Origin of the sequence: Wenyingzhuangia marina (assembly GCF_900130035.1) — a bacterium.
In the GTDB taxonomy this organism is placed as follows: Bacteria; Bacteroidota; Bacteroidia; order Flavobacteriales; family Flavobacteriaceae; genus Wenyingzhuangia; species Wenyingzhuangia marina.
In genome coordinates, this window is record NZ_FQXQ01000006.1 from 115344 (window position 1) to 170024 (window position 54681).

55 protein-coding genes and 1 pseudogene (1 of these 56 cut by a window edge) are annotated in these 54681 nt (G+C 30.7%); 25 read left to right on the forward strand and 31 right to left on the reverse strand.

What is annotated here, in order from left to right; genetic code table 11:
• The 3 genes in view from BUB70_RS12775 to BUB70_RS12785 are tightly spaced (at most 10 nt apart) and all read left to right on the forward strand, a layout consistent with a single transcriptional unit that may run on beyond the window.
• Window positions 1-62: the final stretch of a hypothetical protein gene (locus BUB70_RS12775; RefSeq protein ID WP_143155305.1), read on the forward strand. 835 nt of this gene lie to the left of the window's left edge; 62 of the gene's 897 nt are visible here — the last part of the coding sequence; its start codon lies beyond the left edge, outside the window; its stop codon occupies window positions 60-62.
• On the forward strand, window positions 59-1141 hold the full coding sequence (locus BUB70_RS12780) for a glycosyltransferase (protein WP_073122206.1): 1083 nt from the start codon (window positions 59-61) through the stop codon (window positions 1139-1141). The genes BUB70_RS12775 and BUB70_RS12780 overlap by 4 nt, the downstream gene beginning before the upstream one ends.
• Window positions 1142-1151: 10 nt before the next feature.
• Complete coding sequence (locus tag BUB70_RS12785; RefSeq protein WP_143155306.1) at window positions 1152-1559, forward strand: hypothetical protein; 408 nt, start codon at window positions 1152-1154, stop codon at window positions 1557-1559.
• Between the two features lies 1 nt (window position 1560).
• On the opposite strand, the gene BUB70_RS14320 is transcribed toward BUB70_RS12785, so the two are convergent.
• Both BUB70_RS14320 and mnmD read right to left on the reverse strand, forming a co-directional pair.
• Window positions 1561-1695, reverse strand: a complete 135-nt coding sequence (locus BUB70_RS14320) for a hypothetical protein (RefSeq protein ID WP_262508096.1) — start codon at window positions 1693-1695, stop codon at window positions 1561-1563.
• 2 nt (window positions 1696-1697) lie between these two features.
• Entirely contained in the window at window positions 1698-2363 is a 666-nt protein-coding gene (gene mnmD, locus BUB70_RS12790) for a tRNA (5-methylaminomethyl-2-thiouridine)(34)-methyltransferase MnmC2 (RefSeq protein ID WP_073122210.1), read from the reverse strand.
• Window positions 2364-2489: 126 nt separating this feature from the next.
• Here mnmD and BUB70_RS12795 point away from each other — a divergent pair, with 126 nt between their 5' ends.
• The 6 genes from BUB70_RS12795 to BUB70_RS12820 all read left to right on the forward strand — a co-directional run bounded on the left by BUB70_RS12795 (window position 2490) and on the right by BUB70_RS12820 (window position 12133).
• Window positions 2490-3563: a branched-chain amino acid aminotransferase gene (locus BUB70_RS12795; RefSeq protein WP_073122212.1), complete on the forward strand. Its 1074-nt coding sequence runs from the start codon at window positions 2490-2492 to the stop codon at window positions 3561-3563.
• 74 nt (window positions 3564-3637) lie between these two features.
• On the forward strand, window positions 3638-4636 hold the full coding sequence (nadA, locus tag BUB70_RS12800) for a quinolinate synthase NadA (RefSeq protein ID WP_073122215.1): 999 nt from the start codon (window positions 3638-3640) through the stop codon (window positions 4634-4636).
• A gap of 3 nt (window positions 4637-4639) precedes the next feature.
• Complete coding sequence (nadB, locus tag BUB70_RS12805) at window positions 4640-6229, forward strand: L-aspartate oxidase (RefSeq protein ID WP_073122217.1); 1590 nt, start codon at window positions 4640-4642, stop codon at window positions 6227-6229.
• 20 nt (window positions 6230-6249) lie between these two features.
• Window positions 6250-6570: a DUF6660 family protein gene (locus BUB70_RS12810; protein ID WP_308691615.1), complete on the forward strand. Its 321-nt coding sequence runs from the start codon at window positions 6250-6252 to the stop codon at window positions 6568-6570.
• Window positions 6571-6631: 61 nt separating this feature from the next.
• A complete protein-coding gene (locus BUB70_RS12815; protein WP_073122219.1) occupies window positions 6632-10939 on the forward strand; it encodes a CusA/CzcA family heavy metal efflux RND transporter in 4308 nt (1435 codons plus the stop codon).
• A 6-nt stretch (window positions 10940-10945) separates the two neighbouring features.
• Window positions 10946-12133, forward strand: a complete 1188-nt coding sequence (locus BUB70_RS12820) for an efflux RND transporter periplasmic adaptor subunit (RefSeq protein ID WP_084730286.1) — start codon at window positions 10946-10948, stop codon at window positions 12131-12133.
• Window positions 12134-12210: 77 nt separating this feature from the next.
• On the opposite strand, the gene BUB70_RS12825 is transcribed toward BUB70_RS12820, so the two are convergent.
• The 4 genes from BUB70_RS12825 to BUB70_RS12840 are packed head-to-tail and all read right to left on the reverse strand — an operon-like array spanning window position 12211 to window position 16795.
• On the reverse strand, window positions 12211-13785 hold the full coding sequence (locus BUB70_RS12825) for a DHA2 family efflux MFS transporter permease subunit (RefSeq protein ID WP_073122222.1): 1575 nt from the start codon (window positions 13783-13785) through the stop codon (window positions 12211-12213).
• Window positions 13786-13788: 3 nt separating this feature from the next.
• A complete protein-coding gene (locus BUB70_RS12830) occupies window positions 13789-14871 on the reverse strand; it encodes an HlyD family secretion protein (protein WP_073122224.1) in 1083 nt (360 codons plus the stop codon).
• A gap of 15 nt (window positions 14872-14886) precedes the next feature.
• Window positions 14887-16185 (reverse strand): TolC family protein, encoded by a 1299-nt coding sequence (locus BUB70_RS12835; protein WP_073122226.1) that lies wholly within the window; start codon window positions 16183-16185, stop codon window positions 14887-14889.
• The gene (locus BUB70_RS12840; protein ID WP_073122227.1) at window positions 16175-16795 is read right to left on the reverse strand and encodes a TetR family transcriptional regulator; all 621 of its coding nucleotides are present in this window, start codon (window positions 16793-16795) and stop codon (window positions 16175-16177) included. The genes BUB70_RS12835 and BUB70_RS12840 overlap by 11 nt, the downstream gene beginning before the upstream one ends.
• Before the next feature lie 139 nt (window positions 16796-16934).
• Between BUB70_RS12840 and BUB70_RS12845 the strand changes: the two genes are divergently transcribed.
• Entirely contained in the window at window positions 16935-17561 is a 627-nt protein-coding gene (locus BUB70_RS12845) for a 2OG-Fe(II) oxygenase (protein WP_073122229.1), read from the forward strand.
• Between the two features lie 33 nt (window positions 17562-17594).
• On the opposite strand, the gene BUB70_RS12850 is transcribed toward BUB70_RS12845, so the two are convergent.
• Window positions 17595-18635, reverse strand: a complete 1041-nt coding sequence (locus BUB70_RS12850; RefSeq protein ID WP_073122231.1) for a GMP reductase — start codon at window positions 18633-18635, stop codon at window positions 17595-17597.
• 175 nt (window positions 18636-18810) lie between these two features.
• Window positions 18811-19767, reverse strand: coding sequence for an acetyl-CoA carboxylase carboxyltransferase subunit alpha (locus tag BUB70_RS12855; protein ID WP_073122232.1), 957 nt, complete (start codon window positions 19765-19767; stop codon window positions 18811-18813).
• A gap of 147 nt (window positions 19768-19914) precedes the next feature.
• Here BUB70_RS12855 and BUB70_RS12860 point away from each other — a divergent pair, with 147 nt between their 5' ends.
• Window positions 19915-20655: a tyrosine-protein phosphatase gene (locus tag BUB70_RS12860; protein WP_073122233.1), complete on the forward strand. Its 741-nt coding sequence runs from the start codon at window positions 19915-19917 to the stop codon at window positions 20653-20655.
• A gap of 39 nt (window positions 20656-20694) precedes the next feature.
• On the opposite strand, the gene BUB70_RS12865 is transcribed toward BUB70_RS12860, so the two are convergent.
• The 4 genes from BUB70_RS12865 to BUB70_RS12880 all read right to left on the reverse strand — a co-directional run bounded on the left by BUB70_RS12865 (window position 20695) and on the right by BUB70_RS12880 (window position 24691).
• A complete protein-coding gene (locus BUB70_RS12865; protein ID WP_073122235.1) occupies window positions 20695-21630 on the reverse strand; it encodes a pseudouridine synthase in 936 nt (311 codons plus the stop codon).
• Between the two features lie 48 nt (window positions 21631-21678).
• Window positions 21679-22593 carry a geranylgeranylglycerol-phosphate geranylgeranyltransferase gene (locus BUB70_RS12870; RefSeq protein WP_073122236.1) on the reverse strand — a complete coding sequence of 305 codons (915 nt, stop codon included), beginning with the start codon at window positions 22591-22593 and terminating at the stop codon, window positions 21679-21681.
• Between the two features lie 13 nt (window positions 22594-22606).
• Window positions 22607-23533: a mevalonate kinase family protein gene (locus tag BUB70_RS12875; RefSeq protein ID WP_073122238.1), complete on the reverse strand. Its 927-nt coding sequence runs from the start codon at window positions 23531-23533 to the stop codon at window positions 22607-22609.
• Between the two features lie 72 nt (window positions 23534-23605).
• The gene (locus BUB70_RS12880; protein ID WP_073122239.1) at window positions 23606-24691 is read right to left on the reverse strand and encodes a diphosphomevalonate decarboxylase; all 1086 of its coding nucleotides are present in this window, start codon (window positions 24689-24691) and stop codon (window positions 23606-23608) included.
• A gap of 126 nt (window positions 24692-24817) precedes the next feature.
• Between BUB70_RS12880 and BUB70_RS12885 the strand changes: the two genes are divergently transcribed.
• Complete coding sequence (locus tag BUB70_RS12885; protein WP_073122241.1) at window positions 24818-25051, forward strand: hypothetical protein; 234 nt, start codon at window positions 24818-24820, stop codon at window positions 25049-25051.
• Between the two features lie 46 nt (window positions 25052-25097).
• On the opposite strand, the gene BUB70_RS12890 is transcribed toward BUB70_RS12885, so the two are convergent.
• From BUB70_RS12890 to BUB70_RS12905, 4 genes are read right to left on the reverse strand one after another with little or no spacing between them, the layout of a single operon-like run.
• Window positions 25098-26318, reverse strand: coding sequence for a BaiN/RdsA family NAD(P)/FAD-dependent oxidoreductase (locus BUB70_RS12890; RefSeq protein WP_073122243.1), 1221 nt, complete (start codon window positions 26316-26318; stop codon window positions 25098-25100).
• A gap of 3 nt (window positions 26319-26321) precedes the next feature.
• A complete protein-coding gene (locus tag BUB70_RS12895; RefSeq protein ID WP_073122244.1) occupies window positions 26322-26987 on the reverse strand; it encodes an HAD family hydrolase in 666 nt (221 codons plus the stop codon).
• 23 nt (window positions 26988-27010) lie between these two features.
• A complete protein-coding gene (locus BUB70_RS12900; RefSeq protein ID WP_073122246.1) occupies window positions 27011-28327 on the reverse strand; it encodes a D-arabinono-1,4-lactone oxidase in 1317 nt (438 codons plus the stop codon).
• A 44-nt stretch (window positions 28328-28371) separates the two neighbouring features.
• A complete protein-coding gene (locus BUB70_RS12905) occupies window positions 28372-28758 on the reverse strand; it encodes a pyrophosphohydrolase domain-containing protein (RefSeq protein ID WP_073122247.1) in 387 nt (128 codons plus the stop codon).
• Window positions 28759-28790: 32 nt separating this feature from the next.
• On the opposite strand from BUB70_RS12905, the gene BUB70_RS12910 reads away from it, so the two are divergent.
• Window positions 28791-28979, forward strand: coding sequence for a hypothetical protein (locus BUB70_RS12910; protein WP_073122249.1), 189 nt, complete (start codon window positions 28791-28793; stop codon window positions 28977-28979).
• A gap of 3 nt (window positions 28980-28982) precedes the next feature.
• On the opposite strand, the gene BUB70_RS12915 is transcribed toward BUB70_RS12910, so the two are convergent.
• The 5 genes from BUB70_RS12915 to BUB70_RS12935 are packed head-to-tail and all read right to left on the reverse strand — an operon-like array spanning window position 28983 to window position 34013.
• A complete protein-coding gene (locus BUB70_RS12915) occupies window positions 28983-29897 on the reverse strand; it encodes an ion channel (protein ID WP_073122251.1) in 915 nt (304 codons plus the stop codon).
• 48 nt (window positions 29898-29945) lie between these two features.
• Complete coding sequence (locus tag BUB70_RS12920) at window positions 29946-31298, reverse strand: peptidylprolyl isomerase (RefSeq protein ID WP_073122253.1); 1353 nt, start codon at window positions 31296-31298, stop codon at window positions 29946-29948.
• A complete protein-coding gene (locus tag BUB70_RS12925; protein ID WP_073122257.1) occupies window positions 31285-32124 on the reverse strand; it encodes a hypothetical protein in 840 nt (279 codons plus the stop codon). Before BUB70_RS12925 ends, BUB70_RS12920 begins: the two co-directional genes overlap by 14 nt.
• Window positions 32124-33716 (reverse strand): peptidylprolyl isomerase, encoded by a 1593-nt coding sequence (locus tag BUB70_RS12930; RefSeq protein ID WP_073122259.1) that lies wholly within the window; start codon window positions 33714-33716, stop codon window positions 32124-32126. The genes BUB70_RS12925 and BUB70_RS12930 overlap by 1 nt, the downstream gene beginning before the upstream one ends.
• Window positions 33717-33731: 15 nt before the next feature.
• A complete protein-coding gene (locus BUB70_RS12935) occupies window positions 33732-34013 on the reverse strand; it encodes a DUF493 family protein (protein ID WP_073122261.1) in 282 nt (93 codons plus the stop codon).
• An 84-nt stretch (window positions 34014-34097) separates the two neighbouring features.
• On the opposite strand from BUB70_RS12935, the gene BUB70_RS12940 reads away from it, so the two are divergent.
• The 5 genes from BUB70_RS12940 (at window position 34098) to BUB70_RS12960 (ending at window position 38554) form a co-directional block, all read left to right on the forward strand.
• Window positions 34098-34634 carry an AAA family ATPase gene (locus BUB70_RS12940; protein WP_073122264.1) on the forward strand — a complete coding sequence of 179 codons (537 nt, stop codon included), beginning with the start codon at window positions 34098-34100 and terminating at the stop codon, window positions 34632-34634.
• A complete protein-coding gene (locus BUB70_RS12945) occupies window positions 34627-36528 on the forward strand; it encodes a RecQ family ATP-dependent DNA helicase (protein WP_073122266.1) in 1902 nt (633 codons plus the stop codon). Before BUB70_RS12940 ends, BUB70_RS12945 begins: the two co-directional genes overlap by 8 nt.
• The gene (fmt, locus tag BUB70_RS12950) at window positions 36525-37469 is read left to right on the forward strand and encodes a methionyl-tRNA formyltransferase (RefSeq protein ID WP_073122268.1); all 945 of its coding nucleotides are present in this window, start codon (window positions 36525-36527) and stop codon (window positions 37467-37469) included. The genes BUB70_RS12945 and fmt overlap by 4 nt, the downstream gene beginning before the upstream one ends.
• Window positions 37470-37636: 167 nt before the next feature.
• Window positions 37637-37909 (forward strand): HU family DNA-binding protein, encoded by a 273-nt coding sequence (locus BUB70_RS12955; protein ID WP_073122271.1) that lies wholly within the window; start codon window positions 37637-37639, stop codon window positions 37907-37909.
• An 87-nt stretch (window positions 37910-37996) separates the two neighbouring features.
• Window positions 37997-38554, forward strand: coding sequence for a YqgE/AlgH family protein (locus BUB70_RS12960; protein ID WP_073122273.1), 558 nt, complete (start codon window positions 37997-37999; stop codon window positions 38552-38554).
• Here BUB70_RS12960 and BUB70_RS12965 read toward each other — a convergent pair.
• The 3 genes from BUB70_RS12965 to BUB70_RS12975 form a co-directional block, all read right to left on the reverse strand.
• Window positions 38541-39359 (reverse strand): aminotransferase class IV, encoded by an 819-nt coding sequence (locus BUB70_RS12965; protein ID WP_073122275.1) that lies wholly within the window; start codon window positions 39357-39359, stop codon window positions 38541-38543. The genes BUB70_RS12960 and BUB70_RS12965 overlap by 14 nt on opposite strands.
• An 84-nt stretch (window positions 39360-39443) precedes the next feature.
• The gene (locus BUB70_RS12970; RefSeq protein ID WP_073122277.1) at window positions 39444-39824 is read right to left on the reverse strand and encodes an START-like domain-containing protein; all 381 of its coding nucleotides are present in this window, start codon (window positions 39822-39824) and stop codon (window positions 39444-39446) included.
• 74 nt (window positions 39825-39898) lie between these two features.
• Window positions 39899-40585 carry a DUF4294 domain-containing protein gene (locus BUB70_RS12975; RefSeq protein ID WP_159431433.1) on the reverse strand — a complete coding sequence of 229 codons (687 nt, stop codon included), beginning with the start codon at window positions 40583-40585 and terminating at the stop codon, window positions 39899-39901.
• A 102-nt stretch (window positions 40586-40687) separates the two neighbouring features.
• Between BUB70_RS12975 and BUB70_RS12980 the strand changes: the two genes are divergently transcribed.
• Window positions 40688-41797 carry a M42 family metallopeptidase gene (locus BUB70_RS12980; RefSeq protein WP_073122279.1) on the forward strand — a complete coding sequence of 370 codons (1110 nt, stop codon included), beginning with the start codon at window positions 40688-40690 and terminating at the stop codon, window positions 41795-41797.
• A 230-nt stretch (window positions 41798-42027) separates the two neighbouring features.
• On the forward strand, window positions 42028-43035 hold the full coding sequence (gene fbp, locus BUB70_RS12985) for a class 1 fructose-bisphosphatase (RefSeq protein ID WP_073122281.1): 1008 nt from the start codon (window positions 42028-42030) through the stop codon (window positions 43033-43035).
• Window positions 43036-43096: 61 nt separating this feature from the next.
• Here the strand turns inward: fbp and BUB70_RS12990 are convergent, their stop codons facing one another.
• From BUB70_RS12990 to BUB70_RS13015, 6 genes and pseudogenes are all read right to left on the reverse strand, one after another.
• Window positions 43097-44518, reverse strand: coding sequence for a CCA tRNA nucleotidyltransferase (locus BUB70_RS12990; protein ID WP_073122284.1), 1422 nt, complete (start codon window positions 44516-44518; stop codon window positions 43097-43099).
• Window positions 44518-45063 (reverse strand): L-threonylcarbamoyladenylate synthase, encoded by a 546-nt coding sequence (locus BUB70_RS12995; protein WP_073122287.1) that lies wholly within the window; start codon window positions 45061-45063, stop codon window positions 44518-44520. The genes BUB70_RS12990 and BUB70_RS12995 overlap by 1 nt, the downstream gene beginning before the upstream one ends.
• Window positions 45063-46902 (reverse strand): annotated as a pseudogene (locus BUB70_RS13000) (ABC transporter ATP-binding protein). The gene BUB70_RS12995 and the pseudogene BUB70_RS13000 overlap by 1 nt, the downstream one beginning before the upstream one ends.
• Window positions 46903-46923: 21 nt before the next feature.
• Window positions 46924-48063 (reverse strand): glycosyltransferase, encoded by a 1140-nt coding sequence (locus BUB70_RS13005; RefSeq protein WP_073122289.1) that lies wholly within the window; start codon window positions 48061-48063, stop codon window positions 46924-46926.
• Between the two features lie 16 nt (window positions 48064-48079).
• Window positions 48080-49168 (reverse strand): glycosyltransferase family 4 protein, encoded by a 1089-nt coding sequence (locus BUB70_RS13010; protein ID WP_084730288.1) that lies wholly within the window; start codon window positions 49166-49168, stop codon window positions 48080-48082.
• Between the two features lie 191 nt (window positions 49169-49359).
• Window positions 49360-50310: a glycosyltransferase family 4 protein gene (locus BUB70_RS13015; protein WP_308691627.1), complete on the reverse strand. Its 951-nt coding sequence runs from the start codon at window positions 50308-50310 to the stop codon at window positions 49360-49362.
• A 246-nt stretch (window positions 50311-50556) separates the two neighbouring features.
• Between BUB70_RS13015 and BUB70_RS13020 the strand changes: the two genes are divergently transcribed.
• Together BUB70_RS13020 and BUB70_RS13025 are read left to right on the forward strand one after the other, a co-directional pair.
• Window positions 50557-51381 (forward strand): rhamnan synthesis F family protein, encoded by an 825-nt coding sequence (locus BUB70_RS13020; protein WP_073122293.1) that lies wholly within the window; start codon window positions 50557-50559, stop codon window positions 51379-51381.
• Window positions 51382-51390: 9 nt separating this feature from the next.
• Window positions 51391-52149, forward strand: coding sequence for a glycosyltransferase domain-containing protein (locus BUB70_RS13025; protein WP_073122296.1), 759 nt, complete (start codon window positions 51391-51393; stop codon window positions 52147-52149).
• A gap of 32 nt (window positions 52150-52181) precedes the next feature.
• Here BUB70_RS13025 and BUB70_RS13030 read toward each other — a convergent pair whose 3' ends face one another.
• Window positions 52182-53138: a glycosyltransferase gene (locus BUB70_RS13030; RefSeq protein ID WP_159431434.1), complete on the reverse strand. Its 957-nt coding sequence runs from the start codon at window positions 53136-53138 to the stop codon at window positions 52182-52184.
• A gap of 148 nt (window positions 53139-53286) precedes the next feature.
• Here BUB70_RS13030 and BUB70_RS13035 point away from each other — a divergent pair, with 148 nt between their 5' ends.
• The 3 genes from BUB70_RS13035 to BUB70_RS13045 form a co-directional block, all read left to right on the forward strand.
• Entirely contained in the window at window positions 53287-54102 is an 816-nt protein-coding gene (locus tag BUB70_RS13035; protein ID WP_073122301.1) for a glycosyltransferase family 2 protein, read from the forward strand.
• Window positions 54103-54165: 63 nt separating this feature from the next.
• Complete coding sequence (gene ruvX, locus BUB70_RS13040; protein ID WP_073122303.1) at window positions 54166-54576, forward strand: Holliday junction resolvase RuvX; 411 nt, start codon at window positions 54166-54168, stop codon at window positions 54574-54576.
• 11 nt (window positions 54577-54587) lie between these two features.
• A partial coding sequence (locus BUB70_RS13045) for a sugar phosphate nucleotidyltransferase (protein ID WP_262508097.1) occupies window positions 54588-54681 on the forward strand: 94 nt, incomplete at its 3' end.

The window sequence follows — 54681 nt, forward strand, 5'->3', positions numbered from 1 at the left end:
CTGCTCCAGCCATTACAGGAAGTTTTTTACAGTTTTATCATCTTAAAAAAGAACAAATATGATTGTCATAATCCTTTATAGTTTGATGATTCTTCTTTTTATAGTTGGATTGATTCGTCTGCCTAAAACAGAAATTGATAAAACAATTCCTCAAAAAAAAATCAGTATTCTTATCCCATTCAGAAACGAAGAAAATACTTTGGATGCACTTTTAAAAAGTATTCAACATTTAGAATACAACTCAGATAACTTTGAAATTCTTTTGATTGATGATGAATCTACAGACGCTTCTGTAAAAATCATTAAAAGATGGCAAGATAAAATACCAAACCTTAAAATATTAAACAACCATAGAGTAAGTAATTCTCCTAAAAAAGATGCCATTCAAGTAGGAGTACGAGGTGCTCAATTTGATTTTATCATCACTACAGATGCAGATTGTATACTTCCTAAAAATTGGTTATTGGCTTATAATACCATTATTCATCAAAAACAAAGTTTGTTTGTAGCAGGTCCTATTGCACTTAAAACCCAAAAGAATTTTGTAGAACAATATCAAAAATATGACAATCTAAGTTTGATAGGAGTTACCATTGGTAGTTTTGGAATTAAACACCCCATGATGTGTAATGCTGCCAATATGGGTTTTGATAAAAATGTTTATTTACAAATGCAATCTCATCAAACCAACATTACAAGTGGTGACGATGTTTTTACTCTGGAAAACTTTGTAAAACAATTTCCTAAAAAAGTACATTATTTAAACACTACGGAAGCACTAGTCGTTACAAAAGCGGAAAACAATTGGAAAAGTGTAATTCAGCAACGTATTCGTTGGGCAGCCAAAAGCACACATTATAAAAGTTTGTTTACCAAAACAATTGGATTATTGGTTTTAATCACCCAGTTATTCATCGTATTTGGATTGATGTTAAAACCGCTATTTATTTTTTACTTATTGCTAGTAAAAATCGGAATTGACTTTGTCATTATCATTATTACTAGTAAAAAATTAAAACAAAAAATCAGCATTCCACAATACGTATTGACGGGAATACTTTATCCTTTTTTAAATACTTCTATAGGAATAAAAGCACTTTTTGGTGGTTATCATTGGAAAGGAAGAAACTTTAAAAGATAAAATTATTATAATGGAAATTAAACTTTACAAATTAAATCTTAATTCAAGAGAAAAAAAATTATCTCCTTATACTTTAACAATAGAAGGAAGACAAATAACATATTTTAACATTCATAAAGAACATACTAAAAGTATTGTTGAAACAAAATTTTATACATTTGAACGCGACAACAAATACAAACATCGCTTCAAAAATTTAAAACTAAATTATCGATTTATGATAAATGGAAATGACGAATGGGAAGATGACTCAATTGCTTTCCTTCAAGGTTATGTTAGGCTAAATTTTTATCAAATAGTAAAATTAAACTGGATACATAACAAAAGTTGGATTCAAAAACCTGAAAATATAAAATGGTTAATCAGTATACCAATCTCTATATTTACTGCTTATGTGACATCCAAATTAACATCTTAGCTTACTTCCCCAAAAACTGAGCAATTAAAGTATCCGCATTTTTTAACAAATACAACACAAAAAACAACACGGCTACTAATAAAATAACTCTAAGTCTGTTTGGCTTTTTTCTTTTTGGTCTTGTAAACTCTGTCATATTTATATTTTTTTAGTACCTCTTAACATTTCTCTTTTCCCTGGAGGGCCAGGCAATCTTTCAACTTCAAAACCTACAGTTTGCATAGCTCTACGCACACTTCCTTTGGCTGCATACGTTACTATTTTCCCACCTGGTTTTAAGGCGGTAAACATCAAAGCAAAAATTTCTTCAGTCCACAAATCTGGTTGCACTCTAGCTCCAAAAGCATCAAAATAAATCAAATCAAATGCATCTACATCGTGTAAATTGTGGAAAAACATCTGACGTTTGGTCAACCTAAAATTAGGCGTTACCTCTTGTGGTTTGTTCCAAGAAGTTAAGTGCATCTCCTCAAACTTGTGCGATAAATTCCTAGTATCTAATTCCGACACATAGTTCAAAGCCAACAATTCATCTTCTCTAACAGGATAAGCCTCTACACCAACATAATCTATTTTACGTTGATCTTTAGCCGTTTCTAACATGGTAATAAAGGCATTCAATCCTGTACCAAAACCAATTTCAAGAATAGAAAAATCATCTTTTTCCATAGATTTATACCCCATCTCAATAAACACATGATAGGCCTCTTGAATAGCACCATGCGTGGAATGATAATTCTCGTTCCATGCAGGGAGGTGAATCGTAGTAGATCCATCAGATGTTATGATAATTTGTCTTTTCAAAACAGTTGGTTTATGGCAGCAAATATATACATTAATATACTTTGTTAAAAAGTGTTTTTATTGCATACTTTACAATTTTTATATTTACTTTTGTTCTCTATAAATATTTTTTTTACAAACGAAATCATGGGAATTAACAACCAGAACATCACGATTAAAAAATCTACTACCACAAAAATTAATGAGGTAGATTTTAGCAATTTATCGTTTGGAGAAAACTTTACAGATCACATGTTTGAATGTGATTATATTGATGGGAAATGGACAAATGCACAAATTAGACCTTATGGTCCTATTTCTCTAGACCCATCAGCTAAAGTATTCCATTACGGTCAAGCAATTTTTGAAGGAATGAAAGCCTACAAGTCTGTCGATGGTGCCGTCTGGTTATTTAGACCTGAAGATAACTTAATCAGATTAAACAAATCTGCTGTGCGTTTGGCAATTCCTGAATTTCCTAAAGATTTATTCTTTGATGGAATGGAGTTGTTGTTAAATATTGATAAAGAATGGATACAAACTACTGAAGGTAGTTCTATGTACATCCGTCCTTTTATTATTGCTACAGAGCCAGGAGTTTCGGCTTCGCCAGCAAAGCGTTATAAATTTATGTTTATTTTATCTCCAGCACAATCTTACTACAGCGGAGAAGTAAAAGTATTATTTGCTGATAAATTTAGCCGTTCTGCAAGTGGAGGGGTTGGATTTGCTAAATGTGCAGGAAACTACGCAGGGCAATTCTATCCTACAAAATTAGCGAACGAAGCAGGTTATCAACAAGTAGTATGGACAGATTCTAGTACTCACGAAAAATTAGAAGAAGCGGGAACAATGAACGTTTTCTTTAGAGTCGGTGATACTTTAATTACAGCTCCAACTTCCGACAGAATCTTGGATGGTATTACACGTAAAAGTGTAATTGCTATTGCAGAAAAAGAAGGATACAACGTTGAAGTAAGAGATATTTCTGTTTACGAAATTGAAGAAGCTGCAAAAAACGGAACTTTATTAGAAATGTTTGGAGCAGGTACAGCAGCGGTTATCAACCCTATTGTAAGTTTTCATTTTAAAGGAAATGATTATGATCTTCCTAAGTTAGAAAACAGTTATGCTTCAATTATTAAAAAGAAAATTACCGACATTCAAACAGGTAAAGCAGAAGATCCATTTGGTTGGAAATATGCTGTAAGGTCTATTTAAAAAAACAGACTCATAAAACTCAAAAGAGCCTAATAGGCTCTTTTTTTGTAAATTTGTACTTCAAAACTAATGTAATGGACACTTTAGCAAAAGCAAAAGAAAACTTAAACAATAAAGGTTTTTTAGATATTGAGACCAAAGATACTACAGATTATGTAGCGGAAATCAATCGATTAAAAAAGGAGAAAAATGCTGTCATCTTAGCCCACTATTATCAGGAAGAAGCCATTCAAGATATTGCTGATTTTGTAGGAGATAGTTTACAACTAGCCCAAGAAGCAGCAAAAACTGATGCAGATGTGATTGTATTTTGCGGGGTTCATTTTATGGCAGAAACTGCTAAAATTTTAAACCCTAAGAAAAAGGTTTTATTACCAGATTTAAAAGCTGGTTGTTCTTTGGCAGATTCTTGTCCACCAGAAGAATTTAAAGCTTTTAAAGCCAAGTATCCTGACCACAAAGTAGTAACATACATCAACTGTTCTGCTGAAATTAAAACAATGAGTGATATTGTTTGTACTTCATCAAATGCAGTAAAAATCATCAACTCTTTTCCAAAAGATCAAAAAATCATCTTTGCTCCAGATAAAAACTTAGGAGATTATTTAAACAAAGAAACTGGTAGAGACATGGTTTTATGGGATGGAGCTTGTATGGTACACGAAGCTTTTTCTATTGAAAAATTATTGACTCTGGCTGCAGAACACCCTGATGCTGAAATTATTGCACATCCAGAATCTCCTTCACATATTTTAAAAACAGCAAGCTATATTGGTTCTACTGCTGGTTTGTTAAAATATGCTAGAGAGAGTAAAAAAGATAAATTTATTGTAGCTACCGAAGCAGGTATTTTACATGAAATGATAAAACAAGTGCCTAACAAGCATTTGATTCCTGCCCCTGCAGAAGAAGACAATAGTTGTGCTTGTAGCGAATGTTTTTACATGAGAATGAACACCATGAAAAAGTTATTCTTATGTTTAGAACATGAATTACCAGCTATAGAAGTTGATGAAAAATTAGCAGCTGATGCTTTGCTACCTATCGAAAGAATGTTAGCACTTTCTAAATAAAATATGATTAAAACAGATTTTCTAGTCATCGGTTCTGGAATTGCAGGACTTTCTTATGCACTAAAAGTTGCGAATCACTTTAAAGATGCTCAAGTTATTTTGGTAACAAAAGCAGAAAAAGAAGAAAGCAACACCAAATATGCTCAAGGTGGTATTGCTACAGTAACCAATACTGATACTGATTCTTTTGAACAACACATTCAAGACACCTTAATTGCTGGTGATGGTTTGTGTGATGAAGCTGTGGTGAGAATGGTGGTTGAAGAAGCTCCTAAAAGATTAGAAGAACTCATTGCTTGGGGAACAAAATTTGATAAAACCAATCAAGGTGATTACAGTTTAGGACGTGAAGGAGGACATTCTCAAAATAGAATTTTACATCATAAAGATGTGACTGGTTCTGAGATTGCTCGTGCTTTGTTAGAAGCTGTAGATAAAATTCCAAACATCACTTTATTAGAAGATCATTTTACTATAGATTTTATTACCGATCATCATATTCTAAGAGCACAAGGTCACGAAAAAACTGTGACTCACAGAGATGAAATTACCTGTTACGGTGCTTATGTGTTAGATGAAAAAACACAAGAAATAAAAACCATTCAAGCAAAAGCAACTTTGTTAGCAGCTGGTGGTAGCGGTCAAGTTTATAGAACTACAACCAATCCTAAAATTGCAACAGGTGATGGAATTGCCATGGCTTATAGAGCCAAAGCAAAAGTTCAAGATATTGAATTTATTCAGTTTCACCCAACTGCTTTACATCAAGAACCTGCCCAATCTCCTGCCTTTTTAATTACAGAAGCAGTTCGTGGGGAAGGTGGAATCTTAAGAAACATTCACGGAGAACGTTTCATGGAAAAATATGACGATCGTTTAGAATTAGCTCCAAGAGATGTTGTAGCCAGAGCGATTGATACCGAGTTAAAATTAACAGGTGAAGATTATGTGTATTTAGATTGTAAACACATCGACCCAGATCATTTTGTAAATCATTTTCCAAACATTACCAAAAAATGTAAATCTTTAGGTATTGATGTACATAAAGACTTTATTCCTGTAACGCCTGCTGCACATTATATATGTGGTGGTGTGGCTGTAAATATGAATGGAGAGACTACTATAGAAAATTTATACGCTTGTGGAGAATGTTCCAGAACAGGTTTGCATGGAGCCAATAGATTAGCTTCAAATTCTTTGATAGAAGCCGTAGTTTATGCGCACAAAAGTTTTGAACACATCCTTACAAAATTTAATTCTTTAACTTTTAGAGATGATATTCCTGACTGGGATGATACAGATACTTCTCAAAACAAAGAAAACATTTTAATTACTCACGATAGAAAAGACATTCAAAAAATCATGAGTAATTATGTAGGTATTGTTCGTTCTGATGAGCGTTTACAAAGGGCTGCTAACAGGTTAGATATACTATATCAAGAAAATAAAGAACTATATAAAAAAGCAAAACTTTCTGTACCCATTTGTGAGTTAAGAAATATGATTACGAATGCTTATTTAATCATACAAGCTTCTATGGAACGTAAAGAAAATAAAGGGGGATTTTATAATCAAGATTGCTCAAAATCATAAAAAACAATATCTTTATACGGATGAGATTTTTAGCATACTTACTTTCTTTAATCGTTTTTGTCATGATAGCACTACCATGCACAGATAGTATTTTTGATTCTATAAACAAAAGTGTAAGTACTGAAATTCACGAATCTCATCAAGAACATTCACAAGATATTCATGATGAATGTACCCCACTTTGTACCTGTAATTGTTGTGGGACTTCTATTACTCTCCCTGTTTTAATTACGTTTAAACAAAATAATCTCAAAAATTACGACACTTGTAATTTTTTCTACGCTTACCATTATCATTATAAATTTGCCAAAGGTCTTTGGCACCCACCAAACATTGGTTAAACCATTTTAGTAGGACAAGTACGTCTTGTCATCACATAAAGTTTAACCAAATACAACAAACATGTTTGATAAAATCATAGCTTATTCGGTTAAGAATAAGTTCATCATAGGGCTATTTATGTTAGCGCTAACCATTTGGGGTGTCTATTCTTTAAGACAAATCCCTATTGATGCCGTTCCTGACATCACTAACAATCAGATTCAAATTATTACGGTAAGTCCTACCTTGGCAACACAAGAAGTAGAACAATTTATAACCACTCCTATTGAATTGTCTTTGCAAAGTCTACAAAAAACAGAAGAGATTCGTTCCATTTCTCGTTTTGGATTGTCTGTAATTACCGTCGTTTTTCAAGAAGATTATGATATTTATCTGGCCAGACAATTGGTCAGTGAACGATTAAAAGAAGCTCAAAGCAACATTCCTAACGGATTAGGAACGCCAGAAATGGCTCCTATTTCTACAGGATTGGGAGAAATCTATCAATACGTAGTAAGACCTAAAAAAGGTTTTAAAGAACAATATTCAGCAAGTGATTTAAGAACCATACAAGATTGGATTGTAAAAAGACAATTGTTAGGAATTGAAGGAGTTGCTGAAATTAACTCCATGGGAGGTTACTTAAAACAATACGAAGTAGCTATTGATCCAATGGTTTTAAAATCAATGAATTTAAACATCACCAATATTTTTGATGCTCTAGAAAAAAGTAATGAAAATACCGGTGGAGCTTACATAGAAAAAAAACCAAACACCTATTACATCCGTGCAAAAGGAATTGCAAAATCTTTAGAAGATATTGGAAATATTGTGATTCAAAAACAAAACAACACTCCTATTTTAATTAAAGATGTGGCAACGGTTCACTTTGGAAAAGCTCCAAGATATGGAGCTTTGGTTCGTGATGGTGAAGAAGTGGTCGGTGGAAAAGTAATGATGTTTAAAGGAGCGAATTCTGCAGAAGTGACAGAATTGGTTAAACAAAGAGTTATTCAAATCCAGAAATCTTTACCTGAAGGTGTTATCGTAGAACCTTATTTGGTTAGAGATAAATTAATTTCTACAGCCATAGGAACCGTGGAAAAAAACCTCATTGAAGGAGGTTTAATTGTCATCTTCATTCTTGTTTTATTATTAGGAAACTGGAGAGCTGGATTGATTGTGGCCTCGGTAATTCCTTTTGCTATGTTGTTTGCCATCTCTATGATGAACTTATTAGGAATTTCTGCCAACTTAATGAGTTTAGGAGCCATTGATTTTGGATTGATTGTAGATGGAGCCGTGATTATTGTAGAAGCGATTGTACACAGGTTACAAATAAAACATGCTGGAAAGCAACTGACAAAAAAAATGATGAATAAAGAAGTTATTACTTCTTCACAAAAAATTAGAAGTTCTGCAGCCTTTGGAGAAATCATCATTTTAATGGTTTACATTCCCATTTTAGCATTGGTAGGTATTGAAGGAAAAATGTTTAAACCTATGGCACAAACCGTGATGCTAGCCATTGCAGGAGCTTTAATTTTATCTTTGACTTATGTTCCTATGATGGCTTCCCTATTTTTAAATAAAAACATTACCTCTAAAACAACCTTTGCCGACAAACTGATTGATGCTGTTCAAAAAAGATATCAACCTGTTTTAGAAAAAGCTTTAAAACATCAAAAGAAATTTATGGGAGGTACTATTGCTGTTTTCTTAATTACCTTATTGGTTTTTACTAAAATGGGAGGAGAGTTTATTCCTACTTTGGAAGAAGGAGATTTGGCTATGCAACAAATTTTACCGCCTGGAAGCTCCTTAACACAAAGTATTGAAACTGCTAAACGAATTCAGAACAAGTTGATGAAAGAGTTTCCTGAAATAGAAGATATTGTAGCCAATATAGGATCTGCTGAAATTCCTACCGACCCGATGCCTGTAGAAATCGCAGATTACACTTTGGTAATGAAACCTAAAAAAGAATGGACCTCAGCAGAAAACAGACAAGATTTATTTGAAAAAATTGAGACTTCTTTACAAGATATTCCTGGAGTTGGTTATGAATTTTCTCAACCCATTCAGCTTCGTTTTAATGAGTTGATGACCGGAACCAAAGCAGACATCGCTATTAAATTATTTGGTGATGATTTAGATCTGTTGTATAACAAAGCCAAAGAATCAGAAAAAATTATTAAACAAATTCCAGGTGTTGGAACTATAAATGTTGAGCAAACTATAGGAATGCCTCAAATTATTATTGAATACCAATATTCAAAATTGGCTCAGTACGGTTTACATATCCAAGATGTTAACAAAATTATTAGAACTGCATTTGCAGGAGAAAAAGCCGGAATTATTTACGAAGGAGAAAAAAGATTTGACTTGGTCGTTCGACTAAATGAAAATTCAAGAGCAGAAATAGATGATCTACAGAACCTGTTTATTTCATTAGATGATGGAAATCAAATTCCGTTAAGTACTATTGCTAACATTCAACTGAAAGATGCTCCTATGCAAATTTCTAGAGAAAACACCAATAGACGAATTGTAATTGGAGTAAATGTAGGCGATACTGATGTAGAAACTTTGGTTACTCAAATTCAAGAAAAATTAGATAGTGAATTAGAACTACCCTCTGGATATTATTTTACTTATGGAGGACAGTTTGAAAATTTAAAAGCGGCTAATGCTCGTTTATCAGTGGCATTACCAATTGCTTTGGCATTAATTTTCATCCTGCTTTATTTTACATTTGGATCTTTTAAACAAGCTCTTTTAATTTTTACAGCCATTCCATTATCTGCCATTGGTGGTGTTTGGGCATTACAATTAAGAGGAATGCCCTTTAGTATCTCAGCAGGAATTGGATTTATTGCTTTGTTTGGAGTAGCCGTATTAAACGGAATTGTATTGATTGGTTATTTAAACCAACTAAAAAAAGAAGGAATGGAAAATGTATATGATAGAATTTTAGAAGGAACCAAAGTCCGTTTAAGACCTGTAATTTTAACCGCTTCCGTTGCTTCATTAGGATTTTTGCCAATGGCTTTATCTACTTCTGGTGGAGCTGAAGTTCAACGCCCATTAGCTACCGTTGTGATTGGCGGCTTGATTTCTGCAACTTTTTTAACCTTGGTCATTCTACCCATTTTATATCAGTGGATAGAAAGCTGGCAACCTAAAAAATTAACTTCAATTTCTAAAACAACATTAATAATTTTTATTTTTACAGGCTTAGGAATATCGTCACAAGCACAAGAAAAATCAATTTCTTTAGAAGATGCCGTTCAAATAGCTTTGAAAAATCATCCTAAAATAAAAGCAGGATCTTTAGAAGTTTCAAAAAACGAATCTTTACAAAATGTAACTTATAATTTAGGAAACACCTCTATTGGTTATAAAGGAGATGGTTTGTTTGTAAAAAATAATCAACAAGTCAATCAAATTGAAGTGTCTCAAAACTTTAACAATATTGGAATTTCTAAAGCGAATAATCGCTTACAAAATGAAATCACACAACAAAGCACTTTGGATCAATTATTAATAATTAGCGAAGTTTCTTATCAAGTTAAACAAACCTTTTACCAATTTCAACATCAAAAAAAATTACAAAACATGTATGCTAAATTGGTTAAAGCGTATCAAAAATACAGCAACATTGCCAATGCAAGAGTTAATGCTGGTGCTAGCAACCCAATGGAAGCATATACTTTAAGTTCCAAATTAAAGGAATATGAATTGCTTATAAAACAATTGCGTTTAGAAACAGAAAATTCTAAAAAACAACTACAATCTTTCCTAAACAGTGAGGTAGCGTTTTGTCCAAATAATAATTTTAAAAAAGCCACCCTTGAATTTAACGATAGCACCCAGCTTGTTTGGTTAGAAAAAAGTAAGCAAAATATTGCCATTGCCCAAGCAAAAATGAAAGTGAGTAAAACACAGTTAAATCCTAGTTTTAGTATTGGTTATGCTGCTCAAAATTACGTGCAGGGAGGTTGGCTAAATGGTATTTCTGGAGGGATTAGTATTCCTTTATTTAACAATCAAACCAAACGAAAAATTAAAGCTCAAGAACTTGATGTAGAAATTGCTAAAAACAAATATAAAAGTGATGCTTTAGTATTTAACCAAGAAATTAATAAAGCCAAAAATCAGGTGTTAAGTTATCAGCAGGGAGTTGAATTTTACGAATCTCAAGTAAAGAATGTAAACCCGGAAATGATTAGAATTGCTGAACTTAATTATCAAGCAGGAGAAATTACCTACTTAGAATTATTAAATACTTTACAAATTGTAAGCAGTAACGAACAAAAATATTGGAATCAGCTTTTGGCTTATAATCAGGCTGTAGCTTACTATCAATTTATCACCAATCAACAATAAAAAATCATGAAAACATATATCAAACCTATTTTTAGCGTTTTATTTCTTTTCTTCATAATGATCTCATGTAAAAAAGAAGTAAATACAAAGCAAGCAGTACAAAATAAAGAACATGAACATCATGGAAATAAAAACATTCATTTAACTAAAAACCAAATCAAAACCATCGATTTAAAATTAGGAGATTTTACAAAAATCAAAATAAATGCTTTTGTAAAAGCTACAGGTTTACTTGGTTTACCTCCTAATGCATATTCTTCTGTAAATGCAAAATACGAAGGAATTATATCGGGACATAAAAAGTTTATTGAGGGAGATTTTATTAAAAAAGGTGAAATTATTGCTTATTTAGAAAATCCTGATTTTATTGTAAAACAACAAGACTTTTTAAAAACCAAAGCAGAGCTAGAACTTCAAGAAATTGAAGTGACTAGACAACAAGAATTAATGGATGCCAATGCTGGAATTTCTAAAAACCTACAAACGGCTAAAGCGAAAGCAGCCATTTTAAAAGCTGAATACATGGGAATTACACAGCAATTAAATTATTTAGGGATTGCTACAAAAAATTTAAATCCTACTAATATTTCACAACAAATTCCAATCATTGCTCCTATGAGTGGATACATTACCAAAATTAACATGCATAATGGTATTTTTGTAATGCCCAACGTTTCATTAATGGAAATTGTAGCCAACGACCATTTACATTTAGAACTAGATGTTTATGAAAAAGATATTGATAAAATAAAAGTTGGACAACAAATAAGCTATACCACTCCAGCGATTAACAACATTCAGTACAAAGGAGAAGTGAGTGTTATTGGTAAAGAGTTTAACGGAACTGCCAAAACAGTTAGAGTACATGGACATTTAGAAGACTATAAACCTATTTTTATTAAAGATTTATTCATCAATGCTAAAATATGGTTGAATGATAAAACGGTGAATGCATTGCCTGAAAGTGCTATTTTAAAAGAAAATGGAAGTCACTTTATTTATGTTGCCTCTACTCATAAAAATGATAAAGAAACTGAATTTTTAAAAATAAATGTAAAAACAGGAGCCACCAACAACGGATTTACAGAAGTTTCTCCAGTAGATGAAATTCCAGAAAACATGCAAATTGTAATTGATGGTGCTTATTATGTATATGCACAATCTAAAAACGGAGAACTTAGTCACGAACATTAAGTAAAACTTTATTTATCAAAACAAAAAGCACAGCCAATGGCTGTGCTTTTTTCTAAACTAAAACTAACTAAACTTAATTAATGTACCGAGGAAGTATCTACTTTACCTGCTCCTTTTTTAATTAATAAAACAAAAGGAATACAGAGTAAAAACAACACTCCTAAGTATAAAAATATATCCATATAAGACAATACAGTAGCTTGTTTCATTACCGAAACTTCTAATATTTTGTATGCCTTGTCTAATGCTTCATTTGCAGCGTAACCTTTGCTTATAAACATCATTTTTAAACCTTGAATTCTTTCCTGTACTTGCAAGTTCACTGCACTAATATTAGGCAATAAATCCACTTTATGTTGTTGGGTAAACCTTGCAATCATGGTGGTAATAATGGCAATTCCAAAAGAACCTCCTAATTGTCTTGTCATTCCCGTAAAAGCAGCCCCATCTCCAATATCTTTTCCTATCAATGTTGATAAGGATAATGTTGTAATAGGAACGAATAACAATCCTAATCCAAAACCTCTAACCACCAATGGCCAAAAGAAATGTTCTGTTCCTGTATCTGGAGTCATTACTAAGTACATCCACAAACTATAGATAAAAAAGATGGCAAAACCACCTGTAACCAAATATTTTTGAGGCACTCCTTTTTGTAATAATTTACCAATAATTGGCATCATAAAAGCAGTTGTAATAGAACTTGGTACTAATAACAAACCTGCATCTGTTGCCGTAAATCCTAATACTGATTGTGTATAAATTGGAATGATAAAAGTGGAACCGTACAATCCAAATCCTAAAATAAAAGTCATAATAGTACCAATTCTTAAATTACTATCTTTTAACACACTTAAATTTACAATAGGATGTTTGTAGGTTAATTCTCTCCAAATGAATAATATCAAACCAAACAAAGACGTTACTGACAAGGCTGTAATTAATGAATCATCAAACCAATCATCTTGCTGTCCGTGTTCTAAAACAAATTGTAACGATCCAATAAAAGTGGTTAATAAGATAATTCCAATCCAATCTACCTGACTTGCTTTTAGTTTTTCTCCATACTTAGGACTTCTTACAAACAATATGGTTAATGCAGCTGCAATAATTCCGATAGGAATATTGATATAAAATATATATGGCCATGAAAAATTATCTACCAAATATCCTCCTAATGGAGGTCCTAAGGTTGGTCCTACAATAACTCCCATACCATAAATAGCTTGTGCCATTCCTCTTTTTGCTACAGGATAACTTTCGGTTATAATGGTCTGAGCCGTTACCAATAAGGCACCTCCACCTAGACCTTGAATAAATCTAAAAGCTACTAATTCCCATATATTATTAGCGTTACCACATAAAAAAGAGGATACTGTAAAAATGACAATAGAAGTAGCAAAATAATTTCGTCTCCCAAATTGCTTAGACAACCAACTTGTCATGGGAATAATAATTACGTTTGCAATGGCATAAGCCGTAATTACCCAAGCTACATCAGTCAGTGTAGCCCCTAAGCTCCCCTTCATATCATTTAAGGCAACATTCACAATAGTAGTGTCTACTATTTCTAGTAAGGCACACAGAATTGCTGTAATGGTAATAATTACCCTTCTGTAACCGTATTCTACTAAACTGTCTTGATCTTGCATAACTTATTTTAAATGAACATCAACCTCTACATTCATTCCTGAACGTAATTTTGCCAATGCTTCTTTATTATTATTTTCTGTAAATTCAATTTTTACAGGTAAACGCTGAATGGTTTTTACAAAGTTACCTGTAGCATTATCTGGTGGTAATAAAGAAAACTTAGATCCTGTTGCTGGCGAAAAGGTAGCTACTATTCCTTCAAACTCCTCCCCTGGATAAGCATCTACCTTTACGCCGACTTTTTGTCCTACAATCATTTTTGACAATTGCGTTTCTTTAAAATTGGCTACTACCCATTTTGTTGAGTCATCTATTAAATAGAACAAAGATTGACCAGGTTGCACAAACTGACCTTTTTGAATTTTAACTGCCGATAATTGTCCAGTAATTGGAGCTGTTACTACGGTATAACTTAAATTCAACTTTGCTGCATTTAAAACAGCTTCTGCACTTTTTACATTTGCTTCGGCAACAGCTACTTGTTTTTTAGAAATATCTGTTTGAGAAACTGCTGCATTTTTTTGACTGCTACTTGCCTTCTTTTGATTTTTTAAAACTTGTAAATGATTTTCAGCTTCCTGTTTTGCAGCCAAGGCTTGCTCATATTGTTGTGCTGTGATTGAATGATTTTTATATAAATTTTCATATCTTTTGAAATCATTTTCTGCTCTCCACAATTTAATTTCTGCAGATTTAATGGTTTCTGTAGCAGTATTTACTTGTGCGCTTGCAGTAGCTGAATTTGCCTCAGAAGAACCAATACTTGCTTGAGACACCAACAGTGCATTCTGTGCTGCTAATAAATTTGCCTTTGCTTGTTCAATTTTTACTACATAATCACTGTTATCTATCACAAATAAAGTATCTCCTTTTTGTACCTCGTGATTGTCTGACACATATACTTTCTCTATATATCCTGCTACACGAGGAATAATTGGACTCATATTTTCTTCTATATGTGCATCATCTGTTTCTTCATGAGATAAGGAATGAATAAACTTATAAGTTCCATAAACCACTCCAATAGTAACCAATACCGAAATAATAGCTACAAATTTTTTATTGATTTTTTTCTTTTGTTCCATGATATGAAATATTCTTTATTTTTTTAATGTGTTGATTAATGATCCTGTTGCTTTTAACCAAGCATAATACTTTTCTGTAATGTTTGCTTTGGCGTAAGTCACGTTTAATTTGGCTTGTAATTGATCTACATCTGCCTCTAACAAATCGTTGGTATCAGCCAAACCATTGTTGTATTTATCTTGTACAATTCTGTAATTTTCCGTTGCCTGTTCTTCTGATTTTGTATAGACATCGTATTTTTTTACCGCTAATTGATATTCTTGTTTTGCATTTTCTACTTCTACTTTTACTGCATCATTTTGAACGTCAATTGCATATGCTAATTCTTTAGCTTTACTTTTGGCAACTTTTACATTGCTTTTGTTTTTAAAAATACTTCCTATATCATAAGAAACCCCTACACCTATGTTCATGGCGTTAGTAACCTTTAATGCATTTTTTAAATCCAAAGCAACATATCCTCCAGACAATCCAATAGTTGGATAATAGTTTCCTTTGGCTACTTTAATTTGATTTTCTGCTGCTTTGTATTGATAATCTAAAGCTTCTAAATCACTTCTTTCAATAGTCATATTATCAGTTACCAATTCTTGAGTTCCTAAATTTTCTGATTGAATATCTATGACAGAATTTTCAGGTAATTTTAACATCATAGCCAATCTGTAATTTAAAATATTGGCTGTTTTTTTAGCTTCTTCTAAACTCACTTCAATGTTAGATTCCTGAATTTGGGCTTTTAACAAATCGTTTCTAGCAATAATTCCATTTTGCTCCATAGCAGTAAAATCTTTCACTCTTTGTTTAGCACTTTTTAAATTTTCCTCAATTAACAAAGTTGTTTGATTTGCCTTGTATAAATTGATAAAACTTTGCGTAACATTTAAAGCAATTTCTTCTTTTTTGCTTTCAGCATTTAATGTGGCAGCTTTGTAGTTATTCTCACTTGCCTTTACCGTATTTTTTAATTTAAAACCAGTAAACAAAGGCATTGAAACACTTGCCTGCCCAAACATTAACTGATTTACATCTGGAGTATTTCCAGCTGTTTCATTTTCATTTCCACCCATTTCCATTTCTACATTTGCATTGGTTAAATAAGCATACTGACCAGTTATTTTAGCATCGGGATATAATAAATTTTTTGCTACCTGTAACTCGTGCTCTGCTGTATGTACTTTTACATCTGCTATTTTAGACACATCACTATTTTCTAGTGCTAGGTGAATAGCTTCTTTTAAATTCATCGCTTGTTTACTTTGTGCATGTAATCCTATGGTTACAAAAACACTCAGCAAGAGTATTTTAAATTTCATTTGTTAATAATGATTTAATGGTTTGTTGGATATGTTTGGTTAAAGTTTGATGTACATAAATATCAACAGCTACATCATTCTCTAAAGGGATTAAAGTTTTATAGAAACGTTTATTGTAATAGAAATTAAAGTATGATCCTTGTACGGTTGGCATTAATAACTCAATATTTACATTTTCATTAAAAACACCTGCTTTTTGCCCTTCTTCCACAAAAGCTTTAATCGTTTTAAAACCTTCTAACTTTTCTTTGGTATATGCTTTAAAATCAAAACCTCTTGTCTCATTAGAAAACTCAAAATGAATAATTTTATACATTCTTCTTTTAGCATGTGTTCTATAAACAATTAGCTTTATTAAATCATCTAATTTTTCGGTATATGATTTCTTTTGATTAACAACCTTTAATAACTCGTTTCTAAAATCTGCAATACGGTATAATAAAAATGTTTCAAGTAATTTTTCTTTCGATCCAAAATAATAAGAAATCATCGCCACATTTACATCAGCCTCTTTGGCAATAGTCCTCACAGAAGTTCCGTCAAAACCATTTTCAGCAAATAGCTTTTCTGATACATTTAAAATATGAATCTGTTTATCATTTAATTTCATCTCTTCAATTATTTATTCTTAAATCCAGTACAAAGTTAAACAAACGTTTAATTTAAACAACTGTTTAATAAATTATTTTTTGTGATTTTTTTTTAAAAGAGAAAAATCAATATTAAAATCAGCTAATTTAAGCGGTTATATGAATAACGAATTTAGCATAGAGCAAGAGGAGCTTCAGTTTGAAGCTTTGATTGACGGACTCTTAAATAATCAATACGGATTTACTGAGAGCTTTATGGATGTTGACACGATTTCTGGGCTAAGAGATAATCTTTTTAGATACAGAGAAAATGGTGAAATGCATCCTGCAGGAATAGGAAAAAAATTTGATTACCAAAAGAATACTTTGGTAAGAGGTGATTTAATTAAATGGATTGATGAAAATTCTACCAATGCATTTGAGCGTTTATTACTAGATAAAATTAACAGATTTATTACTTATTTAAATAGAACCTGTTACACTTCTATCAACGCCTCTGAATTCCATTATGCTACTTATGAAGTAAATAGTTTTTACAAACGTCATTTAGATCAATTTAAAAGTGAAAAAGGGAGAAAATTTTCTTTGGTTATTTATTTAAATGAAGACTGGACTCCTGAAGATGGAGGAAAGTTATCTCTTTATTTAAATGAAAATAAAATTGATGATTTATATCCTTTAAAAGGGAGAGCTGTATTTTTTAAAAGTGATGAATTAGAACATGAAGTACACCCCTCATTAACAAGAAATAGAATCAGCATTGCCGGTTGGTTAAAAAGTGTTTAAAACCAAAAAGAGTCAGAAAAATCTGACTCTTTTTTATTTGTTATAAATTCTATTCTCTTGTTCTGCAACCCTAATAAAAGTAGTTCTTTTTGTTAATTCTTTTAAACGTTGAGCCCCTACATAAGTACAAGTGCTTCTAATTCCTCCTAAAATATCTTGTACTGTTTGTATCACTTTTCCTCTATAAGGAACCTCTACTGTTTTCCCTTCACTTGCTCTATATTCCGCTACTCCCCCCACATGTTTTTCCATGGCTGTGGCAGAACTCATTCCGTAAAACTGTTTAAACTTTTCTCCATTTTTTTCAATCAATTCTCCCCCACTTTCATCATGTCCTGCTAACATTCCACCTAACATTACAAAATCTGCACCTGCCCCAAAAGCTTTGGCAACATCACCTGGCGTAGCACAACCACCATCACTAATAATTTGTCCTCCCAAACCATGAGCAGCATCGGCACACTCTATAATGGCAGACAATTGTGGATAGCCTACTCCTGTTTTAACTCTTGTGGTACAAACAGATCCGGGTCCAATTCCAACTTTTATAATGTCAGCCCCAGATAATAATAATTCTTCAACCATTTCACCCGTCACCACATTTCCTGCAATGATTACTTTATCGGGATATAAATTTCTAGTGTTTTGAACAAAATTAACAAAATGCTCTGAGTATCCGTTGGCCACATCAATACAAATAAACTTTAAGTTCTTATTTTGCGATAAAACCTCTGCTAATTTTTCAGCATCTTTGGCACCTGTTCCTGTACTAATGGCAATAAAATTCTCAATTCCTTTTGGTGCTTTTGATAAAAAGTGATTCCATTCCGCTACTGAATAATGTTTGTGAATAGCAGTGAAAATACAATGCTCCATTAAAGCCATCGCCATTTCAAAAGTTCCAACCGTATCCATGTTAGCCGCCATAATAGGAACTCCTCGCCATGTAGCTTTGCTATTTAAAAATTTAAATTCTCTATCTAAATTAACCTGAGCCCTACTTTTTAAGGTTGATCTCTTAGGTCTTATCATTACATCTTTAAATCCTAATTTAATATCATATTCAATTCTCATAGGAAGGTTCTTTTAGCTTTACTTCTAAATTTACAAATTGTTTAAAAGTATATTTCCATTAAAAGTCATTTCTATTCATGACTTATTAACAATTAATTTTAATAGATATTGGTTTTAAAAACAGAAAAGCCAAAACATGTTGTGTTTTGGCTTTTCTTATAATTTATAAATTCTTTTAATTTTCTTGATAAACTCCCATGTTAGCGTATTTTTCAATACGTTCGTTTACCATCTTATCTACTTCCTTAGCCTCTAATTCCGCAAATAATCTAACAATCGTTTCTCTAACAGTATCAAAGGTTGTTTCTCTATCAGAATGCGCACCTCCAAGTGGTTCAGGAATAACTCCATCAACCAAATTTAAAGCACTCATATCTTTAGAAGTTAATTTTAAAGCTGCAGCAGCTTTTTCTTTAAACTCCCAAGACCTCCATAAAATGGTAGAACAATTTTCTGGAGAAATTACAGAATACCATGAGTTTTCCATCATTAATACTCTATCTCCAACACCAATTCCTAAAGCACCTCCAGAAGCTCCTTCTCCAATAATTATAGTAATAATAGGAGTTTTTAACACACACATTTCAAAAATATTACGTGCAATTGCTTCACCTTGTCCACGCTCTTCTGCTTCTAAACCAGGATAAGCACCAGGAGTATCAACAAAAGTAACTACAGGAATTCCAAATTTTTCTGCCATACGCATTAAACGTAAAGCCTTTCTATATCCCTCTGGATTGGCCATTCCAAAGTTTCTGTATTGACGCATTTTGGTATTGATTCCTTTTTGCTGTCCAATAAACATAAAACTTTGATCTCCAATTTTCCCTAAACCTCCAACAATCGCTTTGTCATCCTTTACAGTTCTGTCACCATGTAACTCCATAAAAGTATCACCTGCCAATGCTTTGATATAATCTAAAGTATATGGTCTGTTTGGGTGTCTAGATAATTGTACTCTTTGCCAAGGGGTTAAATTCTCATAAATATCCTTTTTAAGATTGATAATTTTATCCTCAATCTCTTTACAAGTATTGGTTACATCAACCTCACTTTCTTCACCAATTATGGCACATTTTTGTAACTGTTCTTCTAATTCCTTAATAGGTAATTCAAAATCCAAGTATTCCATCATTATAAATTTTGGCTAATGGCAAATATAGTAAGTTATACGGATTAACATTCTGTTTTATTTAATTTTTAATTAACATTATATAGACTTAACTTATGTCAGTTTTTAAAAATTGACTTACTTTGTAGATTATATAGATGATAGATTATGGGAATATTTAACAATAAAATTGATATTACAGAACTCTACCCCAAAGGTTTTGTTGATATTCACTCTCATTTATTACCTGGAATAGATGATGGAGCCAAAAACATTGAAGATTCATTAGCATTAATTGAAAGATTGCAAAAGCAAGGAATTAATAATTTTAGAATTACACCTCATGTTTTAGGAGGTGTTTGGGAAAATAGTTCTAGTGTTATTAAAGAAAAAGAAGCGGATTTAAGAAAAGTACTTAAAGAGAAAGGATTTGACAATGTAAATATTCATGCAGCTGCAGAATACATGTTGGATGATCATTTTAGTGCTTTACTTGATAATAATGATATATTGCCTTTAAAGGACAAATATATTTTGGTAGAAATGTCATTTTTCAATCCTCCTTTTAACTTAGATGATCTTTTATTTCAAATTCAAGTAAAAGGTTATGTTCCAGTGTTGGCACATCCAGAACGATATAATTATTATCATAATAATATGTCTCAATATGAAAAGTTAATTGAAGCTGGCTGTTTGTTTCAATTAAATCTATTGTCTTTAACTGAACAATATGGAAAACCCACTACTAAAATAGCCTATGAATTATTAAAAAAAGGAATGTATACCTTTACAGGGACAGATACACATCACAAAAGACACGTCCATTTAATGAACGAAATAGCAACAAAAAAGAATAAGAAATTGTTAACACCTTTATTTGAAAACAACATCAAAACATTTTCTTTTTAAACATAAAAAAACCTCAACAATTGTTGAGGTTTTTGTTTTTTATGAGTTATTAAGATTGATAACTTCTTGTTCCGTTAAATGTCTGTAATGACCTCTTGGTAAATCTTTCTTAGTTAAACCTGCAAAAATTACACGATCTAACTTGACTACTTTATATCCGAAGTGAGCAAATATTTTACGAACAATACGGTTACGTCCGGAGTGAATTTCTATTCCCACTTCATTTTTAGACTGTCCTTGTACATAAGCTACATCATCAACAAAAACTTTTTTATCGTCAATAATTGGTCCTTCTGAAATAGATTGTAAATCTTTTAAAGAAACTTTATTGTCTAAAGTAGCATGATACAATTTACGTTTGTTGTGTTTAGGATGTGTTAACTTTTTTGCCAATTCTCCATCATTCGTAAACAACAATAACCCTGTAGTATCTCTATCTAATCTACCTACTGGATAAATACGTTCTTTACATGCTTTACTCACAAGATCCATCACTGTTTTCCTACCTCTTTCATCTTCCATGGTAGTAATATAGTTCTTAGGTTTATTAAGTAAAACGTATCTTTTTGTCTCTGGATTGATTAATACATTGTCAAAACGAACTTCATCAGTTGGTTGTACTCTGTATCCCATTTCGGTAATAATTTTACCATTTACAGTAGCACTTCCAGTTTCAATATAAGTATCAGCATCTCTACGAGAACATATTCCCGCATTAGAAATGTATTTATTTAAACGAATTCCTGTTTGATTTGATGGAGTGCTAACCACTCTCTTTTTTGGAGCATCAGTTGCTGATGGTTTTGCCTTACTAAAAGATTTCTTTTTAGCAAATGGCTTTGCTCCTTCTTCATTTGTAGCATCTGCAGGTCTTTTAGTAAAACGTTTACTATTGGGTTTAAAATTACCAGAAGGTTTTCCTTTTCCTCCTTGACCTTGTTGTCGTCTTCCCGACGAGTTTTTATTTGTATTCATTTTATAAATTTTGTGTGGCAAAATTACGAAACAATCCGTAATAAAATACTATAATCTTACTTCATTTAATATCCTGATTAACAATACAGAAGTATCAATTAAAGAAAGACTAAAAACCCCAATCACCAACACGACTCTTAAAAAGTTATGCAGTAAAAAATAATGTTTATTCTTTTTAGCCTTAATTAACAAGACCAAAAATAAAGGCCCCCAAAAAACACTTGTATAAAAATAGTATTTCATAACCCCAACCTCTGGAAATCTTAATAAAAAATAAGTAGGGATTGTTAATAAAATCAATAAAACATATACGTATGTTTTGACCTTACGATCACCATATTTTAATACCAATGTTTCTCTATTATTTAACAAAGCACCTTTGGCTCTTTCAAAATCTTTGATCAATTCCTTTAATAAAATCAACAAATACAAATACAATCCATGGGTAATAATTAATTCTGAAATATTTTCGTAATAAACAAAAATCACAAAAAAGGGCAAGACATCTAAAATAGAAACTGATAGAATTCTTATTAGTGGATACCTTTGAAGTTTGTGAGAATACAACCATATTAAGAATATATAACCTCCAAAAAACACTCCTGCTTTCCATGAAATGATCATTCCAAAAACAAAGGCAATAAAGTTTAAAGTAAAGTAAACTTGAAGTTTGGTTGTTTGGCTAACCCAGTTGCCTATTTGCGTCTTAACGGGTTTGTTAATAGCATCGATAGGAGCATCATAAAAATCGTTGATAATATACCCCGCTGAAACCACACTAATGGTTGACAGAACAACAAGATGTAAATGCCAATCTAACAACACCTCTCTTAAAGGTTGATTGACAGCAAACACAAAAATAGCAGCTAAATATTGTGCTACCGTTAAAAGCATAATATTGTAACCTCTAACGACTGAAAATAATGCTAAAAATTTATGCCTTTTTGTGGCTGCTTTATCCATAATTGGTTAGATTTTAAAATCTATAAACCAATTCTAAATGATGACCTGCTAAAGAAGTTTTTGCTTTTTCAAAATCTGCAGCAAATCCTAAAATATAGCCTCCACCACCAGAACCACAAAGTTTTAAATAATAGTCATTAGAATCAATTCCTTTTTTCCATAAATCATGGAATTGCTTAGGAATCATTGGCTTAAAATGATGTAAAACTACTTTTGATAATTTTTTCACATTTCCAAATAATTCTTTTGCATCACCACGTAAAAAGTTATCGATACAAGCGTCTGTATGAATCACAAACTCTTCACTTAACATTTTACGAAAACCTTCGTTCTTCATTTTTTTCATAAAAATGTTTACCATTGGTTCCGTTTCTCCTATTATTTTTGAGTCTAATAAAAACACTGCTCCCTTTCCATTTTGTTGATAAGGGATGCCTACTGACTCAATATCGTTCTTTGATTGAATTAAAATAGGTAAGCTTAAATAACTATTTAAAGGATCTAAACCTGAACTTGTTCCGTGGAAAAAAGATTCCATCAAACCAAAAACTGTTTTTAGCTTTAATAATTTATCCTTGGTTAAGTTTTCTAAAACTGTAATTTTATCTTTTGCATATTGATCGTAAATAGCAGCAACTATAGCTCCTGAACTACCTACTCCATATCCTTGAGGAATGCTAGATTCAAAATACATTCCATCTGCTAAATCTTTTTCTAATTGCACCAAATCAAAAGAAACCAAATCTGTATCTAGTTCTTTTAAGTAATTTAAATACTTAACTAAGTTTTGATTAGATTTTAATTTATCTCCTTCTAAAACATCTGCTAATTTAAAAGCTCCTTTAAAAGAATTATAAGGAATGGCTAAGCCTTTAGAATCTTTGATAATTCCATACTCCCCAAACAGCAAAATTTTTGCATAAAATAATGGTCCTTTCATAGTTTAGTTTTTTGTACAATTTGCATTGCACAATGAACAATGCAAAGATAAACAATTATTAATTGTTAATAACTAGATTTTTAATTGTTTAGCACCACTTCCTACACAATCGTGAATAAATGATTTGTCTTTACAATAGATGGCGAGTTTACTTTTAATAAATTCTTGTACAGCTTCTTTTTCAATTTCAGGATACAACAAATGCACATTTGCACCAGCATCTAAAGTAAAACACAATTTACTTCCAGTCTTTTTTCTATACGTCCAAACCTTATTAATTACTTCCAATGTGTTTGGTTTCATTAAAATAAAATATGGATGGCTAGTCATCATCATAGCGTGCAAAGTCAACGCTTCACTTTCTACCAATTCAATAAACTGATCTACATCGCTATTGGCAAAAATGTCTTTTATTTTGTTGATGTTCTCTTGTGCTTGTAAAAAACGTTGTTCTGCAAACGGATGTCCATGCATTAAATTATGACCAACTGTACTACTTACTTGTTTTTCTCCTTTATCAATTAATAAAATTGTGTCTTGATAATTTTTAAAAATAGAAGCAACCCCATCTACATAAGGAATTCCATATAAATCTGAACTCCCTTCAATATTCTCATGAGCTCCCCAAACAACAATATCACCTTTTACACTCCTACATGCACTTCCAGAACCCAAACGAGCTAAAAAGGAGGCTTTTTGATAAAATGCTTCTTCAGTTAAATTAATATTGATCTCTTTTTCTATACTCATTAAACACAAAGCGATGGCACTCATTCCACTTGCCGACGAAGCAATTCCACTACTATGAGGGAAAGAATTTTTAGTATCAATTACAAATGTATATTCTCTTAAAAAAGGAACATATCGTTCTATTCTTTTGAAAAAAGTTTCAATTTTTGGTTTAAAGTCTTCTTCTTCTTTGCCATCTAAAATTACTTTAAAATCATAAGTTCCTTTTACATCTTTCCTTTTTCCATAGGTTAAAGTTGTGGTGGTATGACAGTTAGATAAAGTAAAACTGATTGAGGTATTTTCTGGTAATTGAGGATTTTTCTTCCCCCAGTATTTTACTAAAGCGATATTACTTGGGGTTTGCCAAGTAACTTTTCCAGATTCTTTACTTGCGGCTAAAGACTTAGGGATAAATTTTTGCTCCATTGCAAATGTCTATTTTTTAATAACCATAAACCTAAGTTTTATAGTTGATATGTGAAAATTTTAATCTTGATTTTTATCTACGCAAATCACATTCCAAAGTTTTATAGATTGGCTATATTTGCATTTATGAGAAAATTAAAATTGATTTGGGATTTTAGAGGAGCAACGGGTTTAGGAACTGCTAAACACCATTGCATACATTTAAAAGAATTTGCTGAATTAGAAAAACTTAATTACCACCTTATCGATCATCAAGAAGTAAACGACATGTGGTCAACTGCTTTTATTGTAGTTGACGAAGCCGACATGAAAATTTACAGAGATGCTTTAAAACCTCACAGAGGAGAAGTTTTTGAATAATGGTTAAATATATTAATAACCGATTAAACAACTCAACAATTAACTTTTAATAAGCAATCGCCTCAGAAATTACCCAGCCACCTGTCCAAGCATTTTGGAAATTAAACCCACCTGTAACAGCATCAATATTTAAAATTTCACCGGCAAAAAATAAATTTTCGTGGAGTTTACTTTCAAACTTTTTAAAGTTTACTTCTTTTAATTTAACACCTCCAGCCGTTACAAATTCATCCTTAAAAGTACTTTTTCCTTGAGCATGAAAAACGGTAGCTGTTAATTTTTCGGCTAACAACTCTAAACTTTTATTAGAAACATCTGCCCATTTGGTTTGTCCATCCATTTTACAAACTTCTAAAAATCGAGACCATAAACGTTTACTAATGGTTTCAAACGGACTTCGTTTTTCTAAAATTGATTTTACTTCTGTCTTTTTGGTTTTAAATAACACATCCAACGCTTGTTGTTTGTTACAACTTAACCAATTAACAATTACCTGATATTGATACTCTTTTTCTGCCAACAAAACAGCTCCAAATGCTGATAGTTTTAACACTGCTGGACCACTAGTTCCCCAATGGGTAATTAACAAAGGGCCTGTACTTTTTAATTTGGTGTCTTTTATAGAAACTTCAACATTTTGAACGGCTACTCCAGGCAAATCAACCAATAAAGGATCTTTAATATTAAAGGTAAATAAAGAGGGAACTGGTTCTACAACTGTATGTTCCAAATCCGTTAATAATTTCCACATGGGTTTACTGCTTCCTGCTGTTACTACCAATTTATCACAAGTATACTCATTATGATTGGTAATAACTTTCCATATTTCATTTTCTATTTTTTGAAAACTAGAAACTCCTTCACTTTTTTTAATGTCAATCCCTAAATCTTGAGTGGCATTTAAAAAACAATCAATAATAGATTGTGAAGAATTTGATTCCGGAAAAATACGATTATCGGCTTCTATTTTTAGAGGCACTCCCCTTTTTTCAAACCACTCCATGGTATCACCTGTCATAAACTGATGAAAAGGACCCAACAATTCTCGTTTCCCACGAGGGTAAAATTCTGTTAATTCTTTAGGATCAAAACAAGCGTGGGTTACATTACAACGACCTCCTCCTGAAATTTTTACTTTTTGTAAAACTTCTTTTCCTTTTTCTAGAATACAAACAGATAAATCTCCATTTTTTTCTTTGGCATTAATAGCCGTAAAAAAACCTGCTGCTCCTCCTCCAATAATAATTACGTTGTAATGTTTTGTCATATTTTACAAAGATACAATCTCTTGATAAGCTTCTAATAAGGTTGGAAAAACTTTTACAGCCCCATTGGCTAACAATTGTTCTTCAGTATATTCAGTGGTTAACCCAACAGCTATCATTCCAGTCGCGGCTGCAGCTCTAATTCCTGTTAAACTATCTTCAAAAATAAGCGTTTGCTTAAAATCTTCTTCTTTTACACCAAGTTGTTTGGCTAAAGTTAAATAAGGTAGCGGACTTGGCTTAGGTTCTGGAAACAAATCAACTCCCATACAAACCTTAAAATCAGCTCCCGTTTGCTTTACGGCATGTATTACAAAATCGGTATAAGCGTTACTCGCAATTCCATGTGGAATGTTGTGATCTGCTAAAAACTTTTGAATTTCATTCACTCCAGGTAACAAGTCTGGTGGAACTGAAGTAGTTACAATATGTTTCTGTTTTAATTTATTTACTTCTGATGCTTTGCTAATATCTCCTCCAAACTCTGCAAAATATTCTGCTATTTTATAAGGAGCTACTCCAGCATGAGTATCTCTTGGAAAAGGACAAATTTCTTTATCAAATACTTCTCTAAAAGCATTGGTCCATGCAGACATATGACATTTAACACTATCTACAATGACACCGTCAAAATCAAACAAAACGGCTTTTGGAAATGGAAGTTTATTCATGGTATATTTCTTAAGAATGAAAATTATTTTACAAACAATTTGGTTAAATAACCATTTAAAAATTTGTTTGTAGGATCTAACTTTGAACGTAATGTTCCAAAATCATTCCATTTGGTGTAAAGTTTTTCAAAATCACTATAAGTCGCTTTAAAACGTTTTGCCCAATGTGGCTTTCCTCCATATTTTAAAAAGACTTCTTCTACTTTTTCAAAAGCTTCGTAATCATCTGCTTTAGGAGAATTTCTACAAACACAACCTACAGTTACCACATCTTCATCGGCAGCATAACTTAACCAAGCATTGTCTTTCTTTAAAAAACGAACATCCATAGGCACATGCACATAAGCCTTGTTTGTTTTATCTTCTAACATGGCTTTTAAATCTTTAAATAAATCTTGGAATTTAGAATATGCTACTGTCCATTCTGCCAACTCCATGGTAGCCCCTCTTTTTTTAGTCACCGTAGCATCGTACAAACTACCTGCATGTTCTTGCTTGGCGGTAAAAAATAAAAAGTATAATATCTTATTAGCAATAGAGGTAAAGCTTGGATATTTATGTGTGTATTTGTAAAGTTTTTGAGAAACTTTTCTTCTATTTTTATAATATTTTGGAGCAGATTTTTCTTTAAAAGTAAACTCTTTATCTACTTTGGTTCCTAAAATTACATATCCATGATTGGTATGTGGCAACCATAAAATTCTTACAAAATCATATGTTTGTAAAAAGCCATCTAATTTGGCAGTCCAATCAGCATCTTTCATAGGAGCTTCTTTAATGTGTAAACGATAATTATCTTCACATTTAAAAGTGATCTCTGAATAAACACCTAGCAATCCTAAAGAAACACGAATAGCATCAATTTCTGGATCTTGCTCTGTAAATTCTTTAATACTCCCATCAGCCATGACCATTCTGAACTTGGATACATATTTAGATAAAATGAATCCGTTTGTTCCGTGAGTTGCTGTTGCCAATGCCCCACCAATGGTAATTTTATTGATGTCTGGTAAACAAGGAATACACCAGCCACAAGCTTGAACGGTATTGATGACTTTTTCTAAACTCGCACCAGCCTGAACAGTAACTTCTTTGGTTTCTTTATTAATGTTTACAATTTTATCGTAATTAGAAACATCAATTAAAGTTGGAGTTCCTGCATGGATATCTGCAGAAGAAAATCGATTTCCAAACACACGAAGTGAAACATTGTTTGCTACGGCATCCATCATTTCTTCCTCGTTACTTACTTTTATTAAATTTTTATAAGTATGTTTTATATTTTTGTTCCAGCTAATCCAAGTGTTGGTTGTTTGGGCATTTTTGGTTGATTTGCTCAAAATATTTTGTCGCTTTTGTTGATTATTTATGGTTAGTGTAGTCGTTAACTATTTAATATCTTTTCGATATTTGGTTTAAAATAATTAGGTCCTTTTAACACTTTTCCATCTTCTCTGTAAATTGGCTCCCCATCTTCTCCTAATTTACTCATATTACTTCTTTGAATTTCTTCAAAAACTTCTTCTATTTTATGTTGCATTCCGTGCTCTATAATAGTACCACATAAAATATATAACATATCACCAAGAGCATCAGCAACCTCAACCAAATCACCGTTTTGAGCAGCTTCTAAATACTCTTTATTTTCTTCATCCATTAAATTAAATCTTAGATTGATTTTATCCTCTCCAATAGCTGCAATAGGTTCGTTTTTATATCCTAATTTATATGCGGTGTGAAATTCTTGTACTGCTTTGATTTTATTCTTCATTTGTTTGTTAATTTTGGTGAAAATTAAATTTTATGTTTTCTACTGGACAAATCTACTTTGCAATATTTTTTGTTTTAACTTTTACAGCAGCCATGATTTGGAGCTATAGAAAAGATTTAAAACGCCATAAACTTCATTACAAAAATACGGCTATTAAAGTTTTTATTGCAGGTATTGTAGTAATCATCTCTTTTGTTCTAATTAGGATTGCTTTAAAATAAGCGTTACATTTTTTCTATTTCGTTTAGCTTATCATGATTTACAATAGTAAAACCATGTTCATCAAATTCATAAGAAATCCCAAACTTATAATCTATTTTAAGTTGGCTAAAATCATAAGAATGTAGTTGATACAGTTTTTGGTTAAAGGCTTCTTCATGATATTGAAATAAGATATAGATTTCCACTTCTAAATCTTTCAATTCTTCTTTTGTGTAAGAAAATAACGGGCTATCTTCATCAATAGGATGTACTAGTGTCCACATAGTGGGTAAGTACATTACTTTGTTACGCTGTAAACTTAATTCATAAAATTTTCTACTAAACTCACCGTTTTCATCCTTCTCAGTAATATTTATAACAGCGTTTAACTCCGGCTCAATCATCATATTAACACGTTTATTCATTACCCTAAACATTAATGCGCTGTGTTCTTCAAAATCACGAACTACTAAATGATCTGAAAATTTAATTTTTGCTTTAGGCTTAGAAAACCGACCATATAATAATCCTGTAATAAAAGAAAAAGATGTTAATCCCAATAAAGCTTCAAAAGAAGAAACAAAACCACCTAGAATTCCACTAGGAGCAATTGCTCCATAGCCCACAGTGGTTAAAGTTTGAGCACTAAAAAAGAACAAATGTGTTAAATCTTCTATATTATTTCCTGTGGAAACCTGAAAATGTTGTGGACCAATAAAATAATAAATGAGTGCAAATAAAGTATTGATTAACACATAACCAATTAAAACGTAGGTTAAAAAAAACAGCCAAGGAATATTAATTAAATACGTGTATAAGTCATCAATTGTACGAGGTCTATTAATGTGTTTTACATTAGAATTTCCATTTACAATAACTCTTTGTGCATTTCTATTTGACTTATATCCAACACCTGGATCTTTTAAGATTTTTGCCATATGCTAATTAAAAAAAAAGCCTTGAATAAATCAAGGCTTATGAGTGTATTAATGAATCCACTTATATTTGTAATCGCAATCTTTAAATTTTCCGTTTAGCTTAACATAGGTATCTTTAATTTTGGTATCATACCATTTTTCTAGAACTTCTTGTTTCTTTTTTTGCAAAGCTAGTTGCTGAAACTTTACATAATCTTTAGATAAATCTGCTTCGTGAGCCTCAATTTTATTTTTAACTAAATTCAATTTATACATTTTAACTCCTTCTCTAGATTCTTCGAAGTAAACATCGGTAAGTTCTCCTTCTTTTAAACCGTCTATCCTTTTAAAGAAATCTGCTCCCATTTTGTTTAATTCAAATTTAGAATCTCCAGTATTTGGATTTACTAAAACTCCTTTATTCAACCTCGTAGCTTCATCATCAGAATATTTAGTTACGGCTTCTTCAAATGAAATTTCACCTGCTATAATTTCTGCTCTAACGGATTCTAACTTTTCTTTAGCTGCCGATAATTTAGCTTCATCTATTTTAGGCTGAATTAAAATATGTCTTACATCTCTTTGTTGACCTTTTATTTTTTCTACTTGTAAAATATGATATCCATATTGAGATTTAAATGGCTCTGAAACCTCTCCTTCTTCTAAACTAAAAGCAGCTTCTTTAAATTCTTTTACAAATTCACTTTCTCTAGTAATGGTATATTTACCACCATTTTGAGCAACCCCTGGATCTTCTGAATATAAAATAGCTTTTAACCTCATACTAAATCCACCTTCAATATCTTTTTTGATTTTGTTTAACTGATCAATAGTTGCTTGAACATCTTCTTCTGTTGGTTCCGCCTCTATAGTAATTTGAGCAAGTTCCACTTCTACTCCAAAATTTGGTAAATCTCCTTTGTCTTTTAGATCTTTATAAAAATATCTAATTTCTTCTGGAGTCACCACTACATCTGCAACAATAGCATCTCTCTCTTTAGAAATAAGCGCATTCTCTCTTTGTATTCTTGTTAATTCCCCTCTTAAATCATCTAAATCATCAAATCCATACAAAGCCACTACTTTATCCATATCTCCAATTTGAGACTTAAAATGTTCTAAAGTTTTTTCTACATTTCCTGCAATTTCTACATCAGAAACCACAATACTATCAATTACTGCATGGTGAGCTAATAATTTTTGGCTCATTACATCTTCCATAATTTCACAATCAGGAATATTTACTTTTTCTTCAGCTCTAGATGCAATTTCTTGTTTATATTTAACAATGTCAGATTCTAATATTATGTTTTCTCCTACCACAGCTGCAACACCATCAATCTTAATTTTTTCTTGTGCACTTACAGCGTAAAAGCCTAAAAGACATAACCATAATGCGTGGTATTTTTTAACGAACTTCATATTTTTTTTGTTTTACGGCATCATCAATCAAAATTTGTTCCATTTGATCAAAGAACTTTAATTTATTTTTTTGTAGTAATATATTCTTAATCGTGGGCTTTACATATTCTAAAGGAGCGATGTCCCCATTATTTAAAGTTTCACGAATGTAAATATAGTAAACACTTTTATCTGCTTCGGTCTTTTCAATCAACTTATTATTTGACTTTAAATCCCAATCGGATAGCACTGGAAATTCTGGTTTTTGAAAATAGACATCTTTTAAAGAAACCCATACAGAATCTTTAAAAAAATAGTCATCAAATCCTTTATAATCAGTTAAAATTTCTGATTTATCATCTGCTTCATCAGAAAGAAATAATTTTTTAATATTATATCTTTTTCTGTTTTTAGAATCTATATGTATGTACTTAAACTTTATTAAAGTTTCATTTAACTTAAAACTTTCCTTGTGTTTTACATAAAAGCTGTCTATTTCGTTTTGAAAAACCAAAGTATCTAACTTTTTGTTTACCAAAGCGTTTTTATAATAAGTTACATATAGCTCTTCTTTGTACTTGCTAACCAACTCATCTAACTCTTTTGTGTTGTCTAAGTTAATCTTTGCATTTCTGTATAATAATTTTTGTTTTGCCCAATTCTGAATGTATTCTTGGGTAACTTTTAAACTATCTACAATAGAATTTGTTTTGGGTAAATTGTTTTTTAAATCGTCCTTTGTTAAAGTAAAATCATACACTTTTGCCACAACGTTTGTTGCAGTGGTTTTATTTTGATGACATGCTATCAAAAATAAGAATCCTATAAGTGCTAATAAGTGTTTCATTATTTATATGACTTCTCTAATTTTTTAACCTGACGTTTGTAATATTTCACTTCACTTTTATTACGTAAAGACTCCATCCATTCTTTTTGAATTTTGTCTTGATAATCACTTTCTACATATCCTTTAACATCCTCAAACTTTTCGCCTTTGTCCTTGTAATTATCTATGTTCTCTTCATAAAAAGCTTTCACCAATTCTGGCTCTTTTGCAGGCACATCCCAAATATGCTCTTTCATCAACTCAAAAATCTCAAGACCATTTTGATAAGATGTTAAAATAGCTTTGTATTCTTCATTTTGATCTTCTAAATGATCAATTACATATTCTTTTAATTGCTGATTTTTGTATTCTTCAAAATAATCTAACGGCTTTTTAGCTCTTCTGTTTTTTACATACTTAAAAAAATCTGCTTGTAAGTATGGCTTTCCGTTGATGGTAAACAAAACGTTCTGTAAACTATCTACTGGAATATTATAAACTTTATTTGATTCAAAAATAGCTTTAGCCTCTTTATTTACTTCTAGCTTATTTTTTGCTTCCATTTTAGCAAAAGCTACTTCTTTTGGCTTTTTACCTCTTACATCATTTAAAACTTTCTTTTTTAACTCTTCTTTTGCGTCTTCAAACGACTGAACTGGCTCTTTTTCTATAAACTTAACAATGTGCCAACCGTAAGGGGTCTTAAATGGTTTAGAATATGTATTGGGTACTGACATTGAAAAAGCTATATCTTCAAACTCACTAGGCAATCTTCCTTTTTCAAAAGCCTGTAAAACTCCACCAGAGTTACTACTTCCTTTATCATCGGAATATTGTTTAGCCAATGCTGCATAATCCTCTCCTTCTTCCAATTTCTGATAAATACTATCTATTTTAGCCTTTTTAGAAGCGTCTAAACCAGCAATCATAATATGTGCAACTTTTACTTTCCCTTCTGATTTAGCTAAATCTTGAACTTTAATAATATGATATCCAAACTGAGATTTTACAATATCAGACATTTGACCTACAGGTGTTTTATAAGCGGCATCTTCAAAAGGATATACCATTCTAAAAGCAGTAAAATATCCTAAGTCTCCTCTATTTTGAAGTGCACTTTTATCATCGGAATATTTAACAGCTAATTCACCAAAATCAGCTCCATTGCTAATTTTCGCTTTAAGATCTTTTATTTTATTATAAGCTTCAATGGTATCATTTCCTTTAAAAGCTATTAAAATATGACTTGCTTTTATTCTATTAACCGTTCTATAATATGCTTCTTGTAGTAAGTTTTCTAGAGTAGCATCGTCCGTTAAAAAAGGGGCTGCTAAATCTCTCTTATATTTGCTTAACTCTTTTTTAATTGAACTTAAAGTATCCAAACCTTCTTCCTTAGATTGTTTTAACTTTAGTTTATAATCTACCATTAATTGTAAATCCTCTTTAAAGTTCTTTTCTAAAATGGCGGCATCTTTTTCCTTAAATAATTTTGTGAATTCCGAAACATACGTCGGTTCTCCATCTATTTTAAATAAAACTTTGTCTTTTTTTTGTGCTGATGTACTTAAACACATGAACACAGTTACAATTCCTAAAAAATATTTTTTCATAAAGTTAACCTATAATTATAATGATATGATTCCTTCTATTTTTTCTACAGCGTAATAATTTTTAATTACCTCATCTGCATTTTTAACTTTTAATAAAATTGAAACACTTACAAACTTACCATTCTTAGAGGCTCTAGTTGTTATTTTTGCCTTGGTATTTTTAAAAACATCTTCAACTTCTTTCTCTTGATTTTTGGTTGTTGGAACAATAAATTTATACAAATAATCTGAAGGGAATTTAGTATTATTTTCTAACTTCTCTTTTAAATCTTTATAAAACGCTTCTTTTTCAGTCATATTATAGTTATCCTTAGTAATCAGGCTACAAAACTATAATTATTTCTTATTTTTACTCCCTCGTAATAAGTTTATTTTATATATATGCCACAAAAAATAGTACTAACAGGTGCTCCTGGTACCGGTAAGACTACTGTATTAAACTTACTTCGTTCAAAAGGTCACTTTTGTATGGAAGAAGTTTCTAGAGAAATTATTCAAGAAGCAGAAAGAATGGGTTCTAAAAAGCTCTTCTTATCTCAACCCATATTGTTTAGCAAAATAGTTTTAGGAAAAAGGATTATTCAATACCAACAAGCCAACAACAGCGAAAAAACTCATTGTTTTTTTGATAGAGGAATGCCAGATATTACTGCTTATTTAAACAGTATTCACACTCCTGTTGAAGAAACTTTTAAACAATCTAACAAAAAATACATTTACGACACGGTATTTATTTTTCCACCATGGGAACAAATTTACACCAACGATTCCGAAAGATTTGAAACTTATGAAGAAGCTTTAGCTATTCATAAAGAAATTGTTGAAGAATACAAAAAAACACATCAGAATATTATTGTAGTCCCTAAAGGAACTCCAAAAGAAAGACTTAAGTTTATCTTAAAAAAATGCCATGCTTAATACCTCTCCTGAAAAACTAAAAGAAATACTCCAAAAATACTGGAATCACACTTCTTTTAGACCCTTACAGGAAGATATTATTCAAAACATTTTACACAAACAAGATACTTTTGCAATTTTACCTACAGGAGGAGGGAAATCTATTTGTTATCAAATACCTGCTTTACTTTCAGAAGGAACTTGTGTCGTAATTTCTCCTTTAATTGCTTTAATTAATGATCAAGTTGATTCATTAAAACAAAAAGGAATTGAAGCGATGACAATTCCTAGCAGATCAAATACTGATGACATTATTCGTTTGTTTGATAACATTAGAATTAAAAAGATAAAGCTATTGTATTTATCTCCTGAACGATTGAATCAACCTATTATTCAGGAAAAGTTAAAACAATTAAACATTTCTTTTTTTGCGGTAGATGAAGCTCACTGTATATCGCAATGGGGACATGATTTTAGACCCGCTTACTTAAAAATTTCTTTGTTAAGAGATTTGTTACCTAACATTCCTTTTTTAGCGGTAACTGCTACGGCAACAGTTAAAACACAAGAGCAAATTATTGATTTGCTAAAATTAAAAAATGTTAAAAAGCATATAGGTTCTTTTGATAGAAAAAATCTTGCATATCAAATTTATGAAACGCCTCAAAAATTCGATTTGCTCTGTAAAATTTTAGGTAAAAGAAAAATAGTCACCATTATCTATTTACAAAATAGATTGGCGGTTATGGAACTTGCTAGCAGATTGCAACAACAAGGCTTTAAAAGTACTTATTACCATGCGGGCTTAAGTTCTAAAGAAAAAGAAAAAAACTACCAAGCTTGGAACAACGAGGAACAAAATATTATGGTAGCCACCAGTGCTTTTGGAATGGGAATTGACAAGAGTAATGTAAAACTTGTAGTTCATCTAGAAATTCCACCTAACATAGAAAGTTATGTTCAAGAAGCTGGTAGAGCTGGTAGAAATGAGCAAAAAGCTTTTTCATGCGTGATTTTATCTCAAAACGATTTTAAGAAGTTTAAAAATTTAAGCACTCAAAACGAGCTTACTTTTGAAGATGTTTTTACAGTTTATCAAAAATTGAATCAACATTTTCAAATTGCCTATGGGGAAATTATTGAACAAGCCTTTGATTTTGATATTGATGCTTTTTGCCTTAAATACAACCTAAATACAAATAAAATGAGTAAAGCTATAAGAAGATTAGATAATTATGGAATTGTTAATTATCAAGAATTATATGAAAGTAGCACCTACATAAAAGTAATTTGTAGTAGTCAACAACTTTTAAATTTTTGCGATCAGCATTATAGTTATCAAATATTAATTGAAACCATTTTAAGGAACTATACAGGAATTTTTGAAATGCCTAAAAGACTGAACATTCCCCGTTTGTCTAGCAAAACAGAAATATCTATTTCGGACATCGACAAAAAACTAGCGTATTTAAAAGACATTCAGTTCATTGAATACGAAAGAAAACAAAACAACCACAGTTTACAGTTTTTAGTTCCTAGAGAAGACAAACAAACCATTAATGTAGTTAAAAAAGATTTGGTTGCACTAAATGTTATTGATAACGAAAAAAGCATCAATACTTTAGCTTATTTTGAAAACGAAAGCATTTGCAGAAATCAACTAATTTTAAATTACTTTAATGAAAAAAGTTCTAAAAACTGTGGTATTTGCGATATTTGTCTTGAAAGCGAAAAAAACATCAGCCTAGAAAATTTAAGTAACAATGTTCTTGCTTTCTTAAAAACCAAACCACATACTTTTAATGACTTGATGATTGCTTTAAAAAGCAACTCAATTAGTTTAAAAGAAGTTTTAAAGTATTTAATCAACGAAAATTACATCCAACAAAACCAACAATATTATCAATTGATATGAGTAAATTAAGAATCGTATTTATGGGAACACCAGATTTTGCTGTGACCATTTTAGATAAAGTTTTACAAGAAAACTACAATGTAGTAGGAGTTATTACCGCTCCAGATAAACAAGCTGGTAGAGGTAGAAAAATTCAACAATCTGCCGTAAAGCAATACGCCGTAAAAAAAGGATTAACAGTTTTACAACCTACCAATTTAAAAGCACCAGAATTTCAAGCTGAATTAGAAGCTTTAAACCCTAATTTGCAAATTGTAGTTGCGTTTAGAATGTTACCAAAATCAGTTTGGAGCTTACCAAAATACGGAACCTTTAATTTACATGCTTCTTTATTACCAGATTATAGAGGTGCTGCACCAATTAATTGGGCCATTATTAATGGAGAAACAGAAACAGGAACGTCTACTTTCTTTTTAGATGATAAAATTGATACCGGAGAAATTATTCTACAAAACAAAACCGCTATTGGTGCAAACGAAACTGTAGGTAAATTACACGACAAGTTAATGCACTTAGGAAGCGATTTGGTAGTCGAAACTTTAGAATTGATTGAACAAGGAGAGGTTAAAACACAAAAACAAGCTGCACACAGCGATAAATTGGCCTATAAAATACATACAGATACTTGTAAAATAGATTGGAATCAAACCAGTGATAAAATTCACAATCACATTAGAGGCTTAAATCCATATCCTGCAGCATGGACTACTTTGGTAAACGATGACCAGGAAATTAGTGTTAAAATTTACGGATGTGAAATTATTGAAGAAACTCATCAATTAACCCCGGGAAGTATTATCACCGATAAAAAAACCATTAAAGTAGCTACATTAAATGGATTTATAAAAATCAACCAATTAAAGCTAGCTGGTAAAAAACTAATGGATACTGTTAGCCTACTAAATGGATATACTTTTACTGAAAACGCAAATATGCAGTAAATACTAACACAGTACATAAAACAATAATTTTAAACCATCTTTATCAACAAAAACAAAAAGTTATTAACAATTCAATGTTTTTAAGGGCTGAACACTTGCACAAGCTATAATTCCTTATATATTTGTTTATGTATAAACTTATTTAATTTAAAATAAAATATTCAGTTATGAACAAATCAGATTTAATCGATGCAATTGCAACAGATGCAGGAATTTCTAAAACAGCAGCTAAAGCAGCTTTAGAATCAGTAACTAATAATGTAACTTCTACTTTAAAAGATGGAGGAAAAGTTTCATTAATTGGATGGGGAACTTGGTCAGTATCTAAAAGACCTGCTAGAGATGGTAGAAACCCTCAAACTGGAGCTACTATTAAAATTGCAGAGAAAAACGTTGTTAAGTTTAAGCCAGGTGCTGGATTATCAGACGCTGTAAACTAATAACAAATTATAGTATTTAAAACTCCTTTGAAAAAAGGAGTTTTTTTTATGCTTTTTTTTTCTTAAGTTTATTAAAAAGCTATAGTTATGCCTTTCTTAAAACCCTCAAAAGGAAGATTACTAATTGCTGAGCCTTCCATCTTAGGAGACTTATCATTTAATCGTTCCATTATTTTGCTTACAGAGCACACCAAGTCCAGCTCTATAGGGTTTATTATGAATAAACCTTTGGGGTATAGCTTAAATGATTTGATTCCAGAAATTAAATGTGATTTTAAAGTTTATCAAGGTGGTCCTGTTGAACAAGACAATTTATATTTTATCCATAAAATTCCTAACCTACTAACCAATAGTATAAAAGTGACTGATGGTATTTATTGGGGAGGAGATTTTAATGAGTTATCGAGGTTACTGAACGAAGGTTTAGTAAACAATGAAGACATTAGATTTTTCCTTGGTTACTCTGGATGGGGACAAGGTCAATTAAATTATGAATGGGAAAGAGACTCTTGGTTAGTAAGAGAAAACGATTACCAAAATATATTTAGCACCCACAATAGAAATTTGTGGAAAGAAAATTTAATGGAACTTGGCGGAAAATATCAAATATGGGCAAATGCACCAATAGATCCTAACCTAAATTAACCATCAACTTTGTAATTTCTGCTACTATTTTTGTCTCAAAAGTCTTTTTTCTGTACTTGGTGATGGGCTGAATTCCAACAATTACGTTCGTTAAAAATACTTCATCTGCTTTTTGAATAGCAAATGGAGAAATAGAAGCTTCTTCAATTTCAAAATCTGAGTTTTTTTCTAAAACATCAATAATGTTTTTTCTCATCACTCCTTTTACACAACCATCAGACAATGGTGGCGTAGTGATTATATTTCCTTTTACCAAAAAGATATTCCCATTGGTAAATTCGACCACGTTTTTATTAGTATTCAACAACACACAGTTATCAAACTCATTTTCTTGCGCATAAATCCCTGCTAAAACATTGGTAATTTTATTGTTGGTTTTAACTGTAGAAAGTAAATTAGGATTAATCATAAAATCTTTATACAAATCAACCACATATTCATTTTTTACAACAACATCAACTTTTTTAGCTTCTACCACATAAGAAATTTGATGGTTTACTGGAGCATACAATCCTTCTGCATCTCTATAAACAGTAAATTTTACTCTATTTTCTCTACCAGTGTTGGCATTAATGGTTTTTAAAATTTCTGCTTCAAAAAACTCTAACGTAAAATCTAACGGAATTTGCATACGTAGCATTCGCATAGAAGCCATTAATCTAAAATAATGGTCTTCACAGAACACCACTGTTTCATTTTCTATTTTAATGGTTTCAAACAAAGCATCACCATATTTAAATGCTCTGTTATTAAAATTGATTTGATTGTTGTTTTCTGAAACAATATTCCCATTAAAATTAATCATGCTACTATTCTATTTTTTGGCAAATTTACATAAAAAAAAGCCTTGATGTTCATCAAAGCTTTTATACAATTGGTGCTAGTTTAATTATGCTCCAATAATGTGTTTTAGTTCAGCAATTTGATTTTCCCACAACATTTTAGCTTCTTCCATTTCATCTTCTTCCGCAAAATCTGTGATAATTAAAGAAACGTCTTTAGTTAACGCATCTACTTGAATTTTAAATTCAAAATAAGCATTATCATCTTCATCTTCTACCCAATGAAACTTTGCTCTATCATCAGTTTTTGATGCTAATAATTTTGCTTGTTCTTCTGCCCCATCCCAAATAAAGGTAAACATCTCACCTCTAGAATTTACATTGTCTGCAAACCATTCTCCTAAACCTGAAGGAGTTGCAAAATACTGATACAACATTGATGGTGATGCGTGTATAGGGAATTCTATCTGAAACTTTTCTTTAACCATGATCGTACTCATTTTTTTGATGGTTGGCAAAGTAATATTTTTTTACTTATTAAAAAAAGAATGTGGTTTTAAAGTTATTTCTTTTTTTCAATGTGAATTTCTCTAACAGGCAAGGGTTTGTTTGCGCTTGGTAAAACAGATGGATATCTTTCTAGTTGACCATATAAAAATGCTTGTTGTAAGATATTTTCAATCATATAATCTTCCATCACATTTTCTGGATGATATTCTAAATCTAAATCAATCTTAAAAAAACTTGCAGAAAACCTATACCAAAAGGCTCTAAATTTTCCTCGTTTATCTTTTATGTGTTCATTAACGGTTTCTCCAGTAAGTCTATGTATTAACTTAATTAAAATTCTTCCTTCTGTTTTAGTTAACTTTTTTACATCCTCGGAAAATTGTGCTTCAAAAATCTCTTGTTTTTCTTTAATGTATCTTTTTCTTTTCCTTGAAGAATCTATCTTTTCAATAGTTGCATTTAAACTATCTAATTTTTCTTTTGCTAAAACAGCATATGGATACGCTTTGTAAGTTTTTTTTCTAAACCAAGCATAGTAACGCATATCATAATGGTTTGTAAATTTCGGTTTAGGAAATAATACAACCGTATCTAATTGTATTTCTTTATTAGGATCAGTAATAACATATCCATCTTCATATTGTTCCTCTAAGCTAGTCCCCTCTTTTTTCTGAGCTAGGGTCACTAAAGAAATCAACATAAAAACTAAAGAAACTGATATTTGTAATTTTAATTTCATCAATATCAAAAATACATAATTAACCTGCTTAAAAACAAGAATCAACATACATATTATCTAAAATCAAAATAGTATTTTTGGTTACTTAAAAATCGATACATGATGAGTGAACAGACCATTTTAAACAAAAAGTCATTAAACTTTTTAGAAGAATATTTAAACAATGCTGCTCCAACGGGTTACGAAAGTAATGGGCAAAAAATTTGGATGGATTATTTAAAACCTTATGTTGATGAATTTATTACAGATGCATATGGTTCTGCTGTAGGAGTTATTAATCCTAAGGCTGAATATAAAGTTGTAATTGAAGGTCATGCTGATGAAATTTCTTGGTATGTAAATTATATTACTGACAATGGATTGATTCATGTAATCAGAAATGGTGGTAGTGACCATATTATTGCTCCATCAAAAAAGGTGAACATCCATACTAAAAAAGGAATTGTAAAAGGTGTTTTTGGTTGGCCTGCAATTCACACAAGGCTAAAAGGAAAAGAAGAAGATACTCCAAAAATTGAAAACATTACTATTGATGTTGGTTGCGATACCAAAGAAGAAGTTTTGGCTTTAGGCGTTCATGTTGGTTGTGTGATTACATATCCTGATACATTTGAAATTTTAAACGGAAATAAATTTGTTTGTAGAGCCTTAGACAACCGTATGGGAGGTTTTATGATTGCAGAAGTAGCTCGTTTAATTAAAGAAAACAATATTGATTTACCTTTTGGTTTATATGTAACAAACTCTGTACAAGAAGAAATTGGTTTACGTGGAGCTGAAATGATTACCCAAACCATTAAACCAAATGTAGCTATTATAACCGATGTTTGCCACGATACTACCACTCCTATGATTGATAAAAAATCCGAAGGAGATAGTAAAATTGGTGCAGGACCAGTAATTTCTTACGCTCCTGCTATTCAACACAATGTTAGAGAATTAATTATTGAAACTGCAGAGAAAAACGACATTCCATTCCAACGTCACGCATCATCAAGAGCAACAGGAACTGATACAGACGCTTTTGCCTACAGCAACGGAGGTGTCCCTTCTGCTTTAATTTCTTTACCGTTAAGATATATGCACACCACTGTAGAAATGGTTCATAGAAGTGATGTAGAAAACGTTATTAAATTAATATTTGAAAGTGTTAAACAAATTAAAGAAGGAGAAAACTTTAATTATTTTAAAGAAAAAAGTTACAGTCTATAAAAGACTTAAACTCCTACTTAAAAAAGGCTAGAAAATATTTTCTAGCCTTTTTTTATTTTCTATTATTCCAATTCCACATCTATCTGATTCAAAAACCTAAACAAGTGTAAAAAGAACACCAAAAAAACATTCGTAAACTGCTTAAAAACAGACAAAAACAAGTTACGAAATCGTTGTAGTAAAATAAAAAAAAGTATGATATTTATTGCAGCTAATAAAACTTAAACTACATGTTACACCAACACAAAACCTTAGGGGAATTTATCAACGAAAATCAACATGCTTTTAAATACACCACAGGTGAATTGTCAAGCTTAATTAACTCCATTAGATTGGCTGCAAAAGTAGTAAACCACGAAGTAAACAAAGCTGGATTGGTTGATATTACTGGAGCTGCTGGAGACGTAAATGTTCAAGGGGAGGCACAACAAAAGTTAGATGTTTATGCCAATGACAGATTTATACAAACCATGATTAATAGAAATATTGTTTGTGGAATTACAAGTGAAGAAGAAGATGATTTTATTGTGGTGAATAGTAAAGACAAAAATCATCAAAATAAGTATGTGGTTTTAATAGATCCCCTAGATGGTTCTTCTAATATTGATGTAAATGTATCTGTAGGAACTATTTTTTCTATTTATAGAAGAATTACACCTATTGGAACCCCTGTAACTAAGGAAGATTTTTTACAAGAAGGAAAACATCAAGTTGCAGCAGGTTATATTATTTACGGAACCTCAACCATGTTGGTCTATTCTACCGGACATGGTGTGAATGGTTTTACCTTAAATCCCGCTATTGGTACTTTTTACTTATCTCATCCAAACATGGAATTTCCTGAAGATGGAAATATTTATTCTGTAAACGAAGGAAACTATTTAGAATTTCCAGAAGGAATAAAAAAATACATTAAATATTGTCAGCAAATTGAAGATGACAGACCTTATACTAGTAGATATATTGGATCTTTAGCATCGGACTTTCATAGAAATATGATTAAAGGAGGGATTTATATGTATCCAAAAAGCACCAAAAATCCTGAAGGTAAATTAAGATTGTTATACGAATGTAATCCAATGGCTTTTTTAGCTGAACAAGCCAATGGAAAAGCAAGTGATGGTTACAAAAGAATTTTAGATATTAAACCTACCCAATTACATCAAAGAGTTCCTTTTATTTGTGGAAGCAGAAACATGGTTGATAAGGCAGAGGAATTTATGAAACAATATTCTTAATCAACCAACACAATAAAAAAGCCGAAGATTTCTCTTCGGCTTTTTTTATTTATCTTTTAAATTAAGCTTTTAATCCTAACGCCTCACCTCTTTTTAACATTAAATCAAACGCTTCATCATAATCGTTAGCTATTTTTCCATCTAAAATAGCCTCTTTGATATAATCTTTAATCTGACCTATTTCTCTACATGGCTTTAAGTTAAAAGTTTTCATGATGATTTCACCAGAAATTGGCGGCTCAAAATTACGAACCTTATCACGTTCTTCAACTTCCTTAATTTTATCTCTTACCAATTTAAAGTTATTATGGTAACGTTTAAATTTATTTGGATTCTTAGTCGTAATATCTGCTTCGCACAAAGTCATTAAACTTTCAATATCATCACCTGCATCAAAAATTAATCTACGTACAGCAGAATCGGTTACTTCCGAAGCCAATACAATAGGTCTTGAGCTTAACAACACCATTTTTTGTACAAACTTCATTTTATTATTTAATGGTAATTTTAATCTCTTAAAAAGTTTAAACACCATTTTAGAACCTACAAATTCGTGATTATGAAAGGTCCATCCTACTTTTTTAGAAAAACGTTTGGTAGGAGCTTTTCCAATATCATGTAACAAAGCTGCCCAACGTAACCAAACATCATCTGTATTTTCAGAAATATTATCAACAACTTCTAAAGTGTGATAAAAATTATCTTTATGCTTTTGTCCTTCTACCTCTTGTACTCCTTTTAAAGCCGTTAATTCGGGCAAAATTTGGTGTAACAGTCCGGTTTCTTCTAAATGTAAAAAACCTACAGATGGTATTGGGGCTTCTAACATTTTATTGATTTCTACCATGACTCTTTCACGAGTAATGATTTCTAATCTTTCTGCATTTTTACTAATAGCTTCTAATGACTCCTTTTCAATCTCAAAATTTAATTGCGTTGCAAACCTAATAGCACGCATCATTCTTAAAGGATCATCAGAATAAGTAATATCTGGATCTAAAGGAGTACGAATTATTTTAGATTTTAAATCATCAATTCCTCCAAAAGGATCTAACAAATCACCCAAAGAATTTTCGTTTAAAGAAATTGCCAAAGCGTTGATGGTAAAATCTCTACGATTTTGATCATCTTGTAAAGTTCCCTCTTCAACCTCAGGGTTTCTGCTATCTTCTGTGTAAGATTCTTTTCTAGCCCCAACAAACTCAATTTCTATGTCTTGATAACGCAACATAGCCGTTCCATAGGTTTTAAAAACCTGAACTTTTGGTTTGTTTGGCAACAAATCTGCAACTTTTAAAGCCAAATCAATTCCACTACCTACAGCAACTACATCAATATCTTTTGCCGTTCCCCTTTCTAAAATAAAGTCACGTACAAAACCACCAATCACAAAAGCATCTACTTGTAATTCCTTTGCGGCTTGGGTAATATATTCAAAAACATTGTGTTGAATAGCTGTTTTATAGTTTTCTAGAATTTGCATTAAGCACGTATTACGGTTACCTGATTTTGATTTGTGACCTTAATAATCGTTGAGGATTTTTCACAAATTTTATCGTGGTGCAAATCTACTACATAATCTACTTCATTCAAAATTGCTGGACTTATTTCAGAAAACTGTTTTGGAGTGGGTTCTCCGCTAATATTTGCAGAGGTAGAAACAATAGGTTTCCCAAAATCAGCAATCATTTTTTTACAAAAATCATCAGAAGCAATTCTAATAGCAATGGTATTGTCTTTTCCTATGGCATTTTTTGCAATTCCTATAGGATGATCATATACAATAGTTGTTGGATTTGTGGCTTTTTCTAATATTTCTAAAGCTTTATTAGGAACCTCAGCTACATATTTTTTTAGCATTTCCAAAGAACTCACCAATATGACCAAACTTTTGGTTTCTTCTCTTTCTTTAATGGCATATATTTTTGCCACCGCTGCTTCAGAAGTAGCATCACAACCTATTCCCCAAACAGTGTCTGTAGGATAAAGAATTGTTTGTTTATTATTAAGTTTCTTCTCTGTTTCCATTAATTTAAAATATCTAAAGACTGTAAACTCACTAGTTTTGTATACATTCCTCCTTTTGCAATTAATTCTTGATGAGTTCCTTTTTCTACAATGCTACCTTTTTTCATCACCACAATTAAATCTGCATTTTTTACTGTCGATAATCTGTGTGCTATTACAATTGAAGTTTTATTTGCCATCATATTTTCAAGAGCATCTTGGACCACTTTTTCAGACTCTGTATCTAAAGCAGAAGTTGCTTCATCTAAAATCATAATAGGTGGATTTTTTAAAACAGCCCTTGCGATAGCAACCCTTTGTCTTTGACCTCCTGACAATGAACTCCCTCCATCTCCTACGTTGCTCTGATAACCTTTATCAAATTCAGATATAAAATTATGAGCATTTGATATTTTAGCAGCGTGAATAATATCTTTTTCAGATGCATTATCTACGCCTAAAGAAATATTATTAGCAATAGTATCGTTAAATAAAATAGAATCTTGAGCAACAATCCCCATTTGACTTCTTAAAGATTTTGTAGTTACATTTCTAATATCCAATCCATCAAAGGTAATACTACCTTCATTAACATCATAAAATCTAGTTATCAAATTTGCTAGGGTAGATTTTCCACTACCAGATTCTCCAACCAGTGCTACTGTTTTTCCTTTTGGAACAGTTAAACTAAAGTCTTTTAAGACATATTCATTCTCATATTTAAAAGACACATTATTAAATTTAATTTCTCTCTCAAAACCTGTAATAACCTTAGCTCCTTCAGCATCTATTAAAGGATTAGGTGCATCTAAAATAAAACGAACTCTTTCTGATGCCGCATTTCCTCCTTGTATGGCATGACTTGCCTTTGCCATAGCTTTAGCTGGCGTTAAAATTTGATAGGCTAATCCCATATAGGTAATAAAAGCACCACCCGTTAAGGTTTCTTCTAATAATACCAAAGTACCACCATAAACAAACAAAATAGAAATAGTAAAAACTCCTAAAAATTCACTTAGAGGACCCGCCATGGCCATTCTAGCCCCAATAACATTATTTTTGTAATTAATTTCTTCAGACTGTTCTTTAAACTTACTTTTAAAAAAAACTTCCGCTGTAAAGTTTTTAATAATTTTAATTCCTCCAAGCGTTTCTTCTATTCTAGAAAGTAAATTCCCTTCTAAGGCAAAAATATCTCCCGAAATATTTTTAATAGTTTTCCCTAATCTTGATATTAAGAAACCCGATACTGGCAGAAATATTAACACGAAAATTGTTAATTTCCAACTAATCCAAAACATTGCTCCTAAAGTAAATAACAAGGTTAACGGTTCTCTTCCAATCATCATTATAGCATTCATAAATGATGATTTAATGGTTGTAATATCCGCTGTCATTCTTGAAATTAAATCTCCTTTTTTTTCTCTTGAAAAAAAAGAGACATTTTAAAGATGTCACCTTGTAATAAACATCATTTCTTAAATCTTTTAAAACTCCGTTATTTAAATATGTCATATACACCATTGACAAGTAAGCAAATAAATTTTTTAAGAAAAAGGCTATAATCATAAAAACCATCATCCATATTAATGTACTAAAAGCACCTTTTTCATTTGTATTAACAGTTATAAAATAATTTAAATAATTCTCTAGCGTATCCTTATTTAAACTTCCTAAACCATTAAACACTGGTTTTTGATATATTTTTTCTCCTTCTTTAAACAAAACATTCATAACTGGCATTAAAGACAGCATTGACAATGCAGAGAAAAATGAGTACAAAAAATTAAAAAAAATACTTGATATAAAATTTAACTTATAAGGAGCTAAATATTTAAAAAAGTGTTTTAAATTTTTCATTTATTTAATTGTTGTTAACGTTTATATTTTTTTTAACTTAAGTATCAACTCTGCTAATAAATTATTATTTCTTGGTAATTTTGCATTCGTTAATTGTTCTTTCATTTTATTCCCTATACTTATATAAGACAACTCTTTTTTAATAAACCTTTGTCCATTTTCAATTATATCTATACTATTTTCCCCTTTATAGACTTGTCTCATTTTTAAAGCGGCTTCTTCAATATTAGCATCTGCAGCTATAAATCCTTTTTTTAACATTCCATGGCTTCCTTTTAAAGGTTTTAAAGAATATCCTATTGGAAAACTATTTTCATTATTCATAAAAACCATATTCCCAGAGTAACCAGTTGCAATAACAGGTTTTTTAAAATACATAGCTTCTGCCAAAGTAAGTCCAAAACCTTCTGACCTATGCAAAGAGACCAAAGCATCTGTGTTTTCTATAAGTCCTGTTAACTCTTGTCTTGAAATTCGTTCATTAATAACTCTAATATTATGATTCTCTTTAAGTATATTCTCTAGTTTTTGCTTTTCTTCTGGAAAATCATCTAAACCAATGCTTTTTATAATAAGTGTTGCTTTCTCATTTTGTGTAAATGCTTTTTTAAAAGCTTTTACAACAGCAAAAGGATTCTTTCTTAGAATAGCACTATGAGAATCAAAAATGGTTAAAAAGTTAAAGGTATCTTCTTCTAGCGTTAAATCCCTTTTACTTAATGCTGATGTAGGTATTTGGACAGGATGAGGAATACTAATTACTGGACATGGAGCTTTAGCTGAAAAAATATCAACACAAAAATCACTTGCAGTCCATATTTCATCAAACAAACTCATGTATGGAATAATATCTTTTGGTATTTCTTTAAACTCCCATACCCAAAAAGCAATATTATATCTATTCTTAAATTGTTTTTTTCCTGTTTTTTTAACAAACTGTTTAATCGTTCCTATATTGATGTGAAAAATATTTATAGGATACTTTTTTGCATTTTCTTTTTTTTGATGATTATAAACATCTCTCTTATGGTTAAAAAGATAACTCACAACATTTACATTTACTCCTACAAATTCTAATGCCTTTACATTAGAAATTGATGCTTCTGTCAAGCCACATGGTTCATTAAAATAACCTATATAATTTACTCCTATTTTATTCATTAATCATTTTCTTTTTTTATAACTCTTTATAAATCTCTAAATATGCTTTTGCCATCATTTTATAGTCAAATTTTTTTGACCAACGGATTAAATTTTCTTGATACTCTGTTTCATTATCATAAAATTCTTGCATTCCGTTTTTATAAACGGCCACCATATGATCTGAATCAAAATTTTGAAAATAAAAAGCCAAACTACCACCTATTTCTGGTAAACTCGTTTTAGTACTCAAGAATACTGGCTTCCCAAAAACCATAGCTTCAATAGGCGGAATCCCAAAGCCCTCAGCAGTAGATGGATGACACATACATGTACTATATTTAATTAAGGCCCATTTTTCTTCATCACTAACATTATGACAAAAATGAACTCTATGCTCTACTGACAAGCATTTAATTTCTTCTTTAACTATTTTGAAATATTCTTGGTTACAATCTGAAATCACTAAAACCAAATCTTCCTCTATATGAGGTAACATTCTTACAAGAGATAATTGATTTTTTTTTCTAAACAATACACCTATATTTAAAATATATTTTTTACTTGCCAAAAATCTATAGCTTCCTAGGTTGTAATTAATGGTTATATCCGGAAAGAGAATTCCATTATAAACGACCTTTAACGCGGGTTCCTTTTTAAAAGAAAATAATTTTTTGTTTTCTAAAAAATCTTGTTTAACAAATTCAGAAATAAAAACAATAACATCAGCATTATATATGTTCTTTTGAACTTTTTTTAACTCTTTATTATATTTTTTTTTTGAAATTTTCTCGTGAATAAAATTTAAATCATGAAGAGTTACCACTTTTTTCTGTCCTGATTTTTTAAAATGAAAATATGAAGATAATTGATGACTGGTGTGAATAATATGATACTTATAAGTATAAAAAGGCACTAATTTATGAATGGTCTTTCTTTTTCTAATTTCAAAACCTGTTTTTAAATCAGCTAATATTTCTTGGGGTCCGTATAATGAGACTTTTAATTTATTTACTTGCGAAAAACTTAACAATCCAAACACTAAGTTCTTAAATACATTTGCGATTCCTGAGTTTGGATATCTTAGCCTCTCTAAATCAATTAATATCTTTTTTTTTCCTTCCATCATCTGTTATTAAAGACAAAACAAACTAGTTTAGCTTAAATTCTTATAAAGCTTCATCAGTTGTTCAGCTATAACTTTGTCATTAAATTTTTGAACATATTTCCATCCACTTTCTTCCATTTTTACTCGCAATTCATTATCATCTTGAATCCTATAAATAGCTTTTTTTAATGCTTTTTTATCATGTGGTTTTATATAAATACTATTTGCCCCCCAGCTTCTTTAAAACAACTTCCTTTTGATGAAACAACAGGTATTTTTGAAAACAATGCTTCAATTATTGGAATTCCAAAACCTTCGAAAACACTTGGATAAATAAAAATATTAGCCATCTGATAAATCATGGCTAGATCAGTCATGTTTACCACCTGTGGAAAGTGCACTCTTTGTTCCATTCCATTGGTTATAATATATTTTTTCACCTTATCTAAGTATTTAGTCTTTTTACCAACCACCACCAAATGGTCTGATGTGTTTTTAATTGCTTTTACAATAGTTAATAAATTTTTTCGCTCTTGTATAGTTCCCACATTCAACAAATATTTATGAGGTAAAAAATATTTATCTTTTACTTTTTGTTTTTCCTCTGTGCTGTAAGATTCTTTAAATGCAGCATGACATCCTTGATAAACAACCTCTACTTTTTCTTCTTTTATTTTAAAAAAATTTACAATGTCTTTTTTTGTTTGCTCACTGATGGCAATAATTTTATCGGCAGCATGAACTGCTCTATTAAATTTTTTTAAATAAATTTTTACTTCTAAATATGAATAAAGTTTTGGATACCTTAAAAAAATTAAATCATGAATGGTAACAACTGTTTTTATATTTGTTTTTTCAATACCAATAGGTAATTCATTACTTAACCCATGATAAATTTGAACATTATCTTCTAATAAATCTTTTACTATCGCTTTTTGTCTCCATAAAGAATTTAATTTTTTCCAAATTTTTATTTTAGGCATACAAACAAACATGTTAGATTTTAACTCTAACCTATTAATACTTCCTAATCTAGGGTTGTATAATAAATATTTATGATCAATAAACTGATCTGCTAAAATCCTTAAAGTATCTCTACTATAGTTTCCTAAACCAGTGGTATTATGAAACACCCTTTTTGCATCATAACCAATATTCATTATAATTATTATTTTAATTCTACATTATTTTTCATGTAGCATATTTACATTGGTTAGATGTTGATATTCAAAAAAGGTTGCTTAAAAATATTGTATACTATGTTTGTTATAACTAATCATGTAATAATAGTGAGGTTTATAACCTATAACAGCATTACAAAACACTGTTATATAATTTTTATTTTAAATTAACGTTCTTTGCAAAATATAGTTTTAACCATATTATTTTAAGATACTCTTGAACAAATGAAAAGACTTTCTTTTTTTTCCTTTTTTGACCCTAACAACCAGATAGATGATTATGTTATTTTCTATTTAACTGAATTAAAAAAAGTATCTGATATTATATTCTCTTCTGATGGAGAATTATCAATTAATGAATTAGAAAAAATAAATCATTTGTGCCTTTTTCAAACAGGTATAAAACATGGAGAATATGATTTTGGATCACATAAAAGAGCCTATAAATTAGTTATAGAAAAAGACATTCTTAAAAATTATGATTGGTTAATCCTTGCTAACGACTCCTGTTATGGCCCATTTGTTCCTTTTGATAAAATTTTCACTAAAATGGAGAGTCTTCCTTTAGATTTTTGGGGAATGACTCATAATACTGTAGATAAATCTCCTCATATACAAAGTTATTTTGTAGCATTAAACAAAAGCTCTTTTCTATCTGATATCTTTAAAAATTTTATTCTAAGTATTCAAAAAGAAGATATTAGAAGAAATATTGTTATAAAATATGAACATGGCCTAACAAAATGTTTACATGAAAATGGCTACAAATATGACACTTATATGCCAGATATTCTTGGAAAATTCACCAATGATCCATTAAAAAACTGGGATGAAATGATAAAAAAAGGATTTCCTTTTATTAAAAGAACTCTTTTTACTAGAAATACATATAATCTGAGAAATCTCAAAAATTATAAAAAAATTATAAATAATCAATATCCAAATTATAATACTGATTTAATTGAAGGAAACTTAAATCGTTACCCTACTTATACCTCAAATAAAGATCTATTTATTAAAAAACTAAAGAAAAAATTACGTCTCAAATAGATTATAATTATGAGTTTAAAAAAAATAGTAGTATATACTGCTCTTTTCGGAGAGTACTGTGGTATTATTGAACAACCAAAAATAAAAGGAGTTGACTACATCTGCTATACAGACCAAGATGTTTCCTCCAACTCTTGGAAAGTTATAAAAATAACTCCTCCTATTCACGAAGATAATACTAGATCTAATAGATATTACAAGATACTACCACACAAACATTTAAAAGAATATGACATTAGTATATATATTGATGCCAATTATTTAATTATTGGAGACATTATATCATTAATAAAAAATGTTTTTAAAAACAATCTATTTACCTGTTTCAATCATAACTTAATTACTGGTGACGCTAGAAATTGTATCTATAAAGAACTTGAACATATTTTGTCCTTACATAAACAAAAGGGGGTTTTTAAAGACCATACTGAAGTCATGAAAAAACAATTAGAAAAATATAGAAATGAAGGATACCCTAAAAACAATGGTTTAATCAGAGGCTCTGTTCTAATTAGACAACATAACCATAAAGATGTTATTGCTTTTATGGAAAAATGGTGGGAGGAATTAAATACAGGTAGTCGTAGAGATCAACTTAGTTGTAATTATGCAGCCTGGAAAACAAATTTCACCATTAACTATTTACCAGGCAATGGAGTCAGAGGAAACAAATGGTTTTTAAAATTGGGTTCTAGTCGAAAAAGTTTCACTAAGAAGCTAATAGAATATAAGCTTAAACGACTATTTGGTATCTATAAATTCTCTTAAATAGGTCAGAGACACTTGTATGCTGCTATCTTCTATTTTATAGCATTTATAAAAATATCCGCAATATGCTCTTCAGTATATTTTGTTTGAATAACTTCTGCTGCTTTTACTCCTACACTATCTATTTTATCAAAATCAGATTTTAAATAAAAAATAGTCTCTGCTAAAGCCTTTGCTGTATTTGGAATTAAAACTATGTTTTTATTATCTGTAAAAACCTCTTTTATACCAGGAGTATCCTTTGTAATAATACATTTACCCATGGCAGCATAATGCCATACTTTGTTTGGGATCACAATATCTGTTTTAAATGACTTTCCAAAAATCCCTAAGCAAATATCATATTTAGCAATTTCAATATTTAGTTCTTCATACTTTACCCAGCCTTTTAACAAAACATTGGTTAGCTTGTGTTTTGCTATTTTACTTTTTATTTTCTCATAAAAAACACCATCACCTATCAATTCAAACTTTATATCTTTAACATCCTTTAGTAAAATAGCACTATCAATAATTACATCTACTCCTTGCAAAGGAATAAAGCTTCCATAAAAACCAACCTTAAAAACATTATCTCTAAATTTTAATACTTTTTTATGATTAAAGTCGGTTGTATCAACTCCAATAGGAAGTACCTTTATTTTATCTTCTGATATAAAAAAAGTCTTAGAAAAATATTTTTTGTGTAGTAAAGTGTCTGTTAGTAAAATGTCTGCTCTGTGAAAAGGAATAAAATCCAACCAATATTTTATAGGTGCTTTCCAAAAATGACCGTAATCAATTACTTTGGTCATAAACTTTGAAATTAATGGATCAAAAATTATAGGCTTGGAAGTATACTTTTTTATAAGTTTAATGTCCTGATGCCTAAAAGGTGGTACATAAATATAATCTACATCTTTTTCTAATTCTAAAAAATGAGCCTTATCAAAACTACTTCTTTTTTTAAATTCATATGAACGAACTTCAACATCTTCTCTCTTTTTCAAACCATTTATCAAAACTCGAACCCTATTATAATCCAAGTTGATCTTTCCCACAAACAGAATCTTCATTTCGTTTATATTTTTAAATTCCTTTTTACAAATATCATTAATCTAACATATAGTTTTCATATTTTTGAAAAAACATTTTAAAATGGCATCTATTTCTATCATTATTAGTACCTATAATGCTCCAAAATGGTTAGCAAAAACATTATGGGGCTATAACCAACAAACATTTAAAGACTTTGAAATGGTTATTGCTGATGATGGATCTAAACAAGAAACAATTGACTTGATTAATTCAATCTCTAAAGAAGTTAATTATCCTATTATACATGTTTGGCATGAAGACAATGGTTTTCAAAAATCAAAAATACTTAACAAAGCTATTCTTTCTTGCTCCTCTGATTATATTCTAATGTCTGATGGGGATTGTATTCCTATGCCTAATTTTGTTGAAACACATTCTGTCAAAAAAAAAGAAGGATGTTTTCTTTCAGGTGGATATCACAAATTACCTATGGATTTATCTAACCTTATTTCAAAGGAAGATATTGAAAATGGAAACTGTTTTGACAAAGATTGGTTGAAAAAAAATGGAATGAGAAATTCTTTTAAGAATAATAAAATTAATGCTTCTAAGATAAAAAGTACGTTTTTAAATTTTATCACTCCAACAACTCCAAGTTGGAACGGACACAATGCATCTGGCTGGAAAAAAGATATTTTAGCTATAAATGGTTTTGATGAACGTATGCAATATGGTGGTCAAGACAGAGAGTTGGGAGAAAGATTAGTAAATTACGGTATCAAACCAATTCAAATAAGATATAGTACAGTTTGCTTACATTTAGATCACCCAAGAGGGTATGCTACTCAAGATTCTATTAATAAAAACTTAGCAATACGTAAGGAAACAAAAAATCTTAAGAAAAAATATACTGATTTTGGTATCCGTAAAAAATAAACATAATTCTTAATAAGATCTTTTAACTTTTAATTATTATTCAACAATTATAAAAAACTAATTATGTCCAAGATATTAGCTTTCGATTATGGAACCGTAAGAACGGGGTTGGCGGAAACCGATGATTTAAAAATGATGGCTTTTGGATTAGATACCATACCTACCAAAGAAATTTTTAGTTATTTAAACCAGTATTTAAAACAAAATACTGTTGAACTGTTTGTAATAGGAAAACCTAAACAAATGAACGGTTTAGAAAGTGAAAGTGAAGTTTATATTAAAGAGTTTATTAAAAAATTAGACAGCACTTACCACATTCCCATTGTAAGATTTGATGAACGTTTTACATCTAAAATGGCTTTTGATACCATGATTGCTAGTGGTATTGGTAAGAAAAAAAGACAGAACAAAGGTTTGGTTGATAAAATTAGTGCTACTATTATTTTGCAAGAATTTTTGCAAAGTAACCCTTAACAAAGAAAAATATGAAAGGAATTATATTAGCCGGAGGATCTGGAACCAGATTGTATCCACTCACCAAAGCAACCTCCAAACAATTATTGGCTATCTATGACAAGC

Bases quoted from the DNA above. Each gene is read 5' to 3' on its own strand.
- BUB70_RS14320 (WP_262508096.1), bottom strand. From the start codon at position 1,695: ATGACAGAGTTTACAAGACCAAAAAGAAAAAAGCCAAACAGACTTAGA.
- fmt (WP_073122268.1), top strand. From the start codon at position 36,525: ATGAGTAAATTAAGAATCGTATTTATGGGAACACCAGATTTTGCTGTG.
- BUB70_RS12930 (WP_073122259.1), bottom strand. From the start codon at position 33,716: ATGAAAAAATATTTTTTAGGAATTGTAACTGTGTTCATGTGTTTAAGT.
- BUB70_RS12850 (WP_073122231.1), bottom strand. From the start codon at position 18,635: ATGAGAATTGAATATGATATTAAATTAGGATTTAAAGATGTAATGATA.
- BUB70_RS13015 (WP_308691627.1), bottom strand. From the start codon at position 50,310: ATGAATATTGGTTATGATGCAAAAAGGGTGTTTCATAATACCACTGGT.
- BUB70_RS13035 (WP_073122301.1), top strand. From the start codon at position 53,287: ATGGCATCTATTTCTATCATTATTAGTACCTATAATGCTCCAAAATGG.
- BUB70_RS12955 (WP_073122271.1), top strand. From the start codon at position 37,637: ATGAACAAATCAGATTTAATCGATGCAATTGCAACAGATGCAGGAATT.
- BUB70_RS12875 (WP_073122238.1), bottom strand. From the start codon at position 23,533: ATGAAAGGACCATTATTTTATGCAAAAATTTTGCTGTTTGGGGAGTAT.
- BUB70_RS12820 (WP_084730286.1), top strand. From the start codon at position 10,946: ATGAAAACATATATCAAACCTATTTTTAGCGTTTTATTTCTTTTCTTC.
- BUB70_RS12905 (WP_073122247.1), bottom strand. From the start codon at position 28,758: ATGAAGAATAAAATCAAAGCAGTACAAGAATTTCACACCGCATATAAA.
- BUB70_RS12935 (WP_073122261.1), bottom strand. From the start codon at position 34,013: ATGACTGAAAAAGAAGCGTTTTATAAAGATTTAAAAGAGAAGTTAGAA.
- BUB70_RS12910 (WP_073122249.1), top strand. From the start codon at position 28,791: ATGTTTTCTACTGGACAAATCTACTTTGCAATATTTTTTGTTTTAACT.
- BUB70_RS12870 (WP_073122236.1), bottom strand. From the start codon at position 22,593: ATGGATAAAGCAGCCACAAAAAGGCATAAATTTTTAGCATTATTTTCA.
- BUB70_RS12925 (WP_073122257.1), bottom strand. From the start codon at position 32,124: ATGAAACACTTATTAGCACTTATAGGATTCTTATTTTTGATAGCATGT.
- BUB70_RS12965 (WP_073122275.1), bottom strand. From the start codon at position 39,359: ATGATTAATTTTAATGGGAATATTGTTTCAGAAAACAACAATCAAATC.
- fbp (WP_073122281.1), top strand. From the start codon at position 42,028: ATGTTACACCAACACAAAACCTTAGGGGAATTTATCAACGAAAATCAA.
- BUB70_RS13025 (WP_073122296.1), top strand. From the start codon at position 51,391: ATGAGTTTAAAAAAAATAGTAGTATATACTGCTCTTTTCGGAGAGTAC.
- BUB70_RS12830 (WP_073122224.1), bottom strand. From the start codon at position 14,871: ATGGAACAAAAGAAAAAAATCAATAAAAAATTTGTAGCTATTATTTCG.
- BUB70_RS12990 (WP_073122284.1), bottom strand. From the start codon at position 44,518: ATGCAAATTCTAGAAAACTATAAAACAGCTATTCAACACAATGTTTTT.
- nadB (WP_073122217.1), top strand. From the start codon at position 4,640: ATGATTAAAACAGATTTTCTAGTCATCGGTTCTGGAATTGCAGGACTT.
- BUB70_RS12945 (WP_073122266.1), top strand. From the start codon at position 34,627: ATGCTTAATACCTCTCCTGAAAAACTAAAAGAAATACTCCAAAAATAC.
- BUB70_RS12865 (WP_073122235.1), bottom strand. From the start codon at position 21,630: ATGAATACAAATAAAAACTCGTCGGGAAGACGACAACAAGGTCAAGGA.
- nadA (WP_073122215.1), top strand. From the start codon at position 3,638: ATGGACACTTTAGCAAAAGCAAAAGAAAACTTAAACAATAAAGGTTTT.
- BUB70_RS12975 (WP_159431433.1), bottom strand. From the start codon at position 40,585: ATGAAATTAAAATTACAAATATCAGTTTCTTTAGTTTTTATGTTGATT.
- BUB70_RS12785 (WP_143155306.1), top strand. From the start codon at position 1,152: ATGGAAATTAAACTTTACAAATTAAATCTTAATTCAAGAGAAAAAAAA.
- BUB70_RS12855 (WP_073122232.1), bottom strand. From the start codon at position 19,767: ATGGAATACTTGGATTTTGAATTACCTATTAAGGAATTAGAAGAACAG.
- BUB70_RS12835 (WP_073122226.1), bottom strand. From the start codon at position 16,185: ATGAAATTTAAAATACTCTTGCTGAGTGTTTTTGTAACCATAGGATTA.
- BUB70_RS13010 (WP_084730288.1), bottom strand. From the start codon at position 49,168: ATGGAAGGAAAAAAAAAGATATTAATTGATTTAGAGAGGCTAAGATAT.
- BUB70_RS13020 (WP_073122293.1), top strand. From the start codon at position 50,557: ATGAAAAGACTTTCTTTTTTTTCCTTTTTTGACCCTAACAACCAGATA.
- ruvX (WP_073122303.1), top strand. From the start codon at position 54,166: ATGTCCAAGATATTAGCTTTCGATTATGGAACCGTAAGAACGGGGTTG.
- BUB70_RS12845 (WP_073122229.1), top strand. From the start codon at position 16,935: ATGAATAACGAATTTAGCATAGAGCAAGAGGAGCTTCAGTTTGAAGCT.
- BUB70_RS12815 (WP_073122219.1), top strand. From the start codon at position 6,632: ATGTTTGATAAAATCATAGCTTATTCGGTTAAGAATAAGTTCATCATA.
- BUB70_RS12970 (WP_073122277.1), bottom strand. From the start codon at position 39,824: ATGGTTAAAGAAAAGTTTCAGATAGAATTCCCTATACACGCATCACCA.
- BUB70_RS12890 (WP_073122243.1), bottom strand. From the start codon at position 26,318: ATGACAAAACATTACAACGTAATTATTATTGGAGGAGGAGCAGCAGGT.
- BUB70_RS12915 (WP_073122251.1), bottom strand. From the start codon at position 29,897: ATGGCAAAAATCTTAAAAGATCCAGGTGTTGGATATAAGTCAAATAGA.
- BUB70_RS12780 (WP_073122206.1), top strand. From the start codon at position 59: ATGATTGTCATAATCCTTTATAGTTTGATGATTCTTCTTTTTATAGTT.
- BUB70_RS12920 (WP_073122253.1), bottom strand. From the start codon at position 31,298: ATGAAGTTCGTTAAAAAATACCACGCATTATGGTTATGTCTTTTAGGC.
- BUB70_RS12995 (WP_073122287.1), bottom strand. From the start codon at position 45,063: ATGGAAACAGAGAAGAAACTTAATAATAAACAAACAATTCTTTATCCT.
- BUB70_RS12825 (WP_073122222.1), bottom strand. From the start codon at position 13,785: ATGCAAGATCAAGACAGTTTAGTAGAATACGGTTACAGAAGGGTAATT.
- BUB70_RS12880 (WP_073122239.1), bottom strand. From the start codon at position 24,691: ATGGAGCAAAAATTTATCCCTAAGTCTTTAGCCGCAAGTAAAGAATCT.
- BUB70_RS13005 (WP_073122289.1), bottom strand. From the start codon at position 48,063: ATGAATAAAATAGGAGTAAATTATATAGGTTATTTTAATGAACCATGT.
- BUB70_RS12860 (WP_073122233.1), top strand. From the start codon at position 19,915: ATGGGAATATTTAACAATAAAATTGATATTACAGAACTCTACCCCAAA.
- BUB70_RS12810 (WP_308691615.1), top strand. From the start codon at position 6,250: ATGAGATTTTTAGCATACTTACTTTCTTTAATCGTTTTTGTCATGATA.
- BUB70_RS12885 (WP_073122241.1), top strand. From the start codon at position 24,818: ATGAGAAAATTAAAATTGATTTGGGATTTTAGAGGAGCAACGGGTTTA.
- BUB70_RS12795 (WP_073122212.1), top strand. From the start codon at position 2,490: ATGGGAATTAACAACCAGAACATCACGATTAAAAAATCTACTACCACA.
- BUB70_RS12895 (WP_073122244.1), bottom strand. From the start codon at position 26,987: ATGAATAAACTTCCATTTCCAAAAGCCGTTTTGTTTGATTTTGACGGT.
- BUB70_RS12960 (WP_073122273.1), top strand. From the start codon at position 37,997: ATGCCTTTCTTAAAACCCTCAAAAGGAAGATTACTAATTGCTGAGCCT.
- BUB70_RS12840 (WP_073122227.1), bottom strand. From the start codon at position 16,795: ATGAAATTAAATGATAAACAGATTCATATTTTAAATGTATCAGAAAAG.
- BUB70_RS12980 (WP_073122279.1), top strand. From the start codon at position 40,688: ATGAGTGAACAGACCATTTTAAACAAAAAGTCATTAAACTTTTTAGAA.
- BUB70_RS12940 (WP_073122264.1), top strand. From the start codon at position 34,098: ATGCCACAAAAAATAGTACTAACAGGTGCTCCTGGTACCGGTAAGACT.